This window comes from Sphingomonas yabuuchiae (genome assembly GCF_014199595.1).
In the GTDB taxonomy this organism is placed as follows: domain Bacteria; phylum Pseudomonadota; class Alphaproteobacteria; order Sphingomonadales; family Sphingomonadaceae; genus Sphingomonas; species Sphingomonas yabuuchiae.
The window spans coordinates 56231-96949 of sequence record NZ_JACHNX010000012.1; the positions used below are offsets into that span (position 1 = coordinate 56231).

Sequence of the window (40719 nt, forward strand, 5' to 3'; positions counted from 1 at the left end):
CTCGGCGCGATCCCACTGACGACGTACACCCAGATGCAGCAAAGCTACATGGACGCCGTAAACGCAGTGCTCGACACCCGACGTGAAGCGTTGGAAGCGCTTCTGCAGTTGCGCGCCCTCAATGGCGGGACGCAGCTCGCGCGATGAACAGTTGGCTCCGCTACGTCACCCACCACCGGCTCGCGGTCGCCCTGGTCACCGCGTTGGTCGCGACGATCGGTCTATGGTCGTTTGCGAACCTGCAGATCGATGCCATTCCCGACATCACGGGGGTCCAGGTCCAGATCAATACGCAGGTGCCGGCACTGGCCCCGGAGGAGATCGAGCGGCTGGTCACGCAGCCGATCGAGCGTGCGATGGGGGGGCAGCCCGGTCTTGACCAGACGCGATCACTGACGAAGACGGGCCTCAGTCAGGTCACGCTTCTCTACAAGGACGGGACCGACCAGCTGAAAGCGCGCCAGCTCGTTACGGAACGCCTGACCGCCGTCCAAAATCAGCTGCCGCCTGGCAGTACACCGCAGCTGGCGCCCATCACGACCGGTCTCGGGGAAATCTATTATTACACGCTTGAATGGCGCCGTCCCCCACCAGGGATGGACCAGCAGCGCCAGCTTATGGAGCTGTACGAGGCTCAGGAATATACCGTCCGCCCCATGATGCGTGCCGTCCCCGGCGTCGCTGACGTCAACACGAATGGCGGGTTGGAGGAACAGTTCGTCGTCCAGCCGGATCCGGTGCGGTTGACGATGCACGGTGTTACGGCGGGGGAGCTCGCGGCCGCTGTTTCAAAGAACGTCGAGAACGCTGGCGGCGGGATCATTCGCCGCGGTGCGGAACGTTTCACGGTTCGGACCGATGCGCGGGTGATGAACGCGACGCAGATTGGCGCCATCCCCGTGAAGTTTGCAGCCGGCGTACTTCCAATACAGGTACGCGACCTTGCCGATGTCGTGATTTCATCGGCCCCACGTCAGGGCGCGGCGACGCAAAACGGCCGCGAAACCGTCCTTGGCACAATCATGATGCTGGTCGGGCAGAACAGTCGCGAAACTGCTGTCGCCGTCGAACAGGCACTGCCCGGCATCCAGGCCGCGATTCCCAAGGGTATGGTGATCGATCGTCAATACAGCCGTGCCGACCTGGTCGAACGCACGATTTCTACTGTCGAGCACAATCTGGGTGAAGGTGCCCTTCTCGTTGCCGTTGTCCTGCTCCTGGTGTTGGGCAATTGGCGCGCGGCATTGATCGTGGCACTCGTCATTCCGCTCGCCTTCCTCGTCACCGTAACGGGTATGCGGACGATCGGCGTCTCAGGAAATCTGATGAGCCTCGGTGCGCTCGACTTCGGCCTGATCGTCGACGGGGCGATCGTGGTGGTCGAGAACAGCTTGCGCCTTCTCGCCGTTCGCCGGCGTGAAAAGGGTGAGGACCTTACCAGCGAAGAGCGTCGGGAGACGGTCGCACATGCTGCGCGCATGGTTGCCCGCCCGACGTTCTTCGGCATCGCCATCATCGCGCTGGTTTACGTCCCGGTGCTCAGCCTCGGTGGCGTCGAGGGCAAGCTGTTCCAGCCGATGGCTCAAGCGGTGATGCTGGCGATCGTTGCGGGGCTCGCCTGGACCTTCACGATTGTCCCGGCGCTATCGGCCTGGCTCCTGCGCGCGCCGGCAGGCAGCGATGATACGGAGCATCACAAGGGCTTCGTTGGCGTCGCCGAACGTGCCTACACGCCGGTTTTGGAACGCGCGCTCGGCCATCCCGCCCTGCTCGCCATCGGCGCGCTTGCGCTGCTCGCGGCGACCTTTCTCGTCTTCAAGACATTGGGCTCCCAATTCACTCCCAGGCTCGACGAGGGCGCGATCACGGCGATGGTGTACCGACCGGTCGGCATGTCGCTCGAACAGAGCCTGGCGATCGAGAAGCAGACCGAGATCGCTATCCGTCGCGCATATCCCCAGGTCACGCGTACCTTCTCGCGGATCGGCACCAGTGAGGTCGCGACCGATCCGATGCCGCCCGACCAGAACGACCTCTACATCTTCTACGGCCCGATGAAGGACTGGCCGACCGGCGACGGCATGCCCACAACGAAGCAGGAGCTTGTCGCCGGCATCCAGAAGGTGGCTCAGCAAGTCTACAAAGGCCAACACTTCGAGTTCGCCCAACCGATCGAGATGCGCTTCAACGAGATGCTGGAGGGCGTTCGAGCCGATGTGTCGGTCAAGGTCTTTGGCGACGATTACGACACGTTGGAAAAGGCAGCGACAAAGGCCAAGGCGATTCTTGAGAAGCTGCCTGGCACGGCAGGCGTCGCATTCGAAACGGCTGGCCGCCCGAAGAGCATCGTCGTTCAACTCGATCACGCAGCACTGTTGCGCCTCGGCCTTGGCACCCAGGCCGTAAACGAGGCGATACGGGACGCGCTGGCCGGAGCGGAAGTCGGCTTCATCCCTCATGGTCCTGCCCGCCACATGATCGTCATCCGTATGCCCGAGAGCCTGCGCGCTGATCCCTCGGCGATCCTGGCCTTGCCCTTGCGCGTCGGCGATTATGGGATGGTCCCCCTGTCTCGCGTTGCGCGCCTTCAGGAAACAAGGATCGTCGAGCCCATCCTCCACGACGACGCCAATCGTCGTGCCGCGTTGATGGTCAACCTGTCGACCAGCGATCTCGAAGGCTATGTCCAGAAGGCAAAGGCTGCGATTGACGGGCAGGTGAAGCTGCCTCCCGGTTACCGGATTGAGTTCGGCGGCCAGTATCATCAGTTGGAAGCAGCGCAGAAGCGTCTGTCGATTGTCGTCCCCGCCGCACTGATCCTGATCTTCGCGTTGGTCTACGCAGCGCTTGGCAGCGTCCGGGAGGCGGCAATTGTCTATACAGGAATACCGTTTGCGGTGACGGGCGGCGTGCTGGCCTTATGGCTTCGTGGCATGCCGTTCTCGATTACCGCTGCGATCGGTTTCATTGCGCTGTCGGGTATCGCAATGCTTAACGGCCTCGTCCTGATTGACCATATCAACAGCTTGCGTGATGGCCGGGAGGGCGATCCGCTACCTGTCGAGGACGCTGTTCGGCAGGGTGCGCACGACCGCTTGCGTCCCGTGCTGTCGACAGCACTCGTTGCCTCTGTCGGCTTCATTCCGATGGCAATAGCGACAGGGGCAGGTGCAGAAGTGCAGCGTCCGCTCGCTACCGTAGTCATCGGCGGCATCATCACTTCGACGATCCTGACGCTGCTGCTGCTCCCGAGCCTGTACGCCTGGATCGAGCATCACTCGACGAAGGCGGCTACCCCAGCATCTGAGTGATCGATCTGTGGTCGGTTCCGGGCGCTTCCACCTTACACCCTGTGGAGGCGCTCGGTCACGGCGAATGACGTAGGTGGCGATGAATTCAAATACTGGCCAGTTTTAGACCACGGTGCCGGTAAGAGCGCCGATCAGCGCTGTCATCCCCATGGCGAGGGCACCGAGCAAGACCACCCGGAGCATGGCTCGGCCAGCAGGGGCGCCTCCTGCCCTGGCACCGAGCGCGCCCAGCAGGGCGAGCAATACGAGCGCTGTTACCGGCACTACATAAAGGACGGCGCCATGCGGTGCTAGGGCTGCAAGCACCGGCAGGATGGCCCCTGCGGCGAACGCCAGTGCAGACGACACCGCTGCCTGCAGGGGCAGTGATTCGCCGTCATCGGCCAGGCCAAGCTCGTCACGGCGATGTGCTCCAAGCGCATCATGCGCCATCATCTGCTCCGCAACCCGATGAGCGAGGAGTGGTTCGACCCCCCGGCTCTCATAGATCGCCGCCAATTCCCGTGTTTCAGCCGCAGGTGACCGCTTCAGCTCAGCGGCTTCCCGTGCCAGATCGGCCTTTTCTGTATCCGCCTGTGAGCTCACCGAAACATATTCGCCGGCGGCCATTGCTAGAGCACCTCCGACCAGGGCCGCCACACCGGCGATAAGAACAGTGCTCGCAGAAGCACCGGGGGCTGCTGCGACACCGACAATGAGACTGGATACCGATATGATGCCGTCATTAGCGCCAAGTACCGCGGCGCGAAGCCAGCCGGTGCGGTGGACCAGATGATGTTCACCCGGAGCATGGTCGATGGCGTCGGTCGTCATTGGCTTTCCTAAAGTATCCTGGACCAAGTAGGCTGCCGGTTGGGCGGGAATTAGTTTGTATATGGCTCCGCCCGGCGGTTCATGGGTGGTATCGCTACGCTGGATGCGTTGCGACACGAACCTGACGAACACCTGACAAGGCAATGCCGCATATGATTTAGGAATCAGGCCTTGAGCTGAACTCGAAACAGAGCGCCACCACCTGCTGCGTTTTCAACGCTGACCGTTCCATTATGCGCTTCGGTCAACCGCTGCACAATGCCAAGGCCGAGGCCCGCTCCGTTAGAGCTGCGGCGATCCTTGCGCCAGAAGCGGTCGAAAACGTGAAGAAGGTCGACCTCCGCAATCCCCGGCCCGTAATCACGGACCGCCAGCTGTGGACCCGGTCCCGCGGTTACGTCGATGGGCGTCACGCCAGGCGCGTGTGACAGCGCGTTGTCGATCAGGTTGCGATAGATGCGGAAAATCGCTTCGGGATGTCCGATCGCCTGCGTGTCGCCTAAGCTCTCGAAACGTAGATCGCGCTGCGCGGCAAACACCTTTGGCGCCATCGCGGCCACGACGTCTCGGCCGATGTCGGCGAGGTCGATGGCAAGGTGGCCATCGACGGCCAGCGCGTCGGCCTGGGCAAGATCGAGCATCTGTTCGACAAGACGGGTCAAGTGCCGAGCATCCGCGTGCAGTTCGTCCCGCTGCTTGCCTGCGGGGAGCTGGTCGAGCGACAGCTGCATGATCGACAGCGGCGTGCGCAACTCGTGCGCGGCATTGGCAGTGAACTCCCGCAGGGTCGCCATCGCTGCATCGAGCCGGCCAAGCGCCCGGTTGACGGCACTGACGAGCGTATTGACCTCGCGCGGCTCACTCGGCTCTGAAAGGCGAAGCAGAGTGTTGTCGGGTTCCAGCGCATCCACTTCACGCTCGGCATGGCGAAGCGGCTGGAGTACTCGCCGAACGGCGAAGACGTTGAACAGTAGCAGCAACAGCGACAACGGGATCAGCGGTAGCAAAACGTGCTGAATGATCTCGTTCACGATCACCGGCACATAGGGACGGATGCCGTCGCCCTCGAACTGCATCGCCAGCCATCGCCGCTCGTTGCCACGATCGATCGCGCGGACGCCCGATATCCGATAGCCGTGAGGAGTCTGTTCGCGCCGCGTCCAGTCGACCAGGGTCGACGCACCGTCGATCCCGGCCTGACCCACCCGCCGGAGTTCGGGCGATCCCGGTTCGACATAGCGCGCGGACCAGGATTCGGCCCCCGGCGGCCCCGCCAGCAGATCCGGCGATAGAACCCCACCTGCCGGAGCCTTTGCGGCTTCGAGCGTCAGCAGTTCCTGCGCGAGAGATTCGGGCTGCCGACTGTAGGTGAAGACGACGATCCCGACGTCGAGCGCCGCGAATAGCAGCGTGAACGCCGCCAGACGCGCTGCGATCTGTCGGAACAGGGTCGGGGGCCGTCGCCTTGGCCGGACGGTGCCCGACCTACTCACCGGATACGCTCGGCGCAAAAAGTGCATAGCCGACGCCGTGCACGGTGCGGACCTGCACGTCCGCCCCGGCGGCGGTCAGTCGCTTGCGCAGCCGCGATACCGCTGCTTCCAGCGCATTGGGCGTTACCTCCGCATCCATCGCATATAGCGTATTCTCGAGTGCCGGCTTGGCGACGACGTGTCCGGCGCGGCGGAGCAGAACCTCAAGCAGGTTAATTTCACGCGGCGTCGCCTCGATCGCCGCGCCGCCCACCTCGGCCGACCGTGAGGCACAATCGAGTACGACGTTGCCCGCGGCGAGCTGAGTGCCGAGCGACGCCCCGGGCCGTCGCAGCAGGGCACGGCACCGTGCAGCGAGTTCGGGAATCTGGAACGGTTTCACCTGATAGTCGTCAGCGCCCGCGTCCAGTCCGGTCACGCGGTCGTCGAGGCCACCTCGCGCCGTTAGGACAAGGATCGGCGTCGCATTCTTGTCCCGACGGGAGCGGCGGACGATGTCCAGGCCGTCTCCGTCGGGCAGGCCAAGGTCGACCAGTAGCAGGTCATATGTCGCCACCTTCATCGCCAGCTCGGCGTCCTCGACGGTCTCGACCCAATCGACCGCGAAACCCTGCGGGATCAGACCGTCGCGAACCAGGCTACCGAGCCGGACGTTGTCTTCAATCAGCAGCAGGCGCATGGTCGATGTCGGTCCCCGTTGGTGCACGTTTGTAGCCAGTGACCATCGCCAGCGGCAGGTTTTCCCGGTGCCGTACGCTCTCGACGATCGCACCGATGACATGCAGGGCTACCGCGCCGATCAGAACATTGGCGGCAGTTTCGTGCAACGTCTCGACCCAGCCCACACCCCAGAATTGGTCGAGCCCCATCATCCATCCGCTGGTCCCCACCGTCGCCAGCAGGACAAGGAGGACGACGATCATCGCGCCCCCGGCCGGGTTGTGACCGATGTAGCGCGGCTCGCGCCGGGCAGCCATCGCGCGGAAATAGCGCAGCAGCCCGACTGGGCTGGGCACGAAGCTGGCGAACCGTGCGTGACGCCGGCCGATGATGCCCCAGATCAGCCGGACCGCCAGCGCCGTGACGACGACGTAGCCGACATAGATATGCGGCGTCTCCTCGTGCCGAAGGAACGTCAGGTTGGCGATGACACCTCCTGCCACGGTCCAGTGAAAGATGCGGACGATCGGGTCCCAGACCTTGACCCTGCCGCGGTTGCGAACAGGGTCTCGGGAAGGAGCCGCTGGAGCGACGTGGTTCATCGTCAGTCGACGTTGTTCTGAACGATCGCGCCGTTCACCGGGTTGAAATAGACCTCGGCGCGCTTGCCGTCCTTGGTGTGGGCGTAGATCTCGTAGCAGCTGCCCGACACCTGAAAGACCTTGACGTCGCGATAGCCCATCTTCGCGACGCGGCTTTTCATCTGTGCCGGCGTCATCCATTTGGCCTGTGGTGCCTTCGTGCAGACGGGTGCCGCCATCGCCATCGGCGCGGCTGCAATGGCGGCGAGAAAGCCTGCGACCTTCAGGGGGGCGAATCGGATCATCGAACGAGCTCCTGTCAGAGGCGGGATAGCCTCGATGACCGGAAGATCGCAGCAGCGCCTGACCGAATCCTGACAGCGCGGCGAGTATTTCCCACGTCTCGAAAAATGCGCTGGCCATCGGCCTGTCAGGTCGTCGTCAGGACCGGGTTCGATAGCGGGGCAGCCGCATTTCCGGCGGCAATGGAGTATCGACCATGATGAAGTCCTTGATCGTCGCTGCCGCCGGTGCCGCGACCATTTTCGCCGTCAGCGTGACCGCCGCGCCGTCGGAGCCGACCCGCCCGCTCGCCGCCAGCACGCGGGCGAACCTCGAGGCCGCGATGCATGGGGAGGCCTATGCCAACCTGAAGTATCTGCGGTACGCCGACCAGGCGCAGGCGGCGGGAAAACCCGAACTCGCCAAGCTCTTCCGCGCGTCAGCCAACGTCGAAGCCAACGAGCACTTCGATCGTGAAGCGCAAGCGCTGCGGCTCGGCAGCACCAACAATGTGAATCTCGAGGACGCCATGAAGGGTGAGCACTACGAGAATGTCACGATGTACGTGAATTTCGCCAAAGAGGCGGAGGCGGCCGGCGACACCAAGGTGGCGCAGATGTTCCGCCAGATCGCGGTCGACGAAGGCACGCATTACGCGGCTTACAAGGCTGCCCTGGCAAAGCTCCCCCGTCGCTAAGCCAGCTGCAGGCGCCGGCCCGGCCATCCCCCCGGCGGGCCGGCGCATCAAATCGGGATCGTTCGATAGGTTTTTAACACACGCCAGCCGAATGGGGCCTGAAAGAGCGCTCAGTGCCCTAATCGCGCAACATCAATTCGAACGCGAGATTTTCAACAGCCACGAACGGTTTTGACACCATTCCTTGAGTAGCCAAGTCAGCTAATCGCTTAGTGACCTAGCCGTAATGGATAAGTTGAGTCACTGCTGTTTTCTGCTTTCGTTCTCCACGATACTGAATCATAGAATTGTTATGCCAATCGCGCGTGAACATCGCTGGCTCTACCCGATTGACTGGCGTGAACTATCTGCCTTCATCCGGTTTGGCCGCGCCAAAGGACGCTGCGAACATTGTCAGCGCCCGCATGGTCGTCATGTGCTGCATCTGGGCGATGGTGTTTGGTGGGATGAGGACATAAGCAGGTGGCGCAACGGGCAGGGCAGGTGCGTTCGCCGCCTGCCGCCGCCCGACGCCCTCTTATGCGCGCAACCTGGCTTCGTCGGCATTGATCCACCTTCACAAGTGCGGATCACGCGCGTGGTTCTTGCTAGCGCGCATCTGAACCATGATCCGAGCGATAACCGACCACGCAACCTCGCTGCACTCTGCCAGCGGTGCCACATGCGCCACGACGCCAGCGAGCATCGCCGACGTCGGTGGATCAACGCCTTCCGTATGCGTGCGATCGGCGATCTATTTGCCTGATCCGAAATCTCCTGCTGACCGCCTGGGAGCTAATCAAAGATCACTCAGTCGGTGAATCGAACGCTGTCAGGATTGGGCACGGCCCTGCCGATCCCGAGCCGCACTCGCTGGCAAGCCGACGCAGCGAAGCACGCGCCTGTTCAAGCTCGGCGATCTTCGCATCCAGCGCCGCCATCTGCTCATGGGCGAGCTGGCGCGCACGCGCGCGATCGTCGGTCGCATCCAGCGCCAGAAGCTCACCGATCTGCTCGAGCGTGAAACCGGCTGCCTGCGCCGAGCGGATGAAGCGAAGGCGGCGGGCGTCATCGGTGCCGTAGCGCCGGATGCCGCCTCCGGCGCCAGCCCCGGTCGGCCGGTCTGGCTCGTCCAGCAAACCGCGACGCTGATAGTAGCGCACCGTTTCGACGCCGACGCCGCCCTCGCGCGCGAGCGCCGCGATCGTCATGCCGGTCATGCCTTGACTCCGTACTATGGTACGGACCCTATATAGGCGGGGCGAGGATATTGGAGAAGCGGCATGGCGAGCGCCCCCGCCAAACAGGCGACGATCTACCGGATGGTGATGCCGGAACATACCTGCCCTTTCGGGCTGAAGGCGAAGGATCTTCTGCGCCGGGAAGGCTATGCGGTCGATGACCATTGGCTGATGACGCGGGAAGAAACCGACGCTTTCAAGGCGAAGCACGGCGTCAAGACGACCCCGCAGATCTTTATCGCCGGGGAGCGGGTCGGCGGCTATGACGATCTGCGCCGCTTCTTCGGCAAGATGGTCCGCGACCCCAAGGCCGTCACCTATCGCCCGGTGATTGCCGTGTTCGCGATGACGGCGCTGATGGCGCTCGCCGCCAGCTATGCGGTACTCGGCACGCCCTTCACGGTGCGGGCGGGTGAATGGTTCATCGCGTTCTCGATGTGCGCTCTGGCGATGCTCAAGCTCCAGAACGTCGAGAGCTTCTCGAGCATGTTCCTCAACTACGATCTGCTCGCGAAGCGCTGGGTGCCCTATTCCTATGTCTATCCCTACGCGGAAGGAGCGGCGGGCGTCCTGATGGCAGCCGGCGCGTTGACCTGGCTGTCGGTGCCCGTCGCGCTCGTTATCGGTACGATCGGCGCGGTGTCGGTGTTCAAGGCCGTCTACATCGACAAGCGTGAGCTGAAATGCGCGTGCGTGGGCGGGGACAGCAACGTGCCGCTCGGCTTCATCTCGCTCACCGAAAACCTGATGATGGTCGCGATGGCGCTGTGGATGATCGCTGCGCCGCCCGTGCTGGCGATGGCGCACTGACGCGAAGGTCGGCACGCGTCGTCAATGCGGGCTGATCGCCGTAACTTCTGCCGTCATACCCTTCGCCTTGGCGGTGAATGCGACCCGCTGCCCCGACCGCAGTCCCTTGAGCAGGGTCGGGGGGGGATGCCCGGAAGGTCATCGTCATTGCGGGCCAGCCGATCGTCGGGATCGGGCCGTGCTTGATGGTTACGGTTCCACCTTTCGCGTCGACGGCAGTGATCGTCCCCGATCCGCTGCCGGATTTTACAGCCGATGCAGCCGGCCTGCTGCCTTGAGCAAGAGCGCTCGCTGCGATCGGCGTGACTAGTAGCATGAATGCGGCGCGCATGGAGAAAGTGGCTTTCATCAGATCTTCCTTTCGGGGCGGGTTGAAGCTCGCCGCCGCAAGAGCAAGTAGGCGGCTGGCAGGATGAACATGGAGAGGAAAGGGGCGGTCAGCATTCCACCGATCATCGGCGCGGCGATCCGGCTCATCACCTCCGATCCGGCGCCATGCCCGATCAGCACGGGGAACAGCCCGGCGACGATGACAGCGACGGTCATCGCCTTGGGACGTACCCGCAACAGCGCGCCCTCCCTGATCGCTTCCGATACTTGCTCGCCCGACGGTGACGGCCCGCGCTCGGCCAATGCGTGTTTCAGGTAGATCAGCATGACGACGCCGAACTCCGCCGACACGCCGGCGAGCGCGATGAACCCGACACCTGTGGCGACCGATTGCGCATAGCCGAGCAGCCATAATGTCCAGATGCCGCCGGTCAGCGCGAAGGGCAGTGTGCCCATGATAAGCGCCGCCTCGTCGAGGCGACCGAAGGTAAGGTAGAGGAGAAGGAAGATGATCGCGAGTGTCGCCGGCACGACGAGCATCAACCGAGCCTCGGCACGCTGCAGATACTCGAATTGTCCGGAATAGGCGATCGAGACGCCGGGGCTGAGCCGAACATCTTTGCCAACAGCACGGCGCAGATCGGCGACCGTGGAGGCCAGGTCGCGCCCGCGCACGTCGACATAGACCCATGTCGAGAGTCGACCATTTTCCGTCTTGAGCATCGGTGGACCTTCCGCGATCGACACGGATGCGACGGTGCCGAGTGTGATCTGCTGACCCGATGCGGTGACGATTGGGAGAGTTCGCAGTCCCTCCAGACTGTCACGCAGCTCGCGGGGGTAGCGGACGCTGATCGGGTAGCGGGCAAGGCCCTCCACCGTCTGGCCGATCGTCTCGCCGCCGATCGCGCCGGACACAATCTCCTGCACATCGGCGATGTTGAGACCGTAGCGCCCCGCGGTCACCCGATCGATATCGACATCGACATAGCGGCCTCCGGTCAACCGTTCTGCCAATGCCGAGCTGACGCCCGGCACGGTCCTGGCTACACGTTCGATGCTGCCGGCGATGCGGTCCAGCTCGGAGAGGTTGGACCCCGACACTTTCACCCCGATGGGACTCTTGATGCCGGTCGCGAGCATATCGATCCGATTGCGGATCGGAGGCACCCATACGTTCGTGAGGCCGGGCACGCGCACTGTGCGGTCCAGCTCCTCCACCAGCTTTGCCGGCGTCATCCCCGCGCGCCATTGATCGCGCGGCTTGAATTGGATGGTCGTCTCGAACATCTCGAGCGGTGCCGGGTCGGTCGCGGTCTCGGCGCGTCCGGCTTTGCCGAACACGGTTTTGACCTCGGGAACGGTTTTTATCAGCCGGTCTGTGCGCTGGAGCAGGGCCGAGGCGCTCGCGGCCGAAAGGCCGGGAAGCGCGGACGGCATGTAGAGCAGATCGCCCTCATCCATCGTCGGGATGAACTCGCCACCCAATCGGGTCAGCGGCCATGCCGTCGTCGCCAGTACCAGGGCGGCGATGCCGATCGCCGCCCAAGGCCGCGCCAACACGCGGTCGAGCGCCGGGCGATAGGCACGGGTGAGCACGCGGTTGATAATGTTGTCGTTCTCGGCCGGAATGCGTCCCCGGATCAGCCATCCCATCAGGACCGGCACGAGCGTTACCGACAGGATCGCCGCTGCCGCCATCGCATAGCTCTTGGTGAAGGCGAGCGGGGCGAACAGCCGTCCCTCCTGCGCTTCGAGCGTGAACACCGGCACGAACGACAGCGTGATGATGACGAGGCTGAAGAACAGCGCCGGCCCGACCTCGGCCGCGGCCTCGGTGATGACGCGCCAGCGTTCCTCGCCCGCCAGCGCCACGCCCGGATGGTCGTGTTCCCATCGCTCGATCCGCTTGTGCGCGTTCTCGATCATCACGATCGCGGCATCGACCATCGCGCCGATCGCGATGGCGATACCGCCCAAAGACATGATGTTGGCGTTCACCCCCTGCACACGCATGACGAGCAAGGCCGCGAGCACCCCCAGAGGCAAGGTGACGATCGCGACCAGCGCAGACCGGACATGCCACAGAAACAACCCGCAGATGATCGCGACGACGACGAACTCCTCGATCAGCTTGCCCGTCAAATTCTCCACCGCGCGGTCGATCAATTGCGAGCGGTCATAGGTGGTGACGATCTCGACGCCGGGGGGAAGGCTCGCTTTCAGTTCCGCGAGCTTGGCCTTGACGGCTTCGATCGTCTGCCGTGCATTCTTGCCCTGACGCAGGATGACGACTCCGCCCGCGACCTCGCCTTCGCCGTTCAGCTCGGCGATGCCGCGGCGCATCTCGGGGCCGATCTGGATCGACGCGACGTCGCCCAAGGTAACGGGGACGCCGGCACCGGCGACCTTGAGCGGGATCGCGCGGAAATCGTCGACGGTGCGCAAGTAACCTGACGCGCGCACCATATATTCGGCTTCGCCCAGCTCGAGGACGGACCCGCCGGCCTCCTGATTGGCGCGGCGAATGGCATCGACGGCCTGAGTGTGCGTGACACCGAATGCGGCGAGCCGCGTCGGGTCGAGCAGCACCTGATATTGCTTCACCATTCCGCCGATGCTCGCCACCTCCGCAACGCCGGGCAGCGTTTTCAGTTCATAACGTAGGAACCAGTCCTGCAAGGATCGGAGCTGCGACAGGTCACGGCGGCCGGTGCGGTCCAACAGCGTGTATTCATAGACCCAGCCGACCCCCGTCGCATCAGGACCCAGCGCGGCCTGCGCGCCTTGGGGAAGCCGTCCCTGCACCTGGCTCAGATACTCCAGCACGCGTGAGCGCGCCCAATAGAGGTCGGTCCCATCCTCGAAGAGGACATAGACGTAGCTGTCGCCGAAGAACGAATAGCCGCGCACGGTTTTCGCGCCAGGCACGGACAGCATCGTCGTGGTGAGCGGATACGTCACCTGGTTCTCGACGATCTGCGGGGCTTGGCCCGGCCAGCTCGTGCGGATGATGACCTGCGTGTCGGACAGGTCGGGGAGCGCATCGACGGGGGTGGCACGCATTGCGAACACCCCGGCCATGGCGAGCGCGATGGCCGCCAGGACGACGAGGAAGCGGTTCGCGACCGACCAGCGGATGATCGCGGCAATCATCGCCCAGCCTCGCGCGTCATGCGGCGCAGCGTTGGACCATCGGCGGGTTGATCAAAGCCGAACCGCACCCGCTCACCCTTGCGATACCCACGCACCAACGCGGGATCGGCGACGCGGAACGTCATTGTCATGGCCGGCCAGCCGATCGCCGGAACGGGCTGATGGGACAGGGTGACGGAACTGCGATCGATCGCCTCGATGCTGCCGACCGTCTCGTAGATCGACGCGGTGGGTTTCACGGCCGGCTTTGTTGCGGGTGACGCTTCGACACCAATCGGACGCGCATCGAGGCCAGCGAGGCTCGCTTCGGAGTCGATCAGGAACTGGCCCGACGCGACAACCTTCTCACCCTCGGTCAGGCCGGCGACTATCTCGGTTTTGCCGCCGCCTTCTGCGCCAGTGCGAACCTCGGCGGGTCGAAAGCGTCCACCCGGCCCTGCCAACATGACGAGTGTGCGCCGGCCGGTCCGGATCACGGCCTCACTCGGAACAAGGAGTGCATCGCGGCTCCCCTGGTCGAGCGCCACGCTGGCGAACATACCGGGGCGCAACCGGCCGGCACGGTTGGGGAGCTCGACGCGGATTGTGAGCGTGCGGCTCGCTGCCTCGGCCTGGGGCAGGATCGCAGCGATGCGGCCCCTGAAGCTTTCGCCCGGGAAAGCCGCCAGCGTGGCGATGACGGGCGTGCCGATCCGCAGGTTTCCTGCGAGGGCCTCAGGGACAGCCGCGTTCAGCCACACGGTGGCGAGGCCGTTCACCTCCGCCAGTGTCTGTCCTTGCGCGACCGTCATCCCCTGTCGGACGCCGAGCGTCTTGATGACGCCCCCCACGGGCGTGCTGATCGTCGTCACACCTTGCGGTCGGCCGCGCCACTCCGCCGATGCAATCGATCCGGCGGGCATCCCGAGAAGCAACAGGCGCTCTCGTGCCGCCCGCGTGAGCCCGGCATCCCCGGTGCGGCGCACGGCGAGATACTCCGCCTGCGCGCCCGCCCATTCGGGCACAAGGATATCGGCGAGCGGGGCGCCTGCCGGCACGACATCGCCTGGCGCGCGCGCATAGACGCGCTGAACGAAGCCGCCGCTGCGTGCCTGCACGACCGCAACGTTGCGGTCATTGAACTCGATGCTGCCGGTTGCCGAGGCCGAGTTTGACAACGATCCGCGTTCGACCGTGACGATCCGCGCGCCGAGCCGCTGGAGGCTGGCCGGATCGATCGCTACGCCCGGTGCGGCGCTACCGCCTGCGCCCTCGTCGGCATAGCGGGGGATCAGTTTCATCCTCATCGACGAGAGACCCGGGCCGTCGTGCCGCTCCCCCGGGATCATCGGATCATACCAGTAGAGGATCTTCTTCTGCGGGGCTGGGGATGCCGTTTGATCGGCAGCCGAAGACGTGCCAAGTTTCGCGAGCCCGAAGCCCACGCCCCCTGCGACCAGCACCAGCGCGCTTACCGCGGTGACAAGGCGGGCGCGGGTAATGGTAGTGTCGCTCATCGATCGGCGCTCCCGAAGGTAATGGTGAGGCGGACAGAGTCTGCGGCGACGAGCGCCTCACGGTCGAGCACGGTCAGCTCGGCGTCGGCGAGCGCGGTCTTGGCTTCGATGGCATCCGCAAGACTCGCGCGACCGGCAGAGTAGCTCGCTATCTCCAGATCGGCTCGCTTCCGAGCGAGCGGAAGGAGCACGTCGCGCGCGCGCTGCCATTGGCTGTGATGCATTTGGTGGTCCGCCAGCGCGGCCTCCAGATCGGCTGCCAATGTGCGCCGGGTTTCTTCGCGCGCGGCCTCGGCCTGCGCCTGTGCGGATTTGCGGGCTTCGATGCGCGGGTTCTGACGCGATCGAGCGAACAGCGGCAGGCTCATCGAAACTCCCGCCGACACCATGTCGCCATACCGGGGGTCACGGCGTTGATAAGCTACCTCTACCCCCCAATCGGGTCGCTTCTCCGCTCGCGCCGCATCCACGTCGGCCTGGGCGCGCTGAATACCGGCCTCGGCGAGAACCATGTCGGAGTGAAGGCTGAGCGCGTCCCGCAGCCGCGCCGGAGCCAGATCGATCGCGGGCATATCGCCGGCAATCTCGGGCGCCGATACGCCGGTCCAGCGAGCCAGCATCGCGCGGGCGCGCGCAACGGCGGCCATCAACTCGTCGCGGCGGTCGTCGAGTGCCGCGATCTCCTGATCGGTCGTCAGTGTCTGACCAGGGCGGACCGAACCGGTCGTCACGGCGGCCCGCGCAGCGGAAGGGAGAGATCGAAGGAATAGCAGAACGGTGTCGAGGGCAGCTAGTCGACGCTCGGCATAAGCAAGGTCGATCCATGCCTGCCCCGCTCCCAATCGCACCTCCCGGAGCTTGGTCGCTTGCGATGCTTCTGCCGTTGCGATCACGGCGCGTGCCTGCGCTTGCGCGGCATGACGCTTGGCAAGGTTGGGTAGGTCCTGTTGGAAACCGACACGCCCCATCGTCATGTCGTCTCTGGATAGGGAGAAGGCGGGTGGCCCAGAGACAGGATAATTCTCGATTCCGATCGACACACGGGGGTCCGGAAGGCTTCCCGCCGCACGTGCATCGGCTTGGGCGGCGCTGACCCCCGCGCGACCGGCAACCGCTCCCGGGGCGTTGGCAACCGCATCGCGCAGCGCTTGGTCATAGGTAAGTGTCTGCGCGTGCGCGGCGCTCGTCGTGAGCGCGGCGACCGCGAGCATCATGGATGCGCGCATCCCTCTAGTCCCTTCATGTCATAATGATGGCCGGGCTCCAAATGGTTGATCGGAGCCCGGCACCTGTTCAGGCTCGCCAGCTTAAGTTGACTGGCCGCCCTTCATTGACATGCAGGCGTCGCGACCGCGTTCCATCATCGGGCACACGCAGGCGCTCGACTGGGGAACGTCCGTAACCCATACGCGACGTGGGGCTTGAAGCGGCGCCCGCGGGCCCGGCTGGTAATTGGAACGCCACTCCCAATGACCATTGCTTTTATTTTCAGATGTGGCCGCCGTCGCTGCCGACGCGGCGAGGCTAGCGGCAAATACCGCCAAGATGAACGTTTTCATGTCACTTTCCAATTTGATCGAGATTTAAAATCGGCAGAGCCGCAACCGGCGAACGGCTGCAGCCTGACACGGCTTGACTCGATCAAACGGTAGGCGGTTCGGGCTCGGGAGCGACGTTGAGGCCGGCAAGTGCCCGGCTGGCAGGCCAGATAACGATTTGAGATGCGATCGAGCGCTTCAGCACTCTTGCCGGCTCCTCAAACGTCATGGGAACAACGCATCCCATTTGGGCGATACACGCCAGCGTCAGTCCTTTGCATGGGTGTTCCGATGACGGATCCGGGGTCGCCATACCCGCGCAATCCATGCGGGATGGGGTGACATGGCTCATCGCCATCTTGGGTGAGAGCGATGGGCCGGCCGCATACGCAATTCCTTGGCCCAAAAGGCCAAGCAACGCTCCAACAAGAAGCAAGAGAGAAAGACGAGCTTTCAACACCCGGATACTATCCCAATTGTCAACGCCGAGGTCAATACGGGTGGTTTGCCGGGTGCCGTAGTGCCGGCATGAAGCGCCGGGGAAGATTTGCCGCTCACAAGACAACCTGTCGTTTAGGCGCCGTGGCTAGCAAAGACACGCCGGCCAGCGGCACCGAACGCAATGACGTCATAGGGCTGGGTTCTCATGCCGGGCACCTCCATGCCCGGTGAGCCCATCGGCATTCCGGCCACGGCCAAGCCGCGCACGCCTTTAGGATGCTGGGCCAGCGCGCGCTTCATGTCCGCGATCGGGACATGTCCCTCAAACGCCATGCCGTCGATGATCGCGGTATGGCAGGACGCGAGGTCAGCGGGCAGGCCGATCTTACGCTGCAGCACCTCACGGCGATCATCGTCGATGATCTGGACCTTGCGGCCGAACTGCTGACGCACCTGCGCCGCCCATTTCTCGCAACAGCCGCAACCCGGATCGCGGTGCATGGCGATGTCGGCCGCGGCCGATGCGACCGCTGGGATGGTCATTAGCAAGGCGGCGACGGCGCCACGAACACCATTCTTCATCATCAGCTCCTAAAAGGAAATCCCCGCCCTGCCGGGGGGTAGGGGGATCGACAGGGCGGGGCAGCGCTCCCTTATTGCGGGCGCTTGCCGTGCTTGCTGAGCCACGCCTGCAGCTCGGCAATATCCTTTTCCTGTTTCGTGATCGTCATCTGCGCCATGCGCTTGGTCTCGGCGTCGCGCGCGTCACGCACCGCAACGCGCGACATGGCGATGGCGCCTCGGTGATGCTCGATCATCTTGCGCGTCCACATTTCGGCCGCGTCGCCCTGCTTGGCCGCCATCATCTTCTGATGCATGTCCATCTCGGCCTGGCCGTAGGGATTGCCGGCCATCATGCCCGCCATGTCGTCGTGGTTCATGCCGGCCATCTGACCGTGGTTCATGCCCTGCATTCCGCCGCTCTGCTGCGCGAGGGCGGGCGTGGCGAGCAGCGCCAAAGCTGCGAATGTTGGTGCGAAGCGCATTATTGATCTCCCTGGGTTCTAAGACTTCTACGCGTGCGAGGCGGCTATCCCTCACCCGGGGTGCTAGAACGCGCGAGAAATTGTCAGGAAACAGGACTTTATTTCCGAGGGCTACGCTCCTGAGCCGCGTATATTATGCCTCGATCACGATGTTGCGACGCCGCGTTTTGGGCCATCGCATGTAGAGAAGCACTGCCCCCCCTAACCAAAGCGCAAGCCCACCGATCGCGAAGGCGAGCAGCCAGGGCGTGTTGAAGTTCTCGTGATTCGTCCAATCCATGATGTGAAGGCCCCAGAAGAAGTCGTAGAGCCGCCAAGTGCCGGTTCGGACAGCCGAGATCCGACCGGTGTCGGCCGCGACAAAGACGCGGGTGGAATCGAGGTCGGCGAACGCGACGCGCCAGGCGGGGAGCGTGCCGCGATATTCGGGGCTGGCGCGCTCGATCCGCTCTACCTTCGCCGCTGGTCGAGCACCGCCACGCCATGCCAAACGCGCGATCTCCTCGGCCTCACGAGCCGTTGGTGCTGGCAGCGCTTGGCCCGTCGCGGCGTCGAACAGGCGCGTTCCCTTGGCTGTCGCGACCTCGGCGACCGGGCGGCCAAGCCACATGCGATAGGTGATGGCCTCGATGGGCGCATCTGCTGCGCCTACGATCGCCGATGGTGGGGCGAACGTGCTGCCGCGGGGAAGGGGCGCCGCGGCTTTGCGGTCAACGAGGTGATCGCCATGCACCCGATCGATCGGCAGGAAGCTCATCAGGGCGCCGCTTGCGAACCATAGCAGGAGCTGCGCGCCGATGATGATCGCGAGCCATTTGTGCGTGCGGCTCGCGAGTAGATGCAGCCTCAGTTTCGCGCTTTTCAGAACCACTCCTCCCTCAACCTCGTCGCCGGGGTCACTTCATACCCGGCATGTCCTTCATCATCTCGTCGTGATCGGCCGGGGCGCTCGCGACCAGTGCCTTATACTGTTCGGGCGTCATGCCGGGGAGCTTGCGGACGAACGCGACCATATTCCAAATTAGGGGGTCGGGATGCGTCTTGCCCCATGCCGGCATGGCGCTGAGCTTCACCCCGTGCTTGATGATCCAGAATTGCTGGGCGGGGGTGAGATCTTGAGCGCGCGCGAGTTCCGGCGCCTGTGGATAGAGGCCCTGGCTCATCTCGGATTTCTCGACGCCGGGGCCGAGATGGCAACCGGAACACATTTCTCCGTAAAGGCCCGCGCCGACTGACACGCGCTGCGCCGATGCCAGATCGGCCGGGGGTGTTATGCCGCGCGCGCGTGCCTCAATCGACCGATCGCGCAGGCGTTCGAGCATTGAATAGACCGCCGGCGTGTGCGGTTCGTCGGCCGCGATGTTATACACGCCAAGGTAGATAAACGCGGCTGCGCCCAGCGCCAGGACGATCGCCAGGGCGCCTACGAACGGCAGGCTCGGGAAGTGCTGCCTTATCGAGCGCCTGCCGTCTTGAGCCATCTGTTCCTCCATCGATCAGAACCAGACACGAACGCCGGCGACGATGCTCTTGGACGTTGCGCGATCCCCATCGGCGCGCGCGTAGCGGGCGGTGTCGCCGAAGCGGCGATCCCATGACACGCCGACATAGGGGGCGAACTCGCGCCGGATCTCATAACGCAGCCGCAATCCAAGCTCGGCGTTGGATAGGCCCGATCCGATCCGGTTTTCCGGCACGTCCTGCGCAGCGAAATTGAGCTCGGCGCGCGGTTGCAGGATCAGCCGCTGGGTGATGCGCTGGTCGTAATAGCCCTCAAGCCGCCCTAGCAGGTCGCCCTTGTTGGACAGGAATACCGCGCCCTCTAGCTCGAAGAAGCCCGGTGCCAGCCCCTCCAGCCCGACGGTCGCATAGGTGCGTTTCGGGGACGGCCCCAAATCCTGGCGGACACCCGCTTGTAGATTGAAATAAGGGCCAATGGTCCGGCTATAGAGCGCCTGCACCTCGGCGCTCTCGATGCCCTCGCGGAAGGCTCCCTCGCCCTCAGACTTGATGAAGAGGCGGTTGATGTCACCCCCGAACCACGCCTCGCCATCCCAGCGATAGCCGTCACGACCGTTGCGGAATTGATACTCAGCGAGGTTCAATAGCACCTGGCTGAAGTTTTGACCGCCGTGATGCTGCTGAAGGTGATGGCGACCCATCGCCATCGCGTCCGCGCCGTAAACGCTGTCGGCCGCATGGTCGGTCGGCAGGGGCGGGGCGGGGGCGTTTCCTGCGGGAAGCGCGGTGCCAGTCTGCTGCACCCCATCGGCCGCCATGCCTGGCATTCCGGCCATTCCCGACATGCCCTGCATGTCGTGGCCGCTGTGCTGGTCGGCTGGCATGGTCATCCCCGGCATCGCCGAATGGTCCATGCCCTGCATCGGCTGCTGGGAGCCCTGAGGGACCGTTTGGCCGTTTCCGGGCATCTGCATCCCCGGCATGGCTTCCATGCCCTGCTGTGAGCCCTGCGGAGCCGCATGGTCCATGCCGGGCATAGACGAGTGATCCATGCCCGGCATGGTCCCGTGATCCATACCATTCATGCCGGCCGTTGGCGCGGCGCGGCGTTTCGTCGTCGAAGCTGATGGTCGCCTCGCAGGAGCTGACCTAGTCTTGGCCGGCTTGCCTTTGGCCGTGGGCTTCACCACCGGCTTCTTTTTCGCAGGCATCGGCATGGTCATGCCCGGCATTGCCGAATGATCCATGCCCTGCATCGACTGAGCGGCGACAGGACCGGCGATGCCGAGCATGGTGGCGGCGGCGAGCGCCGCGGTCAGCCGGTTCATGCCGCCTCTCCCGCGAACGGGCGAACGGTGACGACGCGCATCATGCCTGCGGTCATGTGGTAGAGATTGTGACAGTGGAACGCCCAATCGCCGGGTGCATCGGCGGTCAGATCAAAGGTCATCTTGCCTCCAGGCGGCACGTTGACGGTGTGCTTGCGCGGCGCATGATTGCCGTGCCCCGTCACCAGCTCGAAGAAATGGCCGTGGAGATGGATGGGGTGCGGCATCATCGTATCGTTGACCAACGTCACCCGCGCCCGCTCGCCTTTGCGGAACGGGATGGGGTCGGCGGGATCGCTCAGCTTCTGCCCGTCGAAGCCCCACATGTAGCGCTCCATGTTACCGGTCAGATGGATCTCGAACTGACGCGACGGCGCGCGCACGTCGGGGTTGGGCGCGAGCGAAACGAGGTCGCGATAGGTGAGGACGCGGTGATCCAGGCCCTCCAGACCCTGGGGCGGTTCACCGCTACGGTCCTTCGGCATCGGGGAGATGGTCTGCACGCCCGGCCCCATCTTCACGCCCGGCGCATTCTTCGGGTCGCGCATGTTCATGTTCATGCCGCCACCCGACCCGTGGTCCATCCCGGCCATGCCGCCAGCCTGGCCCGATCCGCCCGACATGGCACTATGGTCCATGCCGGCCATGCCAGCACCGCCCGCTGCCATTTGGCTATGGTCCATCCCGGGCATTACAGCGCCGCCCATCTGGCTGTGGTCCATGCCCGACATGCCGGACATGCCCGCCATCGCTGCGCCTGCCGCGACCGTCCCGTGATCGGTCGGCCCCTTCCAGCCCGTCAGCTTCCAAAGATTGCGCGAGGCGTTCTGCATCAAGGTGGGGTCCGGCCCGCGCGTGGCGACCGGGCTCTCGTCCTTCATGCCGGACATGCCCTGCATCCCGCCCATGCTCCCCATGTCCATGCCCATATCGGTCATGGTCAGCAGCGTGCGCGGACGAAGCGGCGGGACCGGGGCGACCATCCCCTCACGCGGGGCGAGCGTCGCCCGGCCCATGCCGGAGCGATCGATAGCCTCGGAGACGAAGCTGTAGGCCCGGTCCTCGGGCGTCACGATCACGTCGAACGTCTCGGCAACGCCGATCTGGAACTCGTCGATCTTCACCGGACGGACATTCTGCCCATCGGCCTGCACGACGGTCATCGGCAGGTCGGGGATGCGGACGTTGAAGTTGGTCTGCGCCGCGGCGTTGATGATCCGCAAGCGGACCCGCTCGCCCGGCTTGAACAGCCCCGTCCAGTTGTCATACGGCCCGTAGCCGTTGACCAGGAAGGTATAGGTCGAGCCGGTGACGTCGGCGATGTCGGCGGGGTCCATTCGCATCTTTCCCCACTCGATCCGGTCCTTGAGCGGCATTTCCCGACCCGCGAGCAAGCCCGCGAGGGTCGGCCGCTGATAGTTGAAATAGGCGCCGCCCATCTGCTTCAGCTTCCGGAAAATCTGCTCGCCGGTCATCTGGCTGTGGTCGGACAGCACGATCACATGCTCGCGGTCGAACGCGATCGGATCGGCACCGGCCGGGTCGATCACGATCGGCCCGTAAAGTCCGCCCTGCTCCTGCTCGCCGGAATGGCTGTGATACCAGTAGGTGCCCGACTGGATGATCGGGAACTCGTAGATGAAGGTCGAGCGCGCCTTGATGCCGGGGAAGCTGATGCCGGGCACGCCGTCCATCGCGAACGGCACGAGCAGCCCATGCCAGTGGATCGAACTGTCCTCGTCGAGATTGTTGGTGACGGAGAGGCGGACCTTTTGCCCCTCCTTCAAGCGAATGAGAGGGGCCGGCACCGTGCCGTTGACGCCGATTGCGGGCGTCGACTTGCCGTCGACGGGAAGTCTGAAACTGTCGATCGTCAGCGCGATGTCAGTGCCCGAGACGGTCGGCAGCGGTTTGACGATCCCGCCCGAGACAGGCTGCGCCCACGCGGGCATATAGGCGGTCAGCGCCATGCCACCGCCAGCAAGGGCGGCGCCGCGAAGCATCTGGCGGCGATCGATAGTGCGGCTCATACGGTCCTCAAGGCTCTCGAACGGGAGTGTCCCTCTAGCCTTGATACGCAGCTCAGGGCGCTATCCCTCAGCGCCCGCCCAATCGCTCCAGCAACTTCGATCGCGCGCGATAGAGGCGGGTTTCTACCGCCTTTTCGCTGATCGACAACACTGCCGCGGTTTCAGCCTGGCTCAACCCCTCGATCGTGCGCAGCACCAAGGATTCCTTCAATGCGGTCGGCAAGCCCGCAATGGCGCGCGTCACGCGGTCGAGTTCCTGTCGGTCGCCCGTCGCGTCGTCGATCGCCACCTGGTCGTCTGCAATGGCTTCGGCTTCCGCGCCGATCGGTGCGGCGAACGCCAGAAAGCGCCGCACGGTGCGCTTGCGCCCCCAATCGCGGCACTTGTTGATCGCGATCGTCGATAGCCACGCGCGCATCGATCGATCGCCGTCGTAGCGGGGCAGGGCCTGATGCGCCGCGACGAAGGTCTCCTGCAGAAGGTCCAGCGCCTCGTCGGCCTCGCCGACGCACGCGCGCACCATGCGGAAGATTGACTGCCGATGGCGGCGCATGATCTCGGCGAAGGCGGCTTCGCGCCCGGCGATGCTGAGGGTCGCCAGCTCGCCGTCCGTAAGCGTGGTCCAGTCGAGGCTCACGCGCCGAACCTCAACGTGCGTCGTCGGTGAGCGCCTTCACCACGGCCTGATCGAACTGGCCGGTCTGATTGGGCCGCAAGAGCTGGCGCATGGCGAAGATGTGCGCCAGCGTCGCTTTCTGGAGCTCGCCCATGACGGCGTGGCTCTGGTCGACCGCTGCGGCGACGCGCGGCCCGTTGCCATGCTCGGCCTCGATCGCTTCAGCGAGCCGGGCATTGTTCGCCCGCAATTCCAGCTCGAATGCGCGCCGCTGCACGGCGAAACGCTGCTCCAGCACTTCAAGTCGCGCTTCCTGGTTGGCGTCCAGCGCCAGCTTATGATGCAGCACGTCGTGCAGCTCCGAGCCGGGCTGGGCACGTGGCGGAAGTAGCGCCCGCCCCACGAACACACCGATGATCGCGGCGATGAAGCACGCGACAATGCCAAGCAGAAGGCGGATGCGGCCGCTCATTGCACGCCGACGAGCAGCGTGGAGGGCGCGAGCGGCGACACCGGCCCCAAGGGCGATAGCGAAGCCGCGCTGGCTTCCTTCGCGGGCACACCGGCACCGAAGATGCCCATGACGAGCGCCGCAGCGATCGTCATTGCCCCAACGCCTAAGCCGGCGCGCGCCGCTGGACGTGCGGCGACCCGCGCCAGCACGCGATCTTCCATGCCATCAAGGCTCGCGGGCACGGGTGCTTGCGCCAGCCTCATCAATACTGCGTCGAGGTCCATGTCGTTCACTCCACCCCTCTAGCATGGATTACGCAAGCGACGCGCCCATCCCTCAAATCCATCCGTGAGGGGTGGTCGATCGGGGCGCGTAATGAAGGACAGGAACCCTCCTGTCGAAAGGCCCCCTATGCGCCGCCTATCCGTTCTGACTGCTGCTGCCGCTCTCGTCATGTTCGCCGGAACGGCGAACGCCCATCCTAAGCTGGTGTCGGCATCGCCGGCCGCCAATGCGACGGTCGCGAAGCCCGCTCGTATCGAACTTCATTTCAGCGAGAAGCTGATGCCAGCCTTCTCCAAGGCCGATCTCACGATGGCAGCGATGCCCGGCATGGCAGCCATGAAGATGGCCAGCGCCTCCGCGCTCTCGTCCGATGGCCGGACCCTCGTCATCACCCCGAAATCGCCGCTCCCATCGGGTCGGTATAGCGTCGCGTGGAATGTCGTCTCGACCGACACCCACAAGGTCGCAGGAACCTACGTCTTCGCGGTGAAGTGAGGCGATGGGGGACTGGTCGCTTATCGGCGTCCGCTTCGCGCTCTACGTGACGCTGGCTGCGCTGTTCGGCCTTGCCGCATTCAGCCTTTATGGGCTGCGGGCGCGCGAGCGCGGCGACGCGCTCGCGCTGCGTCCCTGGTTCATCGCCAGCGCTGGCCTGAGCCTGTTGTTTTCAGGCGCCTGGGTCGTGCTGATGGCCTCCTCAATGGCCGGAACGCCGGCCTGGCCGATCGACCGTGAAGCAGTCGGCGCGCTGCTCACCGGCTCTGCGATCGGAGCAGCATGGAAGCTGCGCATGGTCATGGTGGCCCTCGCGGCGCTGGCAGCGCTGGTCGCGGGCGGGCGCGGCATCTGGCTGAGCATCGTCGCGCTCTGCTCGGCCGTGGCACTCGCAACGCTGGCGTGGACCGGACACGGCGCGATGGACGAAGCCGTGATGGGCTGGGTCCACCTCATCGTCGACATTCTCCATCTGATCGCCTCGGGCGCTTGGGTTGGCGCACTACTGGGGCTGCTCCTGCTCGTCTCCCGACCCGCGGCGCGCGTAGACGCGGCGCATCTGGGGCTGACGCACCGCGCGCTGCACGGGTTCGGCGCGATCGGGACGGTTGTGGTCGGCACGATCCTCGTCACCGGCCTGGTCAACGGCTGGATGCTGGTCGGGATCGGCAACCTCGCCACGCTTCCTGCGACGCTCTATGGTCAGCTCCTGATCGCAAAGCTGGCGCTGTTCGTCGCCATGCTAGGGCTCGCCTCGCTCAACCGCTTCCGGCTCACGCCGGCATTCGAGCGGTCGATCGCAGCGGACGATCACAAGGGCGCCCTCGGCGCGCTGCGGACAAGTCTGGCGATCGAAACCGCCTGTGTCATCGCGGTTCTCGGGCTGATCGCCTGGCTCGGGACGCTCGCGCCGCCTGCATCGGCGATGTGATGCGCGGCCGGGGAGCCCTCGCGGTCCCCGGCCGTTCACGGGGCCGCGCCTGATGGATCAGTCGATCCTGCTCGACGAGACGGGGAGGATGCTGGCCGTGGCCGGCCTGATCTGCGTGGTGCTGCTCGTGCCGATGATGATCGTCGGGCTGATAATCAGCATCATCCAGGCGGCGACGTCGATTAGCGAACAGACGCTGAGCTTCGTGCCTAAGCTGATCGCGCTAGGCGTATGTTTGGTGATTTTCGGGAGCGCAGCGACCGAGCTCCTGACCAAGTTCACGGCCGAGCTGTTCGCTGTGATCGCGAGCATGGGCCGTTGATATGCAGATAGCTGCGCGGGCGGGCGACCGCCCGCGCAAGCCCCGCTATGCCGCCATCCGATCGCAGGAATCGGCGCACTTCCGGCACGCTGCCACGCAATCCTCCATGCCGCCCAGGGCCTCGCAGCTCGCTGCGCAAGCCCGGCAGATCTCGGCACACTCGCGGCAGATATGCTGATGGTGGGCGGACTTGCGCGCCATGAAGTCGATCGCAACCGCGCAAATTTGCGCGCAGTCGGCCATGATCTTCATATGCTCGGGCGCGGCGTGCTGGCCGCCCATTTCGAGGCAATGGTTCATCGCCATGTGAAGACAGGTCACATGGCATTCGTGGCAGGCGTCCATGCACGCCTTCATGCCGGGGTCGATCTGGTGCATCGCATTATCTCCGTATGAGCCCCCGCCTGTTCCTAGATACGCGCGCCGCGCGATCACCCCTTGCCGCGATCTCCGTCGTTCGCGGCAAGTTACATGGCCCACCGACCGAACAGCGTCGCAACGATGATGCCCGCGCCAAGCATGATGAGCGTCAACACTGTCATCGCGGCGATCTGAGGTCCGGTCACGCGCGCGCCGGCCGCCATGCCGCTCATCCCTGCCATTGCGTCGTGTCCCATGTCCGGCATCGGCGTGGCCGATTGCCGGTCCGCGCCGACTTCGTGTCCGCCATGCCCCAGCGCGCGCACCGTGCCCATGCCGTGCTTCAAGCGCACGCCAACCAGCCAAAGGTTGATCGGATAGGCGACTGCGAACCCGACGAGTGTCGCCAGCGACATGACGCCCCAAAAGCGGAGCGAGCTGGCGTGCATCGCGGCCATGTCGCGGCTCATCAACACCACCATCGTCGGGATCATGCCGGCCATGACGGCATTCATCGACAGCCATTCGGGGATGAACGACATGCGAAGCGCGCCCCAATAGGAACCGCCCGCCATGTCGCGCATGAAAAGCGCCTGGAAAATCAGCAGTCCGAACGCGAAGCCGAACACATATTCCGCGATCACGTCCTGCCACATCGGCAGGCCGAGCGCCGTGGTGATCGCGGCTGCGGCGATGACGCCGGTTGCATCGCCCGCCATGCAATGGATGGCCGAGCCGAACGCCTGCTTCCAGAGCGGTCGAACGAAATCCTCGTGCCGCTCGTTCGCCGGCTCCTGGCAGGACAGGACATAGGCCGCGGCCATGATCGGGCCACCATAGAGCGTGACCAACAGCCACCCCCATTTCATCACGCGCAGCTCGGGGTTGCGGGTGAAGGCATCCCACGCGACGTAAGCGACCGAAAGGGCGGTCAGCACGAACCACCCGATCAGCACGGCGTCGAGCCAGGGGGCCGGGGATGGCATCGTCACGGCAGCACTCCTCTACATGCTAGAGGATACGCGGCTCTCCGGATCATCCCTTGCGCGGAGCGGGCTAGGCGAGCTTGCTGGAAACGGCCTTGATCGCTTTCAGTCCCGATCCGAACCGCGCGATGGCCTCCCGGTTCTTCTCCAGCTCGCCATAGGGCAGGTAGGATATGTCGAGGTCGGCTACGCGGCTGAACGCGGGCCGCTGCAACTGCGCGCGAACGTCCGTCTCGCGCGCGTCGGGCGCGACAAGGAACAGCCCCGCGGTCGCGTGAAGGTCGCCACCGCTCAAGGCCAGGTCGAGCATCCTGACGATGCCCGAATAGATCGAGGTCGAATGCTCCACCTCGAACGCCGCGGCGACATGATCGCCGGCCTTCTCAAGCCACAGCACGTCGATCAGCCGGATCGAGTCAGCGCCCTTCGACGTCGCGATCGTGTCGGGCAGGCGCTCAAGGCATCCTGCGCCCAAGGGTGATCCGTCGAAGGCGCGGCTGCGGTCGTTCGCGGCGATCCATACGTCATAGCCGAGCGCCAACCCTAGATCGCGAAGCCATGCCTGGATTTCGGTATGGGTGCGCTCGTTCTCGCCCTCGCGCTGAGCGGCCTTGCTGAGCGTGCGCGCTTCCTCGCGCGCCGCCTCAAGCCGCTGCCCCCAGCTCGCCAGCGTCGCGCCGCTCACGTCGAGGGGCGGAGCCGGATAGCGATCGGAGCCGATGTCGAACAACAGACCGCCGATCGCGCCTAAATCATTCGATAGCAGCTCGCGGAAGCGGTCGTTGAGATCGAGGATGCCGGTCCGCATCGCCAGAAAATGCTCCCAGCTCCCGAGCTTCACATTCGCCCCCGTCAGCGCGTTGTAGCCCTTAACGATTGCGGTGTTGAAGGGCGGCACCAGCGTCGGGTGAAGGAAGTAGAGGAGGTTGGCGACCGCCGGACCCAGCCCCTTGATCTTCAAACGGTCGATCGCGTGGATATGGCTGATGATCTCCTCGGCCGTGTCGCAACAGGAACAGGCGTCGAGCAAGCGGCCGAACGCGCGCTGATTGTCGGGGCTCTCGTAAATGTCGGGGATGCGGAGCTTCGGCTTCCAGAGGAACGCATGGTCCGCGCCCTTGAAGATTTGCCGCTGCTCGGCGACGGAATGGACGACGGTTTCGAGCGACGATCCGCGGTAGGCGACGCCGAACGTGCCGCGCTCGATCTCGCCGACAACCTGGGTGATGCCGCGCCGGATTGATCGGAAGTTCTTCAACCGCTCGTCCCAAAGAAACCAGCTCCGATAGGTCGCGCCCTGATCGTCACGCCAGCGGGCAATTAAGCGGCGCACCAGGCCGTCATGGTCGGTGCCAGTAGAAAGACTGTCGATCTGCGCTGCCATATGTCCCCGATTGCCCCCGGCCCGCGTTTGGCGAGCTAGTAATAGACCTAAGCTGCGGCCCTTATGGCGTCGAGGGTGTAGAGCTGGCCCCCGCAATATGAGGGCAACGCCGCTCCCGCGCGTAGATTCAACATACACGCCAGCGGTGCCGACAGGGCCTTGACCCTAACACGGTGTCATACCCTACATGCTCTCGGGTCGAAGGAGTCTTGCCATGAACGACCCTCATTCCCATTCCCAAGCCGGGGGTTGCGGCTGTTCGAAGCCTGCGCCTGAATCGGTCTCCACGCCCTCATCCTGTTGCGGGGGCGGCTCGGCCGCTCCCGCAAAGATCGAGCACGAACATCATCACACCGAAGCGGGCGGCTGCTGCTCGGGCAGTAAGGACAACGATGCCGCAGCAGCAGTGATCGACGCGGTGTGCGGCATGACGGTCGATCCCGCAAAAACGACACACCATGCCGAGCACGCTGGTCATGCCTATCATTTCTGTAGCGCAGGGTGCCGGAGCAAGTTTGTCGCCAATCCTGACGCCTATCTGAGCGATAAGCCGAAACCGGAGCCGATGGCGACGCCGGGGGCGATGTGGACGTGCCCGATGCACCCGCAAATTCGCCAGGAAGGGCCGGGAACTTGCCCAATCTGCGGCATGGCGCTCGAACCCGAAGAACCGTCGCTCGACGATACTCCCAACCCTGAGCTGGTCGACTTCACGCGCCGACTGTGGGTGGCGGGCGCGCTCACGATCCCGCTGCTCGTCGTCTCGATGTTCGCGGAAATGTTAGGCCTGCATGTGGTTAGCCCTGCGGCCTCGCCTTGGGTCCAGCTCGCACTCACCGCGCCGATCGTGCTGTGGGCGGGCTGGCCGTTTTTCGAGCGGGGGTGGACATCGCTTCGTACCCGCCATCTCAATATGTTCACACTGATCGCGATCGGCGTAGGTGCCGCCTTCCTCTATAGCGTGGTCGCGACGCTCGCGCCGGGCATCTTCCCAGCGACCTTCCGCACGCATGGGAGCATGGTTCCCGTCTATTACGAGGCGGCCGGCGTCGTGGTGACACTGGTGCTGCTCGGGCAAGTGCTCGAACTGCGCGCTAGGGCGGCGACAGGGCGCGCGATCCGCGCTCTCATGGATCTCGCCCCCAAGACGGCGCGACGCTTGCAGCCTGACGGTTCTGAAGAAGAAGTCGGGCTTGCCGACGTGGCAACCGGTGACCGGCTGCGGGTCCGCCCCGGTGAAGCCATCCCGGTCGATGGCGTCGTGGTCGAGGGTCGTTCGTCGGTCGACGAAGCCATGCTCACCGGCGAACCCGCGCCGGTCCTCAAGGAAGTCGAGGCGATCGTTACCGGGGGCACCGTCAACGGGACGGGCAGCCTGGTGATGGAAGCCCGCGCGGTTGGTTCGGACACGATGCTCGCGCGTATCGTCCGCATGGTCGCGGAAGCGCAGCGAAGCCGCGCCCCGATACAGGCGGTCGCCGATCGGGTTTCAGGATGGTTCGTGCCGCTCGTCGTGCTGATCTCGATTGCGACCTTCATCACTTGGTCGCTGGTCGGCCCTGAGCCGCGCATGGGCCATGCCCTGCTTAACGCCATCGCAGTGCTGGTGATCGCCTGCCCGTGCGCGCTCGGGCTCGCCACGCCCATGTCGATCATGGTCGGCACGGGACGCGGCGCTCAGGCCGGCGTGCTGGTGAAGAACGCGGAAGCCTTACAGGGGCTGGAAAAGGTCGATACCCTTGTCATCGACAAGACGGGTACGCTCACGGAAGGCAAGCCCAAGCTGATCGCGGTCGAGACGGTCAGCGCGGTCGGAGAGAACGACATGCTCGCGCTTGCCGCGGCCGTCGAAGGCCAATCCGAACATCCGCTCGCGCACGCAATCGTCGTTGCCGCCAAAGAACGAGGATTGCAGCTCGGCACAGTCGCGGACTTTGCCTCGCAAACCGGGCTGGGTGTCAGCGCCACGGTGGGCGGCCGCTCGGTCGTGATTGGCAATGCGGTGCAAATGAGCCGGATCGGCGCTGATCTCAAGCCGGTCGACGCCGCGGCCGATCGTCACCGTGGCGAAGGCGCGGGCATCATCCTCGTCGCGATCGACGGGGCGCTCGCCGGTCTGCTCGCAGTCGCCGATCCGGTGCGCGCATCGGCGCGCGACGCTATTGCCGCGCTTCGCAAGGAGGGCCTGCGGGTCGTCATGCTCACCGGCGACAATCGTGGGACGGCCGATGCTGTCGCGCGCGCCGTGGGCGGTCTTGATGACGTGCGCGCCGATCTGCTGCCGGAAGACAAGGCGCGTATCATCGGCGAGCTGAAAGCGAGCGGCGCAAGGGTCGCAATGGCGGGCGATGGGATCAACGACGCCCCGGCGCTCGCCGCCGCGGATGTCGGCTTGGCGATGGGAACGGGAACAGACGTGGCGATCGAAAGCGCCGGCATGACGCTCACGCGCGGCGATCTCTCGGCGATCGTGCGCGCCCGCAAGCTCGCTCGCGCGACGATGCGAAATATCCGCCAAAACCTGTTCTTCTCGTTCTTGTTCAACGGAATCGGCGTGCCGGTTGCGGCCGGCGTGCTTTACCCGGTTGCCGGTATCCTGCTGTCGCCGATGCTGGCCGGTGCAGCGATGGCGCTCTCGTCCTTCACCGTGGTCCTGAACGCACTGCGGCTCAACGCGGTAAAGCTGTGAACATCGGAGCGGCGTCGGACGCCAGCGGCGTCTCCCAACGCATGATCCGCCACTATGAAAAGATTGGTTTGGTGCCCGCGCCGCCACGGCGCGGGAACTACCGGGACTACGCCGACGCTGACGTTCATCGGCTGCGATTTATCGCCAACGCGCGCGACCTGGGGTTCCCGATCGAGGAAATCCGCACGCTGCTGGGGCTGTGGTCGGATCGCGATCGGTCGAGCGCGGAAGTGAAGACGCTGGCGGAAGCCCGCGCTGCCGAACTGGGCCGCAAGGTCCGCGTCTTGGACGCCATGCGCCGCTCGCTTACCGGGCTCGCCCAAGCCTGTCATGGCGATGATCGGCCTGATTGTCCGATCATCGAACGCTTGGCTGAATAACTTGCGCGGCTAACTTTTACTCCACTTGAGCGTGATCGTGCGTCGCACCGTTTCACGCGTTTCGCGCTGCGGCTTTGCCGCACCCCTCGATCGCCGCGCGGTTGGCCGTCACGATCCTGTCGGCCCCGACGATGGCGCGGAACGCGGTGGGACTGGCGCTCTGGATCATACGCTGCCCGGCTTCCCAGCGGGGCAAGTCGAGCGTCCGCGCCGCCATGCGCTCGGGCCATTGCCAGCTCGCCGGTGCGATCTCGCGCGCGACCAGGCCCGGCACGATCGCCCATGCGAGGATGCCGGCCGCCACCCCACCCAGGGCAAACCATAGCTGCCGATTCTTCTGGTCGGCGCGTGTCCATGCGGACCCGGCGATGGCGCGAAGATCGGCCATGATGCGGGCCTTGTCCTCGCCCGCCTTGGCGAGCGCCGCCTGATCCTCGCGCCGGGCGGCGCTGCCCGCCGCGGCGATGCGCTGCGCCATCTGCTCCGGCGTCATCGCCAGCGCCGGGGCCGCTTTCAGGAATTGGCCGATGCGCGCGACGTTCTCGCCTGCCGTGTTCACGTTCTGCTGGAGCACGCCAAGCGTCTCGGTATGGTCGGGTATGTCGATCGCCGCGCTCGGCCGCCAAGCCCTCCACGGCGCAGCGCCAGCTCGCCGCGCATGGCCTCGAACGCCTCGGCCGCGCCTGCTCCGCCCTGATCGTCCTCGTTCGTCACCTGTCGTGAGCCTGCAACCCGTGATATTCCTCCGAGTTAATCAAAGGAGACCCAACAATCACCGGACCGGTCATGCCTAAGACACCACACACGAAAGGCCCGGACGAAACCCTTTCTCTCCTCGCCGATCCCTATCGGTTCATCTCCAGGCAGTGCCAGCGCCTAGGCGCAAACGCTTTTGAATCCCGTTTCCTGCTGAAAAAGACCAACTGCCTTAAGGGGGCCAAGGCCGCCGAAATCTTCTACGATACGACCCGCTTCGAGCGCGAAGGTGCCATGCCGGTCGCTATTCAGAAGACACTGCTGGGCCAAGGCGGCGTTCAGGGTCTGGACGGCTAGACCCATCGGCACCGCAAGCAGATGTTCATGGGCCTGATGACACCAGAGCGCGTGCGGGCGCTGGCGCAATTGTTCGAGGCCGAGTGGCGCAGGGCGGTGCCGGGCTGGACGCGCAAAGGAGAGATCGTCTTCTATGACGAGTTGCATGAGCCGCTGACGCGAGCGGTATGCGCTTGGGCGGGAGTTCCTCTTCCGGACGATGAAGCCGGCAACCGCGCGGGCGAGCTGCGGGCGCTGTTCGACGCCGCCGGCTCGGCGAGCCCAAGGCATCTTTGGTCACGGCTGGCCCGTCGTCGCGTCGACGCATGGGCGAAGCGGATCATTGAAGGCATTCGGGCCGGGAGCATCGGCTCGGGCTCGGGGACCGCGGCTTACGCGATAGCCTGGCATCGCGACCGGCACGACGATCTTCTTTCGCCGCACGTCGCAGCGGTCGAACTGGTAAATGTCCTTCGCCCGACCGTCGCGATCGCAGTGTACATCACCTTCGTCGCCCACGCGCTGCAAACCTGTTCAGGGATCAGGGCGGCCTTGGTTCAGCAGCCGGACTATGCCGAGCTCTTCGTCCAAGAGGTCCGCCGATTCTATCCCTTCTTTCCCGCTGTGGTGGCGCGCGCGAGCCAAGATTTCGAGTGGGAGGGGATGGCCTTTCCGGAAGGGCGTCAAGTGGTGCTAGACCTTTATGGGAGCAATCACGACGCAGCGACCTGGGCCGACCCCCAGGAGTTTCGCCCTGAGCGTTTCAGGGCTTGGGACGAAGACTCCTTCAACTTCATTCCGCAGGGCGGCGGCGATCACTATCTCGGCCATCGCTGTCCCGGCGAATGGATCGTCCTCGCGATCATGAAGGTGGCGGCACACCTCCTCGTCAACGCGATGCGCTATGACGTACCGGACCAAGACCTGAGCATCGATTTCGCCAGGCTGCCAGCGCTTCCGAAAAGCGGCTTCGTGATGCGCAACGTCCACATAGGTGGCTAGGGCCGCGTGCCGTGGTGATGGTGATCGGCTCCGTTATCGACCGTTTGCGCGAGTACGGGGTGCGATGCGACATCTACGCAGTCGAATGTTGGTTCAGCAAGTCGATCACGGCGCACCTCGCCGCCCCGTCGCCTTCGCAACGGTCGATGGTCGCAGCCAGCAGGCTTTCTAGTTGCGCCAGATCCTCCATCTTAGCGCGCACACGCTCTAGATGGTGAGCCGCGATCTCGCGGACCTCACTGCATGACGCCTGCGCAGAACCGCCAAGAGACAGGATCGCGCGCACCTCGGCCGGGGAGAAGCCGAGTTCGCGCGCGCGACGGACGAACCCAAGTGCGCGGACGTGACCGGTCCCATATACCCGCCGCCCGCCGCTTGTGCGGGGTGGCGTTGCGAGAACACCAACGCGCTCGAAGTACCGGATCGTCTCGATATTCACGCCAGTCCGGCGAGACAGCTCGCCGATCGTGATGCTTTCCTCAACGCGCATATATTGCTTGCTCCTGTAGTCACTACAGGATGCATAACGGGCTAACCCGCTAGAGGCGATAGATGAACCAAGAGACCATCCCGCGTGAACCCCTAGGCGCACCAACGTCACGACGTCGCGCCGACACGGGGCTATCCGCCCTCGGCGCGCTTGCGAGCTTAGCCGCTGTTCTAGCTGCGGCGTCATGCTGCGTCCTGCCCCTCGCACTCGCGGCGCTCGGCCTGGGGGCGGGCCTGTCCAGCAACTTCGCCGCGCTGATACCACTACGGTGGCCGCTAACGGCGACCTCCCTCATCGGCTTGGCTGCTGGGTGGTGGGCCTACGCGCAGCGGCGGAGGTCCTGTGCTGGGGACCGGTCCTGCACAATGCCGCTGCCCTCGCGCGCGACACCTATCCTGCTCGCGATTGGAACGGTTCTGACGCTTATCGCGTTCGCCTGGGACCTCCTAGAAGCGCCGCTGATGAACGCGCTTTCCTGATGCAGCTCACCTCAACCCTGACCTGTCCCAAATGCGGCGGGGTGGCCACCGAAAGGATGCCCACCAACGCCTGCCAATTCTTCTATGATTGCCGGCATTGCGCGGTGGTGCTGCGGCCCCTGGCTGGCGACTGCTGCGTGTTCTGCTCATTTGGCGATGTCCCATGCCCTCCGATCCAGGAAGCGAAAGCAAACGGGACTGTGGCGGGCTGCTGCGGGTGAGGCGATAGCTTCACGTTTCTTCGTGAACTGGGGTCCTGCTCGCCAAGGTCGCGCAAGCGAAATTGCCTACTTCGGTCTTATTCGACCGGTTCCTGACCTGCCTCAACTGCTCATTTTCGAGAGGGCATTTGAACAGGATAGCATTTCGGGCGCTTCAAAAACCCTTGCTCCTCCAGTTGCTAGAGCATGTAACCGCAATTTGCTCTCCTGCGGACGGGGGGCTGGAGGTGGCTTTTTGACGGCCCGTGTTGAAGCAATCGGTATGTCTCGACGCTCATTAGTGGCGCGGCTGGTGGCCTGTGGAACCGGCTTGGTGCTCGGTTCTCCAACGCTCGCGCGACAGACTTCCCGGTCTGCGGCCTCGTGGAACTTCGGCGCGGCTCACCTCGAATGGGAGCCGCTGGAAGTCGGCACGGGTGATACCCTCCTTGTTTCGGCACAAGTGCGCGGAGTGCCGGCGCGGGCGGTGCTCGACAGTGGCAGCGGCGCGTCGATCATGAGCACGGCGCTCGCGGCGAAGCTCGGCTTGAACAATGGTGAGCGGCGCATGATTAGCGGGCTGAGCGCCAAGGCCCCGGTGCTGCTGGTCCGCGACATCGACGTACAGCTCGCCCGCGAAACCCGTCGCTTACCCTTTGCCGTTGTTGGTGATCTGAGTTCAGTGTCGGCGGCCTTCGGACGACCGATCGACGTTCTCCTCGGTGCCGATATGTTCACGGGCAGCTGCATCGCGCTCGATTTCGCGAACAGGCGTATGGCGGTCGTCAAGTCAGGCACGTTTCTCGCCGGCCCCGACTGGCGCGCTGTCGCGCTCGGACGCGGTGCCAAGCAGGAGCTGTTCATCCGGGCCTCCGTCGAGGGCCTGTCTCCCGTGCCCTTGATGATCGATCTTGGCAGCTCGGCCGCGCTGATGCTCTCGTCGGCCTATGCCCGCGATCAAGGGCTGTTGAACGGGAAGCTCGTCTCGACCGCGGCGATCGGCGGCGTCGATGGCGTGCGAGTCAACGATGCTTTCACAACCCAGAACATCAACATTGAAGGGCTTGGCGTCTCGAACGTCCCCACACTCGGGATGAGAGCTTGGCTCTCCACCAGCACGGTTGGCAATGTCGGCCTACCGCTGATCGCTCAATTCGACGTGGTGTTCGACGTGACCGCCGGATTCGTGTGGCTCCGGCCACTCGGTCCTCGTCGTCGCCTGCCGATGCTGAAGGACCGTAGCGGCCTTGGCCTCGCAGCCTCACCAACGGCGCTCACCGTCGTTCATGTGGCGGCGAACAGTCCCGCGGAAAAGGCTGGCTGGGCGGTCGGCGACCGGATCGTGGCGGTGAACGGCCATTCGATCGATGCGAACTATACGCGTGGGGAGCTCTGGCAAGTGCGCTCCCGGCCTGCTGGCACCCTCGTAAAGCTGACGATGGCCTCGGGTGATGTGCGCGACCTCAGGCTAGCCGACTATTACTGATCGGCTTGAGGGTGGCCTTTGCCGATCGCCTTCATGATCCGACAATCGGCCATGCGCGCCTTGGTGCAGCTCTGGCTGAGCATTGCCAACTCATCCCGCAACACCGCGAGTTGCGCCAGCCTCTCCTCAACATCCTTGAGGTGCTGAGCAGCGATAGCTGAGGCGGCACCACAATCCTGGTCCGGGTTCTGCGCCAGCCCCATCAACGATCGTATTTCGTCGACCGAAAAGCCGAGCCGGCGACCGTTGCGGATGAAGTGCAAACGCTCGATGTCGCTGGCATCATAGGTTCTACGGCCCGACGCCGTGCGCGGGGCGGAGCGCAGCAACCCGATCGACTCATAAAACCGGATCGTCGTCACTTTTGTCGACGTCTCGCTGGCGAGCTGCCCAATCATCACCGGCTTCATCATGCCATCCTTGCTAATGCGAACGTGTCGCACATTTCGCTTGCTTCTACAGCGACTGGAGGTGGTAAGGAAGGCCGCATGAATGCTTCTACCGAAAGCTGCGGGTGCCACGGGGAGCCCGCGCGCGCGCAAACCGATCCGGCCTATCGCCGTGCGCTGCTGACCGTCGTGGTGCTCAACCTCGGCTTCGGAGTCGCCGAGCTGTTCGGCGGGTTCATCGCCGATAGCCAAGCGCTGAAAGCGGATTCCCTCGATTTTCTCGGGGACGGGTCGATCAGCCTTATCGGTCTTCTCGCGCTTGCCTGGTCCGCACGGGCGAGGGCAAAGGTCGCGCTGACGCAGGGGTTGTTTCTCGGTGCGCTTGGCGTGGGCGTAATCGGTTTCGCGATTTGGCGCGCCCTGAACGCAACCGCGCCGGATGCCGAACTGATGGGCACAATCGGCGTTGTCGCGCTCGCGATCAATGTCGTGTCCGCCTTGGTGCTTGCGCGTTTCCGGGAAGGGGACGCCAATGTTCGCGCGATCTGGCTGTTCAGCCGCAACGACGCGCTCGCCAATGTCGCGGTGATCGCCGCGGCCGGTCTGGTGGCGTGGACAGGAAGCGCCTGGCCGGACCTCGCCGTCGCCGGCCTCATCGCCCTCCTGTTCCTCCACTCCGCTTATGAAATCGTCACTGGCGCTCGGCGCGAACTGGGAGAGCGGTAGTGCGTCTGCTCACCTTGATCCGGGCAATGCTCTCGCTGCGGCTGCTCGCCGCGCTCGCTGCGCTGCTGATCCCTGCTGCGGCATTCGCCGAACCCGGCGACGTGCAAACCGCATGGCGGCTGCTCGACTATATGGCCGTCGATTATGGAGGCGCGGTCGCGAACGGTCGGATCAAGAGCGCGTCGGAATACGCCGAAATGAATGAGTTTGCCGCGTCGGTCTCGACACGGCTTCAAGGCCTGCCGGCGAAGCCGGAGCGCCAAGCCCTCATTCAGCGGGCCGCCAACCTCCAAGCGGTAATCGCGGAAAAGGGATCGACTGAACAGGTGGCAACACTGGCGCACGGGCTCGCGGCCGATCTGCTGCGCGCCTACCCGGTGCCGCTCGCGCCCGATAAGGCTCCGAACCTCGTCTCCGGCCATGCCCTGTTCCAACAATCCTGCGCGTCCTGTCACGGCATGACGGGCAACGGCCGTGGCCCCGACGCCGCCAAGCTCGCGACACCCCCGATCGCCTTTACCGATGCCGAACGTGCGCGCCAGCGCAGCGTCTTCGCGCTCTATCAGGTGGTGACGCAGGGCATCGACGGGACGGCGATGCAGAGCTTCGCCGATCTGCCGAACGATCAGCGCTGGGCGGTAGCATTCCGAGCCGGGAGCTTCGCCTTCACGGACGCGCAGGCGCGCGAAGGCGAGCGGCTGTGGAAATCCGATCCGACCCTTCGCCGTCGCATCCCGGACCTGAAAACCCTGGTCGCACTCACCCCGGCCGCGCTCGGCGCGGCGATCGGCGACGCCAAGGCTGACGCCGTGCTCGCGTTCCTGCGTCGCCACCCTGAACAGGTGATGCAACAGGCTCCCGGCTCGCTCGCGGTCGCCCGCGCCAAACTCGCCGAAAGCGTGGCCGCTGCCCGGCGTGGCGATGCGCGGATGGCAAAAGAGCTGGCGCTGTCAGCCTATCTCGATGGGTTCGAGCCGATCGAACCAACGCTCACCGCGCGCGACGCGACGCTGATGGGCCGAATCGAGGGCGCCATGGGGGAGTTCCGCGCCGCGATCGACCGGGGCGCATCGCCCGATGATCTCGCGGAGAAGGTCACGGTGCTGGGCGGCTTTTTCGATGATGCAGAAGCGGCGCTCGCGCCCGATGCCGCCACCGAGGCGTCCACGTTCCTGGGCGCGTTCACGATCCTGCTGCGTGAAGGGCTCGAAGCCCTGCTCATCGTCGTCGCCATGATCGCATTCCTGCGTAAAGCCGACCGCGGCGAGGCGCTGCGCTACGTTCATGGCGGCTGGGTCAGCGCGATCATCGCGGGCGGAATCACCTGGGCGGTCGCCACCTATGCAATCGGGATCAGCGGCGCGAGCCGGGAGCTGACCGAAGGGTTCGGCTCGCTGTTCGCCGCGTTCGTGCTGCTCTCGGTCGGGATTTGGATGCACGGTAAGGCGCAAGCCGATCAGTGGCAGCGCTATATTCGCGAGAAGATGTCGCGGGCGCTCTCGGGCGGGTCGGGCTGGTTCCTGTTCGGACTCGCCTTCGTGGTCGTCTATCGCGAGGTTTTCGAGACGATCCTGTTCTACGCCGCTCTCTCCGCGCAAGGTGACAACGGGATGCTGCTCGCCGGCGCCGGATCGGCCATTGGACTGCTTGGTGTGATCGCCTGGGCAATGCTCCGCTACAGCCGCAAGCTGCCGATCGCGCAGTTCTTCCGCTATAGCTCCTGGCTCATGGCCGTTCTGACCGTCGTGCTTGCGGGCAAGGGCGTCGCCGCTCTCCAGGAGGCCGGCCTTATCAACATCGCACCGCTCGCGGACGTGCCGCGGCTGTCGATGCTAGGGTTATTCCCCACCTGGCAATCGGTGCTGGCGCAACTCCTGATGGCGGTCGCCATCGCAGTGGGGTTTGCCTGGAATCGGCGCAACCGATCTCGCTCGGGTTCCGGCCCGGCGACGGCTCACTAGGCGAGGCTCGCATTTGCCCCCGCTTCGCTCGCGCACACTGGCCGGCATGTCGCGCATCCGCGACGGGCGCCAGGACCTCGCGGGTACGCAGCGGACATGAAAGCGGGCACGGCCACGCTGCTGATCGCCACGGGGGCCGCGCTAGACCTGGCGACCAAGGCATGGGCGCGGGCTGCGCTCGAACCCTATGGGCCGGCGGGCGATTTCCTGCCCTTCGTCTCGCTGCGCCTGACCTTTAACGAGGGCGTGTCGTTCAGCCTGCTCGCCTCTGATGGCGACGTCGGGCGCGCCCTCCTGATCGGGCTCACGGCAATCCTGACCCTCGGCCTTGTCGCGTGGGCCTACCGCTCGCAGGGCTGGCAGCGCACGGCCTTAGCGGTCGCCGCGGCCGGCGCCGTGGGCAATCTGATCGACCGCGCCGCACGCTGGTCTGTAACCGACTTCCTCGGGCTGCACTTCGGGAGCTGGCACCCCTTCGTTTTCAACCTCGCCGACGTGTGGATTTCGCTCGGGGTCGGGCTACTGCTGCTCGGGCCATACTTACCCGCAAGAGGATCGACGGCAGAAGCGTTTCGCCGGAATGGCGCTGAACGCCCGGCAGCTACGGACGGAGGGCCGTGATGACAGAGAGTTCTCGCGACAGGCGCCCTTGATGGAGGCAACCGTCCGCCCCCGCCTTTTCGGCTGATACCGAGCTAAGGCTTGTGTGCCGAGTAGATAGAAATGGAGCCGGTCGGCGTTGATATCGACTGGCGCTCGATCACGCGATCGAACCCCGCCGCGGCGAACATGCGGGGTAGCACGCCATCAGCGTTCGGCTGGGTGTTCGCTGAGCAGCCCCCACCGGGTGGTCCGGGTAGATAGTTAGTGCATTGTCGTCTCCGCCGCCATTGCCGGGCGCAGGTGGAGCGAAGCGGAACCGGAGGCCGGCAATGGCGGCGTCGCCGCTTCTGGTGCGGGTGGGCGATAGCCCAGGCTGCTATGTGGCCGGATGGTGTTGTAGTGGCGCCGCCACGCCTCGATCAGCACTCTGGCCTCGGCGAGGCTGTAGAAGATCTCTCCGTTAAGCAGCTCGTCACGCAGCGAGCCATTGAAGCTCTCGTTGTAGCCGTTCTCCCATGGCGAGCCTGGCGTGATGTAGAGCGTGTTCACGCCGATCTGCCCAAGCCATTTCTGGACTGCGGTGGCGATGAACTCGCTGCCGTTGTCCGATCTGATATGGGCAGGCGGGCCCCGGTCAATGAACAGCTCGGCCAGGGCCGCCGTAAGCGTCCGGTGTTCCCCGCCTTGCTGACGAGGTGATGCGCAAGCCACAGGTGCGGCACTGTGGCAGGCACCGGTGCGGCATTATGGCGACGC

General features: G+C 64.8%; 43 protein-coding genes and 1 pseudogene (1 of these 44 running past the window's edge). 18 read left to right on the top strand and 26 right to left on the bottom strand.

Annotated elements, in window-relative coordinates:
* On the top strand, positions 1-147 hold the final stretch of the coding sequence (locus tag GGQ89_RS14250; RefSeq protein WP_018251184.1) for a TolC family protein. 1110 nt of this gene lie to the left of the window's left edge; the window shows 147 of its 1257 coding nt (coding positions 1111-1257); its start codon lies off the left edge, out of view; its stop codon occupies positions 145-147.
* A complete protein-coding gene (locus GGQ89_RS14255) occupies positions 144-3311 on the top strand; it encodes an efflux RND transporter permease subunit (RefSeq protein WP_018251183.1) in 3168 nt (1055 codons plus the stop codon). The genes GGQ89_RS14250 and GGQ89_RS14255 overlap by 4 nt, the downstream gene beginning before the upstream one ends.
* Before the next feature lie 102 nt (positions 3312-3413).
* Here the strand turns inward: GGQ89_RS14255 and GGQ89_RS14260 are convergent, their stop codons facing one another.
* The 5 genes from GGQ89_RS14260 to GGQ89_RS14280 form a co-directional block, all read right to left on the bottom strand.
* Positions 3414-4124 (bottom strand): VIT1/CCC1 transporter family protein, encoded by a 711-nt coding sequence (locus GGQ89_RS14260; protein ID WP_018251182.1) that lies wholly within the window; start codon positions 4122-4124, stop codon positions 3414-3416.
* A gap of 164 nt (positions 4125-4288) precedes the next feature.
* Complete coding sequence (locus GGQ89_RS14265; RefSeq protein ID WP_043060762.1) at positions 4289-5644, bottom strand: sensor histidine kinase; 1356 nt, start codon at positions 5642-5644, stop codon at positions 4289-4291.
* Entirely contained in the window at positions 5610-6296 is a 687-nt protein-coding gene (locus tag GGQ89_RS14270) for a response regulator (protein WP_184106167.1), read from the bottom strand. Before GGQ89_RS14270 ends, GGQ89_RS14265 begins: the two co-directional genes overlap by 35 nt.
* On the bottom strand, positions 6277-6879 hold the full coding sequence (locus tag GGQ89_RS14275; protein WP_043060773.1) for a cytochrome b/b6 domain-containing protein: 603 nt from the start codon (positions 6877-6879) through the stop codon (positions 6277-6279). Before GGQ89_RS14275 ends, GGQ89_RS14270 begins: the two co-directional genes overlap by 20 nt.
* A gap of 2 nt (positions 6880-6881) precedes the next feature.
* Positions 6882-7163: a PepSY domain-containing protein gene (locus GGQ89_RS14280; protein ID WP_018251178.1), complete on the bottom strand. Its 282-nt coding sequence runs from the start codon at positions 7161-7163 to the stop codon at positions 6882-6884.
* A gap of 194 nt (positions 7164-7357) precedes the next feature.
* Here GGQ89_RS14280 and GGQ89_RS14285 point away from each other — a divergent pair, with 194 nt between their 5' ends.
* On the top strand, positions 7358-7837 hold the full coding sequence (locus GGQ89_RS14285) for an acyl-ACP desaturase (RefSeq protein WP_043060760.1): 480 nt from the start codon (positions 7358-7360) through the stop codon (positions 7835-7837).
* Positions 7838-8129: 292 nt separating this feature from the next.
* Positions 8130-8582 (top strand): hypothetical protein, encoded by a 453-nt coding sequence (locus GGQ89_RS14290; protein ID WP_043060763.1) that lies wholly within the window; start codon positions 8130-8132, stop codon positions 8580-8582.
* Between the two features lie 40 nt (positions 8583-8622).
* Here GGQ89_RS14290 and GGQ89_RS14295 read toward each other — a convergent pair whose 3' ends face one another.
* A complete protein-coding gene (locus GGQ89_RS14295; protein ID WP_101750172.1) occupies positions 8623-9027 on the bottom strand; it encodes a MerR family DNA-binding protein in 405 nt (134 codons plus the stop codon).
* 72 nt (positions 9028-9099) lie between these two features.
* On the opposite strand from GGQ89_RS14295, the gene GGQ89_RS14300 reads away from it, so the two are divergent.
* Positions 9100-9867, top strand: a complete 768-nt coding sequence (locus GGQ89_RS14300) for a glutaredoxin family protein (protein WP_017980773.1) — start codon at positions 9100-9102, stop codon at positions 9865-9867.
* Here the strand turns inward: GGQ89_RS14300 and GGQ89_RS14305 are convergent.
* The 13 genes from GGQ89_RS14305 to GGQ89_RS14365 form a co-directional block, all read right to left on the bottom strand.
* A complete protein-coding gene (locus tag GGQ89_RS14305; RefSeq protein WP_338112286.1) occupies positions 9791-10216 on the bottom strand; it encodes a copper-binding protein in 426 nt (141 codons plus the stop codon). The genes GGQ89_RS14300 and GGQ89_RS14305 overlap by 77 nt on opposite strands.
* Positions 10216-13353, bottom strand: a complete 3138-nt coding sequence (locus GGQ89_RS14310) for an efflux RND transporter permease subunit (RefSeq protein WP_018251208.1) — start codon at positions 13351-13353, stop codon at positions 10216-10218. Before GGQ89_RS14310 ends, GGQ89_RS14305 begins: the two co-directional genes overlap by 1 nt.
* Positions 13350-14849: an efflux RND transporter periplasmic adaptor subunit gene (locus tag GGQ89_RS14315; RefSeq protein WP_043060764.1), complete on the bottom strand. Its 1500-nt coding sequence runs from the start codon at positions 14847-14849 to the stop codon at positions 13350-13352. The genes GGQ89_RS14310 and GGQ89_RS14315 overlap by 4 nt, the downstream gene beginning before the upstream one ends.
* Positions 14846-16063, bottom strand: a complete 1218-nt coding sequence (locus GGQ89_RS14320) for a TolC family protein (protein ID WP_018251210.1) — start codon at positions 16061-16063, stop codon at positions 14846-14848. The genes GGQ89_RS14315 and GGQ89_RS14320 overlap by 4 nt, the downstream gene beginning before the upstream one ends.
* Positions 16064-16960: 897 nt before the next feature.
* A complete protein-coding gene (locus GGQ89_RS14325) occupies positions 16961-17413 on the bottom strand; it encodes a DUF411 domain-containing protein (RefSeq protein ID WP_017980778.1) in 453 nt (150 codons plus the stop codon).
* A 68-nt stretch (positions 17414-17481) separates the two neighbouring features.
* The gene (locus GGQ89_RS14330) at positions 17482-17874 is read right to left on the bottom strand and encodes a DUF305 domain-containing protein (RefSeq protein ID WP_042469554.1); all 393 of its coding nucleotides are present in this window, start codon (positions 17872-17874) and stop codon (positions 17482-17484) included.
* Between the two features lie 133 nt (positions 17875-18007).
* Entirely contained in the window at positions 18008-18745 is a 738-nt protein-coding gene (locus GGQ89_RS14335) for a PepSY domain-containing protein (protein WP_017980780.1), read from the bottom strand.
* 25 nt (positions 18746-18770) lie between these two features.
* Entirely contained in the window at positions 18771-19355 is a 585-nt protein-coding gene (locus GGQ89_RS14340) for a c-type cytochrome (RefSeq protein WP_024310687.1), read from the bottom strand.
* A 15-nt stretch (positions 19356-19370) separates the two neighbouring features.
* The gene (locus GGQ89_RS14345) at positions 19371-20663 is read right to left on the bottom strand and encodes a copper resistance protein B (RefSeq protein ID WP_043060765.1); all 1293 of its coding nucleotides are present in this window, start codon (positions 20661-20663) and stop codon (positions 19371-19373) included.
* Positions 20660-22693, bottom strand: a complete 2034-nt coding sequence (locus GGQ89_RS14350) for a copper resistance system multicopper oxidase (protein WP_018251213.1) — start codon at positions 22691-22693, stop codon at positions 20660-20662. The genes GGQ89_RS14345 and GGQ89_RS14350 overlap by 4 nt, the downstream gene beginning before the upstream one ends.
* Before the next feature lie 67 nt (positions 22694-22760).
* A complete protein-coding gene (locus tag GGQ89_RS14355) occupies positions 22761-23330 on the bottom strand; it encodes an RNA polymerase sigma factor (RefSeq protein WP_017980785.1) in 570 nt (189 codons plus the stop codon).
* A 10-nt stretch (positions 23331-23340) separates the two neighbouring features.
* Complete coding sequence (locus tag GGQ89_RS14360; RefSeq protein ID WP_017980786.1) at positions 23341-23781, bottom strand: periplasmic heavy metal sensor; 441 nt, start codon at positions 23779-23781, stop codon at positions 23341-23343.
* The gene (locus GGQ89_RS14365) at positions 23778-24047 is read right to left on the bottom strand and encodes a hypothetical protein (RefSeq protein ID WP_020486670.1); all 270 of its coding nucleotides are present in this window, start codon (positions 24045-24047) and stop codon (positions 23778-23780) included. The genes GGQ89_RS14360 and GGQ89_RS14365 overlap by 4 nt, the downstream gene beginning before the upstream one ends.
* A 127-nt stretch (positions 24048-24174) precedes the next feature.
* On the opposite strand from GGQ89_RS14365, the gene copC reads away from it, so the two are divergent.
* The 3 genes from copC to GGQ89_RS14380 are packed head-to-tail and all read left to right on the top strand — an operon-like array spanning position 24175 to position 25796.
* Positions 24175-24543 carry a copper homeostasis periplasmic binding protein CopC gene (gene copC, locus GGQ89_RS14370; RefSeq protein WP_020486671.1) on the top strand — a complete coding sequence of 123 codons (369 nt, stop codon included), beginning with the start codon at positions 24175-24177 and terminating at the stop codon, positions 24541-24543.
* A 4-nt stretch (positions 24544-24547) separates the two neighbouring features.
* On the top strand, positions 24548-25474 hold the full coding sequence (copD, locus tag GGQ89_RS14375) for a copper homeostasis membrane protein CopD (protein ID WP_017980789.1): 927 nt from the start codon (positions 24548-24550) through the stop codon (positions 25472-25474).
* Between the two features lie 52 nt (positions 25475-25526).
* Positions 25527-25796, top strand: a complete 270-nt coding sequence (locus tag GGQ89_RS14380; RefSeq protein ID WP_017980790.1) for a flagellar biosynthetic protein FliQ — start codon at positions 25527-25529, stop codon at positions 25794-25796.
* Positions 25797-25841: 45 nt separating this feature from the next.
* Here GGQ89_RS14380 and GGQ89_RS14385 read toward each other — a convergent pair whose 3' ends face one another.
* The 3 genes from GGQ89_RS14385 to GGQ89_RS14395 all read right to left on the bottom strand — a co-directional run bounded on the left by GGQ89_RS14385 (position 25842) and on the right by GGQ89_RS14395 (position 28526).
* Complete coding sequence (locus GGQ89_RS14385) at positions 25842-26174, bottom strand: four-helix bundle copper-binding protein (RefSeq protein ID WP_017980791.1); 333 nt, start codon at positions 26172-26174, stop codon at positions 25842-25844.
* An 89-nt stretch (positions 26175-26263) separates the two neighbouring features.
* Entirely contained in the window at positions 26264-27142 is an 879-nt protein-coding gene (locus GGQ89_RS14390) for a DUF4396 domain-containing protein (protein WP_017980792.1), read from the bottom strand.
* 70 nt (positions 27143-27212) lie between these two features.
* Positions 27213-28526, bottom strand: a complete 1314-nt coding sequence (locus GGQ89_RS14395; protein ID WP_017980793.1) for a hypothetical protein — start codon at positions 28524-28526, stop codon at positions 27213-27215.
* 331 nt (positions 28527-28857) lie between these two features.
* On the opposite strand from GGQ89_RS14395, the gene GGQ89_RS14400 reads away from it, so the two are divergent.
* Positions 28858-31215 carry a heavy metal translocating P-type ATPase gene (locus GGQ89_RS14400; RefSeq protein WP_371262954.1) on the top strand — a complete coding sequence of 786 codons (2358 nt, stop codon included), beginning with the start codon at positions 28858-28860 and terminating at the stop codon, positions 31213-31215.
* Complete coding sequence (gene cueR, locus GGQ89_RS14405) at positions 31212-31595, top strand: Cu(I)-responsive transcriptional regulator (RefSeq protein ID WP_017980795.1); 384 nt, start codon at positions 31212-31214, stop codon at positions 31593-31595. The genes GGQ89_RS14400 and cueR overlap by 4 nt, the downstream gene beginning before the upstream one ends.
* A 52-nt stretch (positions 31596-31647) precedes the next feature.
* On the opposite strand, the gene GGQ89_RS14410 is transcribed toward cueR, so the two are convergent.
* Positions 31648-32169: a DUF6118 family protein gene (locus GGQ89_RS14410; protein ID WP_017980796.1), complete on the bottom strand. Its 522-nt coding sequence runs from the start codon at positions 32167-32169 to the stop codon at positions 31648-31650.
* Positions 32170-32381: 212 nt separating this feature from the next.
* Between GGQ89_RS14410 and GGQ89_RS20075 the strand changes: the two genes are divergently transcribed.
* Complete coding sequence (locus GGQ89_RS20075) at positions 32382-32648, top strand: hypothetical protein (RefSeq protein ID WP_240456356.1); 267 nt, start codon at positions 32382-32384, stop codon at positions 32646-32648.
* A gap of 27 nt (positions 32649-32675) precedes the next feature.
* Positions 32676-33629, top strand: coding sequence for a cytochrome P450 (locus GGQ89_RS14415; protein WP_244955796.1), 954 nt, complete (start codon positions 32676-32678; stop codon positions 33627-33629).
* Positions 33630-33702: 73 nt separating this feature from the next.
* On the opposite strand, the gene GGQ89_RS14420 is transcribed toward GGQ89_RS14415, so the two are convergent.
* A complete protein-coding gene (locus GGQ89_RS14420) occupies positions 33703-34119 on the bottom strand; it encodes a MerR family transcriptional regulator (RefSeq protein WP_017980798.1) in 417 nt (138 codons plus the stop codon).
* Positions 34120-34181: 62 nt separating this feature from the next.
* Between GGQ89_RS14420 and GGQ89_RS14425 the strand changes: the two genes are divergently transcribed.
* The 3 genes from GGQ89_RS14425 (at position 34182) to GGQ89_RS14430 (ending at position 36284) form a co-directional block, all read left to right on the top strand.
* Positions 34182-34598, top strand: a complete 417-nt coding sequence (locus GGQ89_RS14425; RefSeq protein WP_017980799.1) for a mercuric transporter MerT family protein — start codon at positions 34182-34184, stop codon at positions 34596-34598.
* The gene (locus GGQ89_RS20290) at positions 34598-34819 is read left to right on the top strand and encodes a GDCCVxC domain-containing (seleno)protein (RefSeq protein WP_081609171.1); all 222 of its coding nucleotides are present in this window, start codon (positions 34598-34600) and stop codon (positions 34817-34819) included. The genes GGQ89_RS14425 and GGQ89_RS20290 overlap by 1 nt, the downstream gene beginning before the upstream one ends.
* 262 nt (positions 34820-35081) lie before the next feature.
* Positions 35082-36284: an aspartyl protease family protein gene (locus GGQ89_RS14430; RefSeq protein WP_082795033.1), complete on the top strand. Its 1203-nt coding sequence runs from the start codon at positions 35082-35084 to the stop codon at positions 36282-36284.
* Here GGQ89_RS14430 and GGQ89_RS14435 read toward each other — a convergent pair.
* The gene (locus GGQ89_RS14435) at positions 36278-36694 is read right to left on the bottom strand and encodes a MerR family transcriptional regulator (protein WP_004212867.1); all 417 of its coding nucleotides are present in this window, start codon (positions 36692-36694) and stop codon (positions 36278-36280) included. The two genes, GGQ89_RS14430 and GGQ89_RS14435, sit on opposite strands and share 7 nt — an antisense overlap.
* A gap of 78 nt (positions 36695-36772) precedes the next feature.
* Between GGQ89_RS14435 and GGQ89_RS14440 the strand changes: the two genes are divergently transcribed.
* From GGQ89_RS14440 to lspA, 3 genes are all read left to right on the top strand, one after another.
* Positions 36773-37399, top strand: coding sequence for a cation efflux transmembrane domain-containing protein (locus GGQ89_RS14440; RefSeq protein WP_004212870.1), 627 nt, complete (start codon positions 36773-36775; stop codon positions 37397-37399).
* On the top strand, positions 37399-39360 hold the full coding sequence (locus tag GGQ89_RS14445; RefSeq protein WP_064311260.1) for a cytochrome c/FTR1 family iron permease: 1962 nt from the start codon (positions 37399-37401) through the stop codon (positions 39358-39360). The genes GGQ89_RS14440 and GGQ89_RS14445 overlap by 1 nt, the downstream gene beginning before the upstream one ends.
* Positions 39361-39456: 96 nt before the next feature.
* Positions 39457-39981, top strand: a complete 525-nt coding sequence (gene lspA / locus GGQ89_RS14450; RefSeq protein ID WP_064311259.1) for a signal peptidase II — start codon at positions 39457-39459, stop codon at positions 39979-39981.
* 243 nt (positions 39982-40224) lie between these two features.
* Here the strand turns inward: lspA and GGQ89_RS14455 are convergent.
* Positions 40225-40629, bottom strand: a pseudogene (locus tag GGQ89_RS14455) (integrase core domain-containing protein); the annotation flags it as partial.
* Positions 40630-40719: the final 90 nt, after the last annotated feature.

Excerpts from the sequence above, each read along its gene's own strand:
- GGQ89_RS14345 (WP_043060765.1), bottom strand. The coding sequence starts at position 20,663 with ATGAACCGGCTGACCGCGGCGCTCGCCGCCGCCACCATGCTCGGCATC.
- GGQ89_RS14425 (WP_017980799.1), top strand. The coding sequence starts at position 34,182 with ATGAACCAAGAGACCATCCCGCGTGAACCCCTAGGCGCACCAACGTCA.
- lspA (WP_064311259.1), top strand. The coding sequence starts at position 39,457 with ATGAAAGCGGGCACGGCCACGCTGCTGATCGCCACGGGGGCCGCGCTA.
- GGQ89_RS14290 (WP_043060763.1), top strand. The coding sequence starts at position 8,130 with ATGCCAATCGCGCGTGAACATCGCTGGCTCTACCCGATTGACTGGCGT.
- GGQ89_RS14385 (WP_017980791.1), bottom strand. The coding sequence starts at position 26,174 with ATGCACCAGATCGACCCCGGCATGAAGGCGTGCATGGACGCCTGCCAC.
- GGQ89_RS14285 (WP_043060760.1), top strand. The coding sequence starts at position 7,358 with ATGATGAAGTCCTTGATCGTCGCTGCCGCCGGTGCCGCGACCATTTTC.
- GGQ89_RS14415 (WP_244955796.1), top strand. The coding sequence starts at position 32,676 with ATGGGCCTGATGACACCAGAGCGCGTGCGGGCGCTGGCGCAATTGTTC.
- GGQ89_RS14310 (WP_018251208.1), bottom strand. The coding sequence starts at position 13,353 with ATGATTGCCGCGATCATCCGCTGGTCGGTCGCGAACCGCTTCCTCGTC.
- GGQ89_RS14395 (WP_017980793.1), bottom strand. The coding sequence starts at position 28,526 with ATGGCAGCGCAGATCGACAGTCTTTCTACTGGCACCGACCATGACGGC.
- copC (WP_020486671.1), top strand. The coding sequence starts at position 24,175 with ATGCGCCGCCTATCCGTTCTGACTGCTGCTGCCGCTCTCGTCATGTTC.
- GGQ89_RS14305 (WP_338112286.1), bottom strand. The coding sequence starts at position 10,216 with ATGAAAGCCACTTTCTCCATGCGCGCCGCATTCATGCTACTAGTCACG.
- GGQ89_RS14325 (WP_017980778.1), bottom strand. The coding sequence starts at position 17,413 with ATGATGAAGAATGGTGTTCGTGGCGCCGTCGCCGCCTTGCTAATGACC.
- GGQ89_RS14340 (WP_024310687.1), bottom strand. The coding sequence starts at position 19,355 with ATGGCTCAAGACGGCAGGCGCTCGATAAGGCAGCACTTCCCGAGCCTG.
- GGQ89_RS14320 (WP_018251210.1), bottom strand. The coding sequence starts at position 16,063 with ATGATGCTCGCGGTCGCCGCGCTCACGACGAGCGCCGCGCACGCGCAG.
- GGQ89_RS20290 (WP_081609171.1), top strand. The coding sequence starts at position 34,598 with ATGCAGCTCACCTCAACCCTGACCTGTCCCAAATGCGGCGGGGTGGCC.
- GGQ89_RS14420 (WP_017980798.1), bottom strand. The coding sequence starts at position 34,119 with ATGCGCGTTGAGGAAAGCATCACGATCGGCGAGCTGTCTCGCCGGACT.
- GGQ89_RS14350 (WP_018251213.1), bottom strand. The coding sequence starts at position 22,693 with ATGAGCCGCACTATCGATCGCCGCCAGATGCTTCGCGGCGCCGCCCTT.
- GGQ89_RS14300 (WP_017980773.1), top strand. The coding sequence starts at position 9,100 with ATGGCGAGCGCCCCCGCCAAACAGGCGACGATCTACCGGATGGTGATG.
- GGQ89_RS14360 (WP_017980786.1), bottom strand. The coding sequence starts at position 23,781 with ATGAGCGGCCGCATCCGCCTTCTGCTTGGCATTGTCGCGTGCTTCATC.
- GGQ89_RS14260 (WP_018251182.1), bottom strand. The coding sequence starts at position 4,124 with ATGACGACCGACGCCATCGACCATGCTCCGGGTGAACATCATCTGGTC.
- GGQ89_RS20075 (WP_240456356.1), top strand. The coding sequence starts at position 32,382 with ATGCCTAAGACACCACACACGAAAGGCCCGGACGAAACCCTTTCTCTC.
- GGQ89_RS14315 (WP_043060764.1), bottom strand. The coding sequence starts at position 14,849 with ATGAGCGACACTACCATTACCCGCGCCCGCCTTGTCACCGCGGTAAGC.
- GGQ89_RS14330 (WP_042469554.1), bottom strand. The coding sequence starts at position 17,874 with ATGCGCTTCGCACCAACATTCGCAGCTTTGGCGCTGCTCGCCACGCCC.
- GGQ89_RS14265 (WP_043060762.1), bottom strand. The coding sequence starts at position 5,644 with ATGCACTTTTTGCGCCGAGCGTATCCGGTGAGTAGGTCGGGCACCGTC.
- GGQ89_RS14280 (WP_018251178.1), bottom strand. The coding sequence starts at position 7,163 with ATGATCCGATTCGCCCCCCTGAAGGTCGCAGGCTTTCTCGCCGCCATT.
- copD (WP_017980789.1), top strand. The coding sequence starts at position 24,548 with ATGGGGGACTGGTCGCTTATCGGCGTCCGCTTCGCGCTCTACGTGACG.
- GGQ89_RS14380 (WP_017980790.1), top strand. The coding sequence starts at position 25,527 with ATGGATCAGTCGATCCTGCTCGACGAGACGGGGAGGATGCTGGCCGTG.
- GGQ89_RS14270 (WP_184106167.1), bottom strand. The coding sequence starts at position 6,296 with ATGCGCCTGCTGCTGATTGAAGACAACGTCCGGCTCGGTAGCCTGGTT.
- GGQ89_RS14440 (WP_004212870.1), top strand. The coding sequence starts at position 36,773 with ATGAATGCTTCTACCGAAAGCTGCGGGTGCCACGGGGAGCCCGCGCGC.
- GGQ89_RS14430 (WP_082795033.1), top strand. The coding sequence starts at position 35,082 with ATGTCTCGACGCTCATTAGTGGCGCGGCTGGTGGCCTGTGGAACCGGC.
- GGQ89_RS14390 (WP_017980792.1), bottom strand. The coding sequence starts at position 27,142 with ATGCCATCCCCGGCCCCCTGGCTCGACGCCGTGCTGATCGGGTGGTTC.
- GGQ89_RS14255 (WP_018251183.1), top strand. The coding sequence starts at position 144 with ATGAACAGTTGGCTCCGCTACGTCACCCACCACCGGCTCGCGGTCGCC.
- GGQ89_RS14365 (WP_020486670.1), bottom strand. The coding sequence starts at position 24,047 with ATGGACCTCGACGCAGTATTGATGAGGCTGGCGCAAGCACCCGTGCCC.
- GGQ89_RS14295 (WP_101750172.1), bottom strand. The coding sequence starts at position 9,027 with ATGACGATCGCGGCGCTCGCGCGCGAGGGCGGCGTCGGCGTCGAAACG.
- GGQ89_RS14275 (WP_043060773.1), bottom strand. The coding sequence starts at position 6,879 with ATGAACCACGTCGCTCCAGCGGCTCCTTCCCGAGACCCTGTTCGCAAC.
- GGQ89_RS14435 (WP_004212867.1), bottom strand. The coding sequence starts at position 36,694 with ATGAAGCCGGTGATGATTGGGCAGCTCGCCAGCGAGACGTCGACAAAA.